This window comes from Rhodobacter maris (assembly GCF_900217815.1).
In the GTDB taxonomy this organism is placed as follows: domain Bacteria; phylum Pseudomonadota; class Alphaproteobacteria; order Rhodobacterales; family Rhodobacteraceae; genus Rhodobacter; species Rhodobacter maris.
In genome coordinates this window covers 45,571-94,904 of sequence record NZ_OBMT01000014.1, presented here as the reverse complement: position 1 = coordinate 94,904, position 49,334 = coordinate 45,571, and the positions used below count along the sequence as shown (strand labels likewise).

Genomic DNA, 49,334 nt, shown 5'->3' with positions numbered 1-49,334 from the left:
CAACCGGCCGCACTACGAGGCCGGACATATGCAAGCACCCAACCGGATTCGACGCGCTTTGAGGAAAGACTTGACGAAGGGGGTGTCCACATATGTCTCGCGACCACCCAGGCGATCGGGAGCGCGACGACGAAGCCGATCGCCGCAGCGATCATCATCGCTTTCGTATTGAACATGTTCATGGTCAGCGCCGCAGTGATCAGGATACCGGCGAGAGTGGGGCCGGCGAGGGCATAGATGATGCCGAAAAGACGAGTCATGAGAGCCTCCGGTGCAACGCGTTTCATGCAAATTTCAAGCATCTTTTGCGGGGCGGAAAATTGATCTGGGTCATGTCGCACGCCTTGCGACCCTTTGCCTAGGCGCGGCGCAATGCCGCATGCCGTCATCCGGCCGCCCGGCACTCCAGCTCGAAACGCGCCTCGCCGGTGTCGCCGGGCAAGGAGGGGGAGCGCCAGATCCCGCGCGCCGGGCCGCGAACCCTGCAGCCCGAGGCCGTTTCGGCAGCGCGCACCATCAGCGCGGGCACCCGGTCGCGCGCCGCGCGAGGCAGGTAGCCCAGCCGCACCACCTCGGCACGACCCTCCTTGAGATAGACCGCGAAGCGATAGCCCTCGAGCATGACCTCCTGCCGTGCGGCGCCGAAAAACACCGGTGCGGGCGAGGCGGCGCAGCCGCACAGAAGCGCAACCGTCAGGGGCATAAGAACGGCAAACCGCATCGGGGCCTCCCTCGGGCATCTCGGGGCATCTCGCCGCGGTAGAGGCCCCAAGTGTCCGGCGCCCTGGTTAACAAAGCGTTAAGATGCGCCCTCCCGTCGCCGGGGCCGCCCCGGCAACAGGGTTTACGGGGAGTTGGCGGCGGGGTTTATGTGCAACGCTGCGCAAAGGACATGGCGCGCGACCTTGTGTTTCCGGCCCTGCACCCACATGTTGCGGCAAGCATCGTCCCGGGGGCCTCTCCCGGGCGGGGAGGGCTGCGCCGCGGCCCGACCGGAAATGTATCGGAGCACTCCATGATCAAACGCCTGCTCATCGCCATCGTCGCCCTCGTCATCGTGGCCGGTGGTATCATCGGCTACAATCTCTTCATCGGCCAGTTGATGAAGACGATCTTCGCCAACATGAAAGCCCCGGCGGTGCCGGTTTCAGTGAGTACGGTCGCGGCAAGCACATGGACGCCCGAGATCGAGGCGATCGGCACTGCCGCCGCGATGCGCGGCACAGACCTTGCGGTGGAAGCTTCAGGGATCGTGCGCGAGATCCGCTTCAAGGCGAATGACACGGTCCGCAAGGGACAGGTTCTGGTACAGATCGACGACCGCGAGGAACGCGCCGATCTCGCCTCGGCCAAGGCGGCGCTCGATCTGGCCGAAGTGACGCTCAAGCGCGCGCGCGAGCTGCGCGCCCGCGGCGTCTCGGCCACCTCGACGCTCGACGAGGCGCAAGCCGCCGAGGCCGAGGCGCGCGCGAGCGTGGCGAAGATCGAGGCGAGCCTCTCGACCAAGGTGCTCACCGCGCCCTTCGACGGGGTGATCGGCATTCCGCAGATCGAGACCGGCGCCTATGTGGCGGCTGGCACGACCTTCGCCACGCTTCAGGACCGCGCCCATATGCGGGTCGATTTCGCGCTGACCGAGCAACAGGCGGCGCAGGTGCATCCGCAGATGGCTGTCACGCTTGCCTCCGAGGCGGAAGATGTCGCGCTCAGCGGCACGATCACCGGCATCGAGCCGAAAATCGACCCCAATTCGCGCCTCGTGACCATGCGCGCCACGGTGCCCGATGCCGAGGGGCAGCTCACCCCCGGGCAGTTCCTGCATGTAAAAGTGGCGCTGCCAGCCGAGGAGAACGTGATCGCCCTGCCGCAAACGGTGGTGCAGGCGAGCCTTTATGGCGACAGCGTCTTTGTCGTGCGCGAGACGACGCCCGAGGGGGCGCAGGAACCGGAGCTTCAGGTCAAGCAGGTCTTCGTCAAGATCGGGCGCAGCGCCGGAGACAGGCTGGAGATCCGCGAAGGGCTCGCGGTCGGCGACCGGGTGGTGAATGCGGGGCAGAACAAGCTGACCTCGGGCGCCCCGGTGACGATCGACAACAGCCTCAGCCTCGATCCTGCCGCCGCGGCGGCGAACTGAGGGGACCGGGATGCATTTCTCCGAGCTTTTCATCCGCCGCCCGGTGCTTTCCACCGTTCTTGGCGCCTTCATGCTGCTCTTGGGCATCCAGGCCTATTTCAACCTGCCGGTGCGCGAATATCCCAAGGTTGACGAGACGGTGGTGACGATCACCACCACCTATGCGGGCGCCGCGCCGGATCTCATTCAGGGCTTCATCACCGCGCCCATCGCCGCCGCCGTCGCCACCACCGAGGGGATCGACTATGTCACCTCCTCCTCGATGCCTTCGGTCTCGACGGTCTCCGTCAACATGCGGCTCGGCTCAAACCCGGACACGGCGCTGACCGAGGTGCTCTCCAAGGTGCAGCAGGTGCGCGGCGAGCTGCCCTCCGACGCGGAAGATCCAGTGATCGTCAAGGGCACCGGGATGACCTTCGCGCTCATGTATCTGGCGGTGCAGAACCCCAACATGACCGCCGAGCAGCTCACCGAATATCTTGAGCGGGTGATCAAGCCGCGGATGTCGACGATTCCGGGCATTGCCGAGGTGCAGCTGATCGGCGCCTCGACCTATGCGATGCGGGTCTGGCTCGATCCGCTGAAGATGGCGGCGCGCAATGTCACCGCCGCCGAGGTGCTCGCCGCGATCAACGCCTCGAACTTCCTTGCCGCGCCGGGCAAGACCGAGAACGAATATGTCACCCGCGCGATCACGCTCAAATCGACGCTGCAGACGCCCGAGGCCTTCGGCGCCCTGCCGATCCGAGCCGAGGGGGATCAGGTGGTGCGGCTGCGCGATCTCGCGCGGGTCGAACTCGCCTCCGACGAGGCGGGCGAGATCGTCACTTTCGACGGCGCGCGCGGCACCTTCATCGGCCTCTCGCCCACGCCCTCGGCGAACCCGCTCTCCACTGCCGCCGCCGTGCGCAAGGAGCTCCCCGCCATCGCCGCGACCCTGCCCGAGGGCATGTCGATCGACCTTGTCTATGACACGACCGAGCAGATCTCGGCCTCCATCGACGAGGTGTTCAAGACCATCGCCGAGGCCGTCGCCATCGTGGTGGTGGTGATCTTGCTGTTCCTCGGCTCGCTCCGCTCGGTGGTGATGCCCATCGTCACCATTCCGCTGTCGCTGATCGGCGTGATGGCGGTGCTGATGGCGCTTGGCTATTCGATCAACCTGCTCACGCTTCTGGCCATGGTGCTGGCGATCGGGCTCGTCGTCGACGATGCGATCGTGGTGGTGGAAAACATCCACCGCCACATCGAAGACGGGATGAAACCGCTTCCGGCCGCGGTGCAGGGGATGAAAGAGATCACCGGCGCCGTGGTGGCGATGACGATCACGCTCGCCGCGGTGCTGGCGCCCCTTGCCTTCACCGCAGGTCTCACCGGAGCGCTTTTTACCGAATTTGCCTTCACGCTGGCGGGCTCGGTGATCCTCTCGGGGATCATTGCGCTCACCATCACCCCGACGATGGCGGGGCGGGTGCTCAAATCGGGGCATGCGACCGGCTTTGCCGCCTTTGTGGACCGCAGCTTCGAGCGCTTCGCGGGCTGGTATGAACGGCGCGTGTCAAGCTCGCTCGACTATCGCCCGGTGACGCTCCTGATCGTCGTGGTGCTGATCGGCACGATGGGCTTCATGTTCCGGCACACCCAGACCGAGCTCGCCCCCGAAGAGGATCAGGGCGCGGTGATCGCCATGCTGCAAGGGCCGCGCTATGCGACCTCGGATTATACCGCACATTACGTTGATGCGCTCGGGCAGCAGACCGCCGAGATCCCGGAGGTGAAAACCTCGTTCTCGATCGCCGGGTTCGGCGGATCGGACAGCATGGGGATCTATATCTGGGCGCTCAAGGACTGGGCCGACCGCGACCGCAGCCAGAAAGAGGTTCAGACCGACATCCAGAAAGGCATCGACGCCTCGACCGGGGTGCAGGGCTTCGCCTTCGCCCCCCCCACCCTGCCGGGGGCCGGTGGCGGGCTGCCGATCTCGGTCGTGGTGCAGTCGATCCATGGTGCAGACCGGGTGGCCGAAGTCTCCGAAGAGATCCGCCGCCGCGCGACGGCGACGCACAAGTTCATCTTCGTGCAGAACTCGCTGACCTTCGACGCGCCCGAAGTGGTGGTGACGATCGACCGCGACCGCGCCGCGGCCCTCGGCGTGCCGGTATCGGACATTGCCACCACGCTCGGGCTGATGGTCGGTGGCGCCTCGGTGGCGCAGTTCGACCGCGATTCAAACAGCTATGACATCATCTTGCAGGTGCCGCGCGACACCCGCGGCACGTCCGAGGATCTGGGGCGCTATTTCGTGCGCGCGACAAGTGGCGAGATGGTGCCGCTCTCCTCGGTGGTTACGATGCAATCGAGCTCGATGGCGGCCTCGATCGAGCAGTTCAACCAGCTCAACTCCGCGACCGTGTCGGCGCTGCCGATCCCCGGTCAATCCTCGGGCGACGGGCTGGCAGAGATCATCCGCATCGCCAACGAGGTGATGCCGGAAGGCTTCTTCCTCGATTTCTCGGGCCAGTCGCGGCTTGAGCAGACGCAGGGCAACACGCTGATGATCGCCTTTGGCGCGGCGGTGCTGGTGATCTACCTCGTGCTCGCGGCGCAATTCGAAAGCTTCCGCGACCCGTTCATCATCCTGATGGCGGTGCCGCTGACGATCTTTGGCGCGGTGCTGCCGCTTAACCTCGGGCTCGGCACGCTCAACATCTACAGTCAGGTGGGGCTGATCACGCTGATCGGGCTGATCACCAAGCATGGCATCCTGATGGTGGAATTTGCCAACCAGAGCCGCGAGAGCCACGGACTCGGGCGGCGCGAGGCGATTGTGGCGGCGGCCAAAACCCGGCTCCGCCCGATCCTGATGACCACGGCGGCGATGGCGCTCGCGGTGGTGCCGCTCGTGCTTGCCAAGGGCGCGGGGGCGGCGGCGCGCGAGGCGATGGGGATCGTGATGTTCTCGGGCCTCCTGATCGGGACGATGTTCACGCTCTTCGTGGTGCCGATGTTCTACACGCTCATCGCGCCCTCGGACGAAGCGATGAAGGCCGCCGAGGCAAAACGGCGCGCGGCTGGATAAAGGTCTCATGGCCACGGCCCGCGCCGTGGCCATGCGATTGCCCTCTCCTTTTCCGCAAGGCCGACGTTCCGCCCCTTGCCAGCTCTCTACCCTTTTGCCATTCTCTCCCCCGAGCCGTGGCGATGGCGTCGCCGCAGGACGGAGTTCCGTCCGATGCTTGCGCGAGGAAGGCCCCCGCGCTTCGTCCTGAACGCCGGGGCCTATCCGGGCCCGCGGGCCCAGAGGACAGACCATGCAAAGACCCGAATTCTACACCTGCGAAAACGGCCTCAAGGCCCCCCTGCCCTTCGCCCCAGAGGAATATGAGGCGCGCCTTGCGGGGCTGCGCGACATCATCGAGATGCACAGCCTCGATGCGGTGCTGCTCACCTCGATGCACAACATCGCCTATTACTCCGGGTTTCTCTATTGCTCCTTCGGTCGCCCCTATGGGCTTGTGGTCACCAAAGACCGCTCGGTGGTGATCTCGGCGGGGATCGACGCGGGCCAGCCCTGGCGGCGCTGCCACGGCGAGGCGCTCACTTATACGGATTGGGCGCGCGACAATTTCTGGCGCGCGGTGGCCCATGTGATTGGCACCGGCAAAGCGGTGGGCTGCGAGGCGGACCACCTCACCATGGTCAATGCCGACAAATTCTCCCATTTCCTCAAGCCCAAGCGCGGGCTCGACGTCGCGCCCGCCACAATGGCGCAGCGCATGGTCAAATCCCCCGCCGAGATCGCGCTGATCTGCCATGGCGCGGCCGTCGCCGATATCGGCGGCCATGCGATCCGCGACACGATCAAGGAGGGCCTGCGCGAGATCGACGTGGCGATGGCCGGGCGCGATGCGATGGAAGCGGAGATCGCCAAGCGCTTCCCCGAGGCGGAGTATCGCGACACCTGGGTCTGGTTCCAGTCCGGGCTCAACACCGATGGCGCGCATAACCCGGTCACGGGGCGGGTGCTCAAACGCGGCGATATTCTCAGCCTGAACTGCTTCCCGATGATCTCGGGCTATTACACCGCGCTTGAGCGCACCCTCTTTGTGGGCGAGGTGGACGCCGCGAGCCTGAAGATCTGGGAGTCGAACGTGGCCGCGCATGAATATGGCATGAGCCTGCTTGTGCCCGGCGCGCGCTGCGATGAGATTACCCAACAGATCAACGCCTTCTTCGCCGAGCGCGATCTCTTGCAATACCGCACCTTCGGCTATGGCCACAGTTTCGGCGTGCTCTCGCATTATTATGGCCGCGAGGCGGGGCTGGAGCTGCGCGAGGATATCGAGACGGTGCTCGAACCGGGCATGGTGATCTCGATGGAGCCGATGTTGACGCTGCCCATGGGCCTGCCCGGCGCGGGCGGCTACCGCGAGCACGACATTCTGGTGATTGGCGAGGAGGGCGCCGAGAACATCACCCAATATCCCTATGGCCCTGGCTTCAACGTGGTCGGCTGACCCTGCACGGGGGCGCCACATGCGCCCCCGCCGCTCGGGTGCCGCCAGGGCGCGCCAAAACCCGGCGCCTGCGGATTTTCTGAGCGGTTTTCGCGGTTTCGGGGGGGCCGGGGGTTGACCTTGCACCACTGCCCCGGCGAGCTAGGGGCAATCGCCCCGCTGCGAGGGGATTCGCTCAAGTCTACAGGTGCTGCCCTTGTTCCGTTCCTCGATCCATTTCCGCGCGCCCCTTGCCGGGCTGGTTGTCGCCGCGCTGCTCGCCGGCTGCGCCCCCGCCCCCATGACTCCCGCCGGACAATCCTCCTCTTCCGCCGTCCCGCCGGAATATCAGGCCCGGCCCGACGGTGACCGCGTCGTGCCTCCGGTGAACCCGGCCTATCTGAACGAGCGCAACCGGCGCCGCTGGGTGGATTACACCGGCCCCGAGGGCAAGGACACGATCGTCATCGATCCCTATGCGCGGCTCCTTTATCACGTCGTCGAGCCGGGCCGGGCAATGCGCTTCGGCATCGCCGTGGGCAAGGCGGGCAAGGGTTTCTCGGGCAATGCCATCGTTGGCCGCAAGGAAGACTATCCCTACTGGCAGCCCACCGCGAATATGGTGCGCCACGATCCCGCGCTTTACGGCCCGCTCGCAGGCGGGCTCAAGGGCGGGCTCGACAATCCGCTCGGCGCGCGCGCGCTCTATCTCTATCGCAACGGGCACGACACCTATTACCGCATCCACGGCACAATGGATCCCTCCTCGATCGGCAAGGCCACCTCGGCCGGCTGCATCCGGCTTTTCAACCAGGACATCATCGACATGTTCGACGAGGCACCGCTCGGCACCCGGGTCAAGGTGCGCTCGCGCGCCGAGAGCCTTGAGCTTGAGGGACCGGTGCATGAGCTGCACACGGGCTATGTGGTGCCCGAGGCGGCGGTGGAGCTGATCGCCGCCGACGAGGCCGCCTGGCAAGCCGGTCAGATCACCGATCCCGCAATTCTCGAGGCGCAGCAACATGCTGCCGCCGTCGCCTCCGCCGAGGCCCGCGGCAGCAACTGAGCCCATCTTGTCGCTCCGCCCTGCCCGGGCGGCGAGGCGCCCTTGCGCTGCGCCGCAGCGTTCGCGCTTTGCATTCGCCCCCCAGAAGGGCTATGGCTGCGGCAAGGAAAGGGAGGGTTCCATGAGCGCAACCGCAAGCCTGAAACGGCTGATGCCGTCGGATATTCGTGCCCAGAAAGGCGCGGCGCCGGTGGTGGTGCTGACCGCCTATACCACGCCCATCGCGAAACTCGCCGATCCGGCCTGCGATGTGCTTCTGGTGGGCGATTCGGTCGGCATGGTACTGCACGGCCTGTCCTCGACGCTGAGCGTGACGATGGACATGATGATCCTGCACGGTCAGGCGGTGATGCGCGGCTCGGACCGCGCGCTTGTGGTGATCGACATGCCCTTTGGCAGCTACGAGGAAAGCCCGGCGCAGGCGTTCCGCAATGCCGCCCGGATCCTCGCGGAAACCGGCGCCGGCGCGGTGAAGCTCGAGGGCGGCGTACATATGGCGGCGACCATCGCGTTTCTGGTGGCCCGCGGCATCCCGGTGATGGCGCATATCGGGCTCACGCCACAATCGGTCAACACGCTCGGCGGCTACAAGGTGCAGGGCAAGGGCGCGGATGCGGCACGGCTGATGGCCGATGCGCAGGCCGTCGCCGGGGCGGGCGCCTTCTCGGTGGTGATCGAAAAGATCCCGGCGCGGCTCGCGGGCGAGATCTCGCGCGCCATCGAGATCCCGACGATCGGCATCGGCGCCGGGGTCGACTGCGATGGCCAGGTTCTGGTGATCGACGACATGCTCGGCCTGTTTTCCGATTTCAAACCGAAATTCGTCAAACGCTATGCGGAACTTGGCACGACCGCGGCCGAGGCGGTCGCGGCCTATGCTGCCGAGGTGCGTGCGAAAAGCTTCCCGGCGGACGAGCATTCCTTCTTCGATGAGGCGAAAAAATGACCCAGGTGATCCGCTCTTCCGCCGAATTGCGCGAGAAGGTGGCAACATGGAAGCGCTCGGGCATGCTGGTGGGCGTGGTCCCGACCATGGGCGCGCTGCACGACGGGCACATGAGCCTTGTGCGCGCCGCCCGCAAGCAGTCTGACCGGGTGATCGTGACGATCTTCGTCAACCCGATGCAGTTCAACAACCCCGAGGATCTGGAAAAATACCCCCGCGACGAGACGCATGATCTGGCGCTGCTCGACGAGGAAGGGGTGGATGTGCTCTTTGCCCCGGGCGTGGCCGAGGTCTATCCCGCAGGTTTCGCCACGAAGGTCTCGGTCTCGGGCATCTCGGAACCGCTCGAAGGCGCGTTCCGGCCGGGCCATTTCGATGGTGTGGCCACCGTGGTGACGAAGCTGTTCGGCATGACCCAGGCCGGGCGCGCCTTCTTCGGCGAGAAGGACTGGCAGCAATTGCAGGTGGTGCGCCGGATGGTCGAGGATCTCAATATCCCCATCCGCATCATCGGCTGCCCGACGATCCGCGAGGATGACGGGCTTGCGATGTCTTCGCGCAATGTGCGCCTGAGCACGGAGGAACGCGCCTCTGCGCCCCGGCTTCATGCCGAAATGCAGATCGCCGCCGCGGCGATTCGCGCGGGCACGCCGGTCGCCGAGGCCCTCGCCACCGCAAAGGCGGCGCTCAGCGCCGCGGGCTTCGGTCCCTGGGATTATCTCGAATTGCGCAATGCCGAGACCCTGCAACCGCTCGACGGCCTTTCCGAACCGGCAAGGATGCTTGCCGCAGTGGGGCTCGGCGAGGTGCGGCTGATCGACAATATTGCGGTCTGACCCCTTCGGGCTGGCCAAATCTGCCGGGGCTCACGCCCCTCTCGCCCCGTTTGAATTCTCAGCCCTTCGACTTGCGGCTCTGCAGCCGGTAGACCCCCTCGGGCAAATCGAGCGCCGCGGCGAGCTCACGCAGTTGCGCATGCGAGAACACGACCCGCATCACGATCTCGGTATTCTCGTCGAGTTGCTCGACCACCACACAATCCTCGAAGGACTGGATGGTGATATCTTCCTGAAGATAGTCGCGCGGATCGGCCCCCTCGTCGACGAGGGTGATCACAGTGGCGTCGAATTCGTGCTCGATGGTGAACATGGCACAATGCTAGCGCAGCAAAACGGTCGCGCAAGGGCAAAGATTTCTGGCGGCCCCCGTTTGCCCGTTGCACCCGCCGGGCGGGCAGCTACACTCGCGCCATCTCCCCGAGGCTGAAAATGCTGCGTCACCACCTGCTTATGTGCCTGATCGTGCCGCTCGGCCTCGCGGCCTGCGACGCTGTACCCGGAACCGCGCCCGGCGCTGTCGTGCGCACGCCGATGCCCGCCTCGGTCGCCCCCGTCGTCACCACCGAACCGGGCCCCGACGCGCGCGAGGCGGCGGCGAATTTCATAGCCGTGGCGGAGGACATGGAGCCGCGGATCGAGGCCGAATGCCGCGCCCGGACCCGGGGGCGGCGCAATTGCGACTATCAGGTGATGGTCGATGACCGCGCCGATGCCACGCCCAATGCGCTGCAAACCATCGATGCCCGCGGCCGCCCCATTGTCGCTTTCAATCTCGCGCTGATCGCCGAGGCCCGCAATCGTGACGAGCTCGCCTTCGTGATGGGCCATGAGGCGGCGCATTACATCCTCGGCCATCTGGAGGCGAAAAGCTCTGATGCAGACCGCGGCGCGCGGATCATGGGGGCGCTGGCCGCCGCTTCGGGCGCCGACGCAACGACGATCGCACGCGCCGAAAGCTTCGGCGCAGAGGTCGGCGCGCTCAGCTTCTCGCAGGATTACGAGCTTGAGGCAGACCAACTCGGCGCGGTCATCGCCTGGGATGCGGGCTATGATCCGGCGCGGGGCGCGCTGTTCTTCACGCGCATTCCCGACCCGGGGCATGGTTTTCTTGACAGCCATCCCGCCAATGCCGACCGTATCGCCCTGGTGCGGCGCACCGTAGCCGAACTGCGCGCCCGCGCCGCCGCCCCTGCGCTTCCGGCAGGCGCAAGCGGGAGTTGAGCCCCGACCGCCCCCCCCAGCGCCCGGCAGGGCACTGATCTGGGTCGGCTTGATCTGAATCATGGCGTAAGGCGGCCCTGATTTACAGCATGGCGCAGCTTTGGCAAAGGATGGCCCATGTACGGACGCAAAACCCTCAATCGCCACGCCGCCCTGATGAACCGCATGGCGCAGGTGCTGGGGATCAACCTGACGGAACGGATGATCCGCGGCAAGATCAGCGGCGAGGAATGGCGTGAGGCCGTGGTGCGCTGCACCAATTGTTCCGACCCCGGCGAGTGCATGCACTGGCTCGCCGAGCATGCCGAGGCGGGCACCGATCCGAATGCCCGCCCGGTTGCCGAAGCGCCCTCCTATTGCACCAACAAGATGATGATGGCGCGGCTGCGCCGTCAGATCACCGAGGAAGAACTGACCGAAGACCTCATGCCCGAGAATGTCGCGGAAGGAGAAGGTGATGGGTATCCAGGGAAATGTTGATCTGCACTTCTGGATCACGCGCGGAATGGCGCGCCGGATGGAAGTGAATCTCTCCGAGGCGATGCGGGACGGGTTTCTGACCCAGGCGGATTTCGCCGACATGATCACGCGGTGCCGCGAATGCCAGGGGGTCGATGGCTGCATGGCCTATCTGGCAGGCAATGACCCGGCTGCGGGCTCTGCCCCCGACTGGTGCGCCAACCGGGCCATCTTGCATAATCTGCGCGCGCAGCACTGATTTTGGCGTCCGCGGCTCACGCCGGCCCACGCCATCGCCGAACGGGCGGTGGCCATAGGCTGGTATTGCTGGATGTTATTGGCAGGCAAGGCAGGCCGTCACCGCATGGCGAACCGATTGCGACCCGCGCACCCGTGCCGTTTCGATGACCCCGCGCAAGGCGGCAAGATCAGACCGGCGGATCAGATGCTTCACCGGCCCGATCGAGGCCGGGCGCATCGAGAGCGTGCGCACACCGAGGGCCGCGAACGTGAGCGCCTCGATCGGCCGTCCCGCATCCTCGCCGCAGAAGCTCAGGGCCGTGTCATTTTCTGCGCAGCGTTTCACGATCAGCTCGATGAAACTCAGGAAGCTCACGTCGAGCGTGTCGTAGCGCCGCCGTACCCGTTCGTTCTCGCGGTCGGCCGCGAAAAAGAACTGCTTGAGATCATTGCCGCCGATCGAGAGGAAATCGCAGGCGGCAAAGAAGCTGTCGGGGGCGAAGGCGAGCGAGGGCGTCTCGAGCATCGCCCCCACGCGCAGACTGCAAGGAACCCGGTGACCAAGCGCGGCCTCGCGGTCGATCTCGCGCAGCAGCATCGCCTTGGCAGTGTGGAACTCGTCGGGCGCCGCGATGAAGGGGAACATGATCGACAGCTCACGCCCTTCGGAGGCGCGGATCAACGCCTGAAGCTGCATCCGAAGCACGCCCGGCTTGTCGAGGCCCACGCGGATCGCGCGCCAGCCCATCGCCGGGTTCGGCTCTTCTTGCGGCTTCATGTAGGGCAGCACCTTGTCCGAGCCGATATCGAGCGTGCGGAACTGCACCGGCGCGCCTTGCGCGGCGTCGATCACCCGTTTGTAGAGCGCGGCAAGCTCGCCACGCCGCGGCACGCGCGAACGGATCAGGAATTGCAATTCGGTGCGGAACAGGCCCACCCCATCGGCGCCCGAACTTTTCAGCGAGGGCAGATCGGCCATGAGCCCGGCATTCATCATAAGACGCACGGTCTGGCCCGAGCGGTCCTCGGCGGCCACCGTACGCAAATCGGCATAGCGTTTCTGCGCTTCGGCCTGCATCGCGATCTTGTCGCGGAAGGCATGGGCGACGGTTTCCTCGGGGCGCAAATGGACGATGCCCTGATCGCCGTCGACGAGGATCGGATCGCCGTTCAATGCCTCGTTGGTGATGCGGTGCGCATGGATCACGAGCGGAATGGCCAGCGCCCGCGCCACGATCGCCGCATGGCTGCCGACCGAGCCCTCTTCAAGCACAACCCCCTTCAGCCGCCGCCCGTAATCGAGAAGCTCCGCCGGGCCGATGTTGCGCGCCACCAGAACCGGGGTCTCCGGCAGATCGGCGCCCGTGTCCTGCCCCTGCCCGGTCAAAAGCCGCAACAGCCGGTTCGAGAGGTCATCAAGGTCGTGAAGCCGCTCGCGCAGATAGGCATCGGTCGATTGTTCAAGCCTTGCGCGGGCGGTCGATTGTTCTTTTTCCACCGCCGCTTCTGCAGAAAGACCCAGCGCAATATCCTCGCACATCCGCCGCACCCAGCCGCGCGAATGGGCAAGCATCTTGTAGGCTTCGAGAACCTGCCGCTGCTCCTTGTCCATCGCGGCCGAGCCGATCAGCATCTCGTCGATCTGCGCCTGCAGCGTGGCGACAGCTTCCTCAAGCCGCACCTTCTCGGCCTCGGGGTCGTCGCCCACCGGGTTCGTCACGACGACGCGCGGCTCGTGCAGCCACACCCGGCCCTCGGCGGCGCCCTCCTGCCCGGTAGTGCCGCGGAACATGACCGGGAACCGATGCGTGGCGCCGATGCCGTTCTGATCGCCGGTGAAGGCGCCCAGCTCGGTCATTTCGGCGAGCACCATGGCGACGACTTCGAGCCCGTAGACCTCGTCTTCGAGGAACTCCCGCGCCTCGCGCGACTGCACGACCAGCACGCCGAGCTTTTCGCCCACGCGCTGGATCGGCACCCCAAGGAAGCTCGAATAGATCTCTTCACCGGTCTCGGGCATGTAGCGGAAGCCGGGCTCGGAGGGGGCGTCGCCGGTGTTGATCGGCACGCCGGTGCGGGCAACCCGCCCCACAAGCCCCTCGCCGAGCCGCATCCGGGTCTGGTGCACGGCCTCGCGGTTGAGCCCCTCGGTGGCGCAGAGTTCCAGCGTTTCCGGGTCGCGGAACAGATAGATCGAGCACACATGCGCGCGCAGCGAATCCGCGATCAGATGGGTGATGTGGTCGAGCCGGTCCTGCCCGCCGCCCGGGGTGGCCAGCGTATCGCGCAACCGGCGCAGCAGGCTGCGACTGTCACTCTCGCGACGCTCTACCATTCCTCAGCCCCCGTGTTCTGCCGCAGTTTCTGGCGCGGGCCCGACCCCGTTCAGCTCAGGCCGTTTTCTCCAGCTCGAACGCATCATGGAGGGCCTGCACGGCCAGTTCCATATATTTCCGGTCGATCAGCACGGAAATCTTGATCTCGGAGGTTGAGATGACCTTGATATTGATCCCTTCTGCGGCGAGCGCCGAGAAAGTGCGCGCCGCAACGCCCACCTGCGAGCGCATGCCAATGCCGACAACGGAGACCTTCGCAACGTCGGTGTCGATGATCAGATCGTCATATTTGATCTTGCCCGCCGCCATCGCATCTTCGAGCGCTTTTTGCGCGCGGGCGACCTGATTGATCGGGCAGGAGAAGGTCATGTCGGTCACCGCGCCGGGGTGCGCCTCGTCATAATCCTTTTCGGAGATGTTCTGGACAATCATGTCGACGTTCACGCCCGCTTCGGAGAGCGGCCCGAAGATCGCCTGCGCCACGCCCGGCCGGTCTTCGATGGTGAAGAGGGTGATCTTGGCCTCGTCGCGCGAATAGGCGACCCCCGAGACGACTTTCGATTCCATGATTTCATCCTCCCCGCAGACAAGGGTTCCAGAGTTTCCGTCGGTGTCCTCGAAGGAGGAAAGCACCCTGAGCCGCACATTGTAGCGCATCGCCAGCTCCACCGAGCGGGTCTGCAGCACCTTGGCGCCAAGCGAGGCCAGTTCGAGCATTTCCTCGAAGGCGATCTTGTCGAGCTTGCGCGCCTTCGAGCTGATGCGCGGGTCGGTGGTATAGACGCCGTCCACATCGGTGTAGATATCGCAGCGCTCCGCGCCGAAAGCGGCGGCAAAGGCCACCGCGGTCGTATCCGAGCCGCCACGGCCAAGCGTGGTGATCCGACCCTCGGCCGAGATCCCCTGGAAGCCCGCCACCACCGCGACCTTGAACCCTTCGGCGAATTTCGCATCGAGATTGGTGCGCGGGATCGAGACGAACCGCGCCGAGCCATGCGCCGAGGTGGTGTTGATCGGCACTTGCCAGCCCTGCCAGCTGCGCGCCGAAATGCCCATTTCCTGCAGCCGCAGCGCCATCAGCCCGGCGGTGACATTTTCGCCCGAGGCGACGACTGCATCATATTCGCGCGCATCGTAAAGGGGCGATGTGCCCTCGACCCAGCCGACAAGCTCGTTCGTCTTGCCCGACATCGCCGAGACGATCACGATCACATCATAGCCGCGCTCGACCTCGCGCTTGACCTTCGCGGCCGCATTGGCGATGCGGTCGAGGTCGGCCACCGAGGTGCCGCCGAATTTCATCACGAGAAGCGGCATCTTCCCCTCCGATCCTGCGCCGGACCCTGTGTCCGGTATCGCGCATCTGCTAGCGGAAGGGGGCGGCGCATGCAAGGGTTTCACCAGAACCCGGCGGTCACTGTGTCGCGGATCTGTCACCGGGGCGTCATGTGCAGCGGGTAGCTCCTGACCAGTGACGGAGGAGGAGGTGTCATGAGTCTCGTCGAGGTTGAAATTCGCGAACGGCGAGCGCAGGCGCGCGGGCTTCAACGGGCGCTGGAGGCGTTGCGCGCCGATCTGGTGCGCCGTTCCGAGGCCACGCTCGAGGGCTGGGACGGGTTGATCATCCGCCCCGAATTCCTGCCCTCCGCACGCAATCTGGCCGATTACCTGGCGTTGCGCCGGGGCGATCTCGTGCCGTTTCAGGCGCCGCTGGCCTCGCTCGGGCTCAGTTCTCTCGGCCGCGCCGAGAGCCATGTCCGCCCCTCGCTCGATGCGGTTCTGGCCTCGCTCGCGATGATCGGCGGCGAGGGCACGGCGGAGTATCCCACCGTCGAGATGTTCGCTGCCGGTCCCGCCCGGCTCGCCGCGCGGCGCGACACGCTCTTTGGCGCACGCCGCGATGCGCCGCGCTCGCGGGTGATGGTCACGCTGCCCTCGGAAGCCGCGACCGATCCCGCGCTCGTGAGCAAGCTTCTCGCTTCGGGCGCCGATTGCATTCGCATCAACTGCGCTCATGACAGCCCCGACGCCTGGGCCGCGATGATCGGGCATGTGCGTCATGCCGCGGTGCGGATGGGGCGTCGGGTGCCGGTGCAGATGGACCTCGAAGGGCCGAAGCTGCGCGTCGAGGCGCTGTCCACCGGCAAGGACGAGTCGCCGCGGCTGTTCGAGGGCGACCGGTTCGAGGTGGTGGAGAAATTCACCAAGGATCCCGGGCTTCTGCAGATCCGCCTGAGCCATCCGGCGTTGATCGAGGCGATGGCGGAGGGGGGCGCGCTCTGGATCAATGATGGCAAGCTGCGCGCGAAGATCATCGGTGTCCCGCAGGGGCGGGTGCTGGCCGAGGTGGTGTCCACCCCGTCGAAAGGGGCGCGGATCAAGCTCGAGAAAGGCGTGAACCTGCCCGGGGTCGATCTGCGGGTGCCGGCGCTGACCGGAGCAGATCTCGAAAACCTCGATTTCATCCTCGGTCATGCCGATATTCTGGGCTTTTCCTTCGTGCAGACCGGCGCCGATCTGCGCGCGCTTTTCACCGAACTCGACCGCCGCTCGGATGGCGGAACAAGCCGCGACTGGCCGGCGCTGATGCTGAAGATCGAAACGCCGATGGCGCTGCGCAACCTGCCCGCGCTGATCGTCGAGGCGGGTGGCCGCGTGCCGATGGGGGTGATGATCGCGCGCGGCGATCTGGCCGTCGAGATCGGCTTCGAGCGGCTCAGCGAGATTCAGGAAGAGGTTTTGTGGCTGTGCGAGGCCGCCGAGGTGCCGGTGGTCTGGGCAACGCAAGTGCTCGAAGGCATGGTGAAGGATGGTCAGGCGAGCCGGGCAGAGATGACCGATGCCGCGATGAGCCAGCGCGCCGAATGCGTGATGCTCAACAAGGGGCCGCATCTGGTGGAAGCGGTGGCATTCCTGCGCGATGTGCTGATGCGCATGGACCGCCACACCAACAAGAAATCGCCCCGGCTCGGCGCACTCGGCCTCTGGCACGATCTCTGAGCCCATCCTTTTTGCATTTGCGCAAAAATTAGGCGCCCGTCGCGCCGGCGGTCCGTTTTCGGGCAATCGCGCGAGAGTGACCGGATTGGCGCCTCCGGGGCGGCTGTTGCTCTTGACCGGACGGCGCAGGAGCCCAACTCTGAAGGTATCGGAAAGGGAATGTTCCGATTGGCCCACCGGGCCCAGACAGCAAGGCCCTCCGCTCTTGCGCCTCCTCCTCCCGGCGCGAGGGCGGGCGGCCCTGACAGTCGATCCGAATGCCTTTGCGGCGGGCGGCGTGCCCCTCATGCGCCCCCGCCGCAAGCGTTATCAGAACGGCAGCGTGCTGCCGTCGTAACTCTCGAAACAACCGGTGGTGTCGAGCGACAGCGCGTTGAAGCGCGCCGCGAGCCCGGTCACCGCCTCGCGCGTGGAAATCTCCGCCTGAGGCCCGCCCATGTCGGTTTTCACCCAGCCCGGATGATAGATGCCGACGGCGATCCCCTCCGGTTTGAGGTCCACCGCAAGGTTGCGACCAAGGTTGAGCGCCGCCGCCTTCGAGGCCCGGTAGATATAGCTGCCGCCCGGCGCGCGCGCATCCGAGGCCATGCCGGAGGAAATGATCGCCACCTTCCCCTTTGCCGCCAGCAAGTTTGGCAAAAGCGCTTGAATCGAGAGGAACACGCCGGTCACGTTGACCGCAAAGCTCTTGGCCCAGAGCGGCGCGGCATAGCCCGCCTCAAGCTCCTGCCCCTTGTCGGCATAGACCCCGGCATTGCACACCAGCAGATCGAGCGGCAACCCATTGAGACGCCGCGCCAGCTCCTTCGCACTGTCGGGCTGGGTCACATCGAGCGGCAAGAGATCGCCCTCCGGCCGCCGCGCGGTGCCAAAAGCCGCCGTTCCGCCATGCCGGTAATGTGCGAGCAGTGCCGCGCCGATGCCCCGATTTGCCCCGGTGATGAGAATGGTCATCCGAACCTCCTTTTTGCCCATCATGGCGCGCTCATCGGCAGGGGCAAGGGGGGATGGATGCGGGGCGCGCCGTCGCGGCTCAGTTGCGGTTGCGCTTTGGCACGATCGGCAGGGGCGTGACCGGGATCCCCTCTTCGAGAAGCGCCTTGGCATCCTCGATCTTCGCCTCGCCATGGATCGAGCGCTCGGGCTTGAGCCCGGCATGCATTGCCCGCGCCTCGGCGGTGAAATCCGCCCCGACGTAATCGGAGCTTTCCTCGACCTTGCGCCGCATCGCATCAAAAAGTGCTTCGGCGGCATCCTGCGGTTCGGTGAGCGGATGCGACGCGGGCGAGGCGGCCGCAGCGGCAGGCTCTTCGGGCGCAGCCGCCTCAGGAGCCATCTTGCGCGCCGAGCGCAGCGCCGGGGTCATCAGCGCCTTTTCCACTTTCGTCGCGCCGCAGACCATACAGGCCACCATGCCCGCGCCGTGCACTTTTTCGAAGGCCTCGGCCGAGGCAAACCAGCTTTCGAAGCTGTGGCCGTTTTCACATTTGAGGCTGTAACGGATCATGGGCGCGAACTTGTGAGACAGAACCATCAGACAGGGGCGGCGGCCGAAATGCAAGGGGGGCTGGAGAGGAACGGCACTGAAAAGCCCTGCCGCAAGCGCCTTGCGCCCCCGCCAATGCACTGAGAAGATCAACCGCGGAGGAGGAGGGAGATCATGGAGAGTTACGACTACATCGTGGTCGGCGCGGGGAGCGCCGGCTGTGTTCTGGCGAACCGGCTCAGCGCCGATCCGAAAAACCGGGTGTTGCTGCTCGAGGCGGGCGGGAGGGACAATTATCACTGGGTGCATATTCCGGTGGGGTATCTTTACTGTATCGGCAATCCGCGCACCGACTGGGGGTATTCCACGCGGCCCGAACCGGGGCTGAACGGGCGTGCGCTGCTTTACCCGCGCGGACGGATTCTGGGCGGCTGCTCGGCGATCAACGGCATGATCTACATGCGCGGTCAGGCGCGCGATTATGACCTCTGGGCGCAGGAGGGCTGCACCGGCTGGGGCTGGAGCGACGTGCTGCCGCTCTTTCGCGATCAGGAAGATTTCTTCCTTGGGGCATCAGAAACTCATGGCGCGGGCGGGTCGCTCCGGGTCGAGCAGGCGCGGGTGCGTTGGGAGGTGCTCGACGCATTCCTTGCCGCGGCCGAACAGGCGGGCCTGCCCCGCAGTGCCGATTTCAATACCGGCACCAACGAAGGTGCGGGCTATTTCCATGTCACGCAGAAAAATGGCTGGCGCTGGTCCGCCGCCTCGGCCTTTCTCAAACCGGTGCTGGCGCGACCGAACCTGCGGGTCATGACCGGCGCGCAGGTGGAACGGCTGACACTCTCCGAGGGGCGCGTGACCGGGCTCGTGTTCCACGACAAGGCCGGACGCCACGAGGTGGCTTCCGGCGAGGTGGTGCTCGCCGCGGGCGCGATCGGCACGCCGCAGATCCTCGAGCTTTCTGGCATCGGCGACCCTGAGGTGCTCTGCGCGAACGGGATCGCGCCCCAAGTGGCCGTGCCCGAGGTGGGCAAGAACCTGCAAGACCATCTGCAATTGCGCCTCGTCTTCAAGGTTTCGGGCACGCGCACGCTCAACACCATGGCCTCGACCCTCCTCGGCAAGGCGAAAATCGCGGCGCAATATGCCGCCTTCCGCAGCGGGCCGATGTCGATGGCGCCCTCTCAGGCCGGGATCTTTGCGCGGTCTTTCCCGGAGAAGGAAACCCCCGATCTCGAATGGCATCTGCAACCGGTGAGCCTCGACAAATTCGGCGATCCGCTCCACCCGTTCGAGGCGATGACGGCCAGCGTGTGCAACCTGCGCCCGGAAAGCCGCGGCACCAGCCATGTGCAGGGGCCGGATTTTCGCGCCGCCCCGGTGATTGCGCCGAATTACCTCGCCGCAGAGGCGGACAAGCGGGTAGCGGCTCAGGGCATTCGCATCACGCGCGAGATCGCGGCGAAACCCGCCTTCGCGCGATTCCGGCCAGAGGAATACAAGCCCGGCGCCGAAGTGGCGAGCGAGGAAGCCCTGCAACAGGCTGCGGGCGATATCGGCACCACGATCTTCCACCCCGTCGGCACCTGCCGGATGGGCGCGGATGCGGGCGCCGTGGTCGATCCGCGGTTGCGGCTGAACGCGCTGAAAGGTCTGCGCATCGCCGATGCCTCGGTGATGCCGCGCATCACCTCGGGCAACACCAACGCGCCGGTGATGATGATCGCCGAAAAAGCCGCGCGCATGATCTTGGAGGATGCGAAAGCATGAAACCGGGCCGCCTGAACCTGATCACCGATGTGCCCGGCCTTCTTGTCGGCAATGCGCATGACCCGGCGCTGCGCTCAGGGGTGACGGTGCTCACCGGCGCCCGCCCCTTCACCGCCGCGGTGTCGGTGATGGGCGGCGCGCCCGGCACCCGCGAGACCGACCTTCTCGCCCCCGACAAACTGGTGCAGGAGGTGGATGCGCTGGTGCTGTCGGGGGGCTCTGCCTTCGGGCTTGATGCCGCCTCGGGCGTGATGGCGGGGCTGCGCGCCAAGGGCCGCGGCTTTGCCGTGGGCGACATGCGCGTGCCGATCGTGCCCGGCGCGATCCTTTTCGATCTTCTGAATGGCGGCGCCAAGGACTGGGCCGAAAACCCCTATCCGGCGCTTGGCCGCGCAGCACTTGAGGCCGCGGCAGAACGCTTCGCCATTGGCACGGCAGGGGCGGGCTATGGCGCGCTGACCGGCACGCTCAAGGGCGGTCTCGGCTCGGCCTCGGCGGTGCTCGCGGGCGGCTTCACCGTGGGCGCACTCGTGGCCGTAAATGCGCTCGGGCAAGCGACCGTGGGCACAGGCCGCAATTTCTGGGCCGCGCCCTTGGAAATGGGCGATGAGTTTGGCGCCTTGGGCGCCGCGCCCCGCTACATGCCCGAGGCCGAGCCGCAACCGATGAAACGCATGGGCGAGGCCACCACCATCGCCATTGTCGCCACTGACGCGGCCCTTAATCAGGCGCAGGCGCAACGCATGGCCACCGCCGCCCATGACGGCATGGCCCGCGCCTTGGTGCCCAGCCACACCCCGCTTGATGGCGATCTCGTCTTTGCCGCCGCCACCGGCGCGCGCGCCCTCACCGACGCCATCGCCGATCCGTTCCGCCTCGGCCATGCGGCGGCCGCCTGCCTTGCCCGCGCCATTGCCCGCGCCGTCCACGCGGCCACCCCGCAGGCAGGCGATTTGCAACCTTGCTGGCGAGACCTGACCTGACCCTGCTGTCCCTCGGCGCAAATCGCGCCAGCGCGGGGGCCTCCCTACCCGATCACGGCCCGGAGCAACGGGCTTTCGGTCTCGAGCCCCTCGATCACATCGAAATGGTGCCGCCCCGGATCGACGGTAAGCTTTGCCCCCCAAGCCTCGGCGAGACAGCGCGCCTGATCGCGGAAGGCGGGCCGCTCGGCCTCCCCCACCCAGACCTCGACCGGCATTTTGGGTCGTGGCGCATGCACCGGGCTTTCTGCCCGCGCCTCCTCGGCATCAAGCCCGAAAGTCGCGTTCATCGAGGTGCGCAGGAGTGGCTCGAGATCCGAGACCGGCGAGATCGGCACAACCTTCTCCACCCGGGCCAGCACCTCGGCGGGCAAAAGATCGGAACTCGCCAGCCGCGCCACCAGATGCCCGCCCGCGGAATGGCCGCAGAGCCGGATTGGCCCGGAAAAGCGCCGCGCCACCTCCGCCACCGCCATCGCGACGAGCCCGGTGATCTGTGCGATCCGCACCGCGGGCGCAAGGTCATAGCCCGGCAGCGCCACCGCCCAGCCCGCCGCCATCGCTCCCGCCGCGAGATGCGAGAAATCGCGGCGCGAGAACTTCATCCAGTAGCCGCCATGCACGAAGATCATCACGCCTTTCGGTGTGCCCGTCGGCAGGAAAATGTCGACCTGCCGCTGCGCGCCCGGACCATAGCCGATCTCCAGCATCATCGCCGCGTCGCGATAAGCCGCGGCGGCTTGTGCCCAGCGCGCCGGATAGGCCGCACCGCCGGGGATGTAAGGCATATTGGCATAGTCATCGTCCAGATCGGTCATTTCCTCACCCTTTCTTGCCACGGCGCGCGATTTACATCGGCGCGGCCGCGTGCTTCCCTTGCATATCCCGCAAACGATGAGAGATGCCATGCTCGATACCGCCACCGACCTGAAAACCCTGCTCAAGGATCCGAGCCTTCTGTGCACCAAGGCCCTCGTCGCGGGGGATTGGGTGGATGCGGAGGACGGCAAGACCTTCGCGGTGAAAAACCCCGCCCGCGGCGATGTGATCTGCACCGTGCCGGACCTGACCCGCGCCGATGCCGCCCGCGCCATTGCCGCCGCGCAAGCCGCGATGAAAGACTGGGCCGCGCGCACCGGCAAGGAGCGCGCCGCGGTGATGCGCAAATGGTTCGAGCTGATGATGGCGAACCAGGACGATCTGGGCCTGATCCTCACCGCCGAGATGGGCAAGCCCTTGGCCGAGGCGAAGGGCGAAATCGCCTATGGTGCGAGCTTCATCGAATGGTTCGGCGAGGAAGCCAAGCGCATCTATGGCGAAACGATCCCCGGCCACATGCGTGACAAGCGCATCACCGTTCTGAAGCAGCCGATCGGCGTCGTGGGTTCGATCACGCCCTGGAACTTCCCCAATGCGATGATCGCGCGCAAGGCCGGCCCCGCGCTTGCGGTGGGCTGCGGCTTTGTCTGCCGCCCGGCCTCGGAAACGCCGCTCTCCGCGCTCGCGATGGGGCTTTTGGGTGAGCGCGCGGGGCTGCCCAAGGGCATCCTCTCGGTGATCACCTCGTCGCGCGCCTCCGACATCGGCAAGGAATTCTGCGAAAACCACACCGTGCGCAAACTCACCTTCACCGGCTCGACCGAGGTGGGGCGGATCTTGCTGCGTCAGGCCGCCGATCAGGTGATGAAATGCTCGATGGAACTTGGCGGCAACGCCCCCTTCATCGTCTTTGACGATGCCGATCTCGATGCCGCGGTCGAAGGCGCGATGATGTCGAAGTTCCGCAACAACGGGCAAACCTGCGTTTGCGCGAACCGGCTCTATGTGCAGGCAGGCGTTTATGACGCTTTTGCCGAAAAGCTCGCTGCCGCCGTGGCCAAGCTCACCGTGGGCGACGGGCTCGAGGCGGGCATCACCACCGGCCCCCTGATCTCGGAAGATGCGGTCGAGAAGGTCGAGGAACATATCGCCGATGTGGTGGCAGGCGGCGGCAAGATCGTCACCGGCGGCGCGCGCCACGCGCTTGGCGGCACCTTCTTCCAACCCACCGTCGTCACCGGCGTCACGCAGGAGATGAAGGTCGCGACCGAAGAGACCTTTGGCCCGGTCGCGCCGCTCTTCAAATTCGAGACCGAGGAAGAGGTGATCGAGAAGGCCAATGCCACGATCTTCGGGCTGGCCTCCTATTTCTACGCCCGCGACATCGGCCGCATCACCCGGGTGCAGGAAGGGCTCGAATACGGCATCGTCGGCGTGAACACCGGCATCATCTCGACCGAGGTGGCCCCCTTTGGCGGGGTCAAGCAATCCGGGCTCGGCCGCGAGGGCAGCCATCACGGCGTCGAGGATTATCTCGAACTGAAATACATCTGCCTGTCGATCTGAGCCAAATAAACGACACCGCCGCAGCACGAAATCTGCGGCGGTCCGGCCCCGCGATCTTGCAGCCCTTCCCCGGGCGCCCCACCGCGCCGGTGGGGCTTTCATCTTGCCAAAAATATCCTGGGGGTGCGGGGGCGAAGCCCCCGCCCGGGTCGTTTCGGCCCTGCCGAAACGAAAGAAAAACCCCCGCCGATACGGCAGGGGCCTTTTCGTCTCACGAAACGGGATCGGCTCAGCGGATCGGGCCGCTGTCTTCCTCGTCCTCGTCGTCCTCATCGTCATGCGGCAGGTTGAAGAAGCTGTCGGCATCCGAGAAATCCTTCGGATTCTCGCGCTCCTCCTCCATGCCACTGCCGAGCGTAAACCCTTCGAGCTCGGCAATGCCGCCCGGAAGCCGCGGCTCGGTCCCCATGCCGAGGCTCTGCTCGGTCGACACCAGCTTGCGCCGCTCGTCATCGCTCATCACGCCTTCGGCCGCGCGTTTCTTCGCCGCTTTCTGCACTTCGCTGTCGAGTTCGGATTGCCGGCACAGGCCCAGCGCCACCGGATCGATCGCGGTCATGCTGGCAATGTTCCAATGCGTGCGCTCGCGGATCGAGGCGATCGTCGGCTTCGTCGTGCCCACCAGCCGCGCGATTTGCGCGTCCGCCAGTTCGGGGTGGAATTTCACCAGCCACAGGATCGCGTTCGGGCGGTCCTGCCGTTTGGAAAGAGGCGTGTAACGCGGGCCCCGACGCTTGTCCTCGCCCACCGCGGCGGCGTTGAACTTGAGCCGCAGCTTGTAAAGCGGATCCTTCTCGCCCTTGTCGATCTCTTTCTGGTCGAGCTGGTTCGAGGCGACCGGGTCGAAGCCCTTAACCCCCGTGGCAACGTCGCCATCGGCAATGCCCTGAACCTCAAGCTCGTGCATGCCGCAGAAATCAGCAATCTGCTTGAAGGTGAGCGTGGTATTGTCCACCAGCCAAACGGCCGTGGCCTTTGCCATCAGGGGCTTGTTCGTCATCGGCGACATCCTTTACAAATCTCTCCCGGGCCGTGAAACCGGCTGCGGCCTGGGCTTCCCCCCGGCCGCGGTCCATTTCTGGTGGGGAATTGCGGGCCTGTATAGGCAAGAAACCGCGTCAAGGAAAGCGAAAAGAGCGCCCGGCGCCCCACCGTCAACTGGCCGGCGGCTCACGATCCTCCAGCATCGGCAGCTTGCGCTCCGCCGCCACTTCCGGCCCGCCCTCGCGCTCCGGATCGGCGCAGATCCAGTCTCGCGCCGCGGTCATTTCGGCGCGCGGAAAGGTGCGCACCGGACAGCGGATGAGCGGCGCGAAAAGCCGCAGCCCGGCGTTGATCCAGGCAACATCGCTCACCACCGCGATCCGGGCGAAATCGCCCAGATGCAAAAGCCCCACCTTGCCATCCTCAAACATCGCCCCGGCGGTGAAGCCCTCGAAATCTTCGCCCAGCGCATAAAGCAGCTTCAGCCGCCCTTCCGCCCTCAGCCGCGCCTCAAGCGCCGGGATCAGGTCAGTCACATAGGCGTCGTGGTCAATCTTGCCATGGGCCTCCACCGCCAGCACATCGGCGGGAAAGCCCTCCATGAGGGTGAAGCGTCCCTTCGTCATCCTGTCCTCCTTCGGTTGGCGAAAGTTCAGCGAACCTTCAGAACGATCTTGCCGATATGGGCATTGGTTTCCATCCGCGCATGGGCGGCGTCCGCCTCCGCGAGCGGAAAAACGCTGTCTTGCACCACTTTGAGCTTGCACGCGGCGATCATCGGCCAGACCTCGGCTTCGAGCGCGCGGGCAATTTTGGCCTTGGCGGCATCCGATTGCGGGCGCAGCGTCGAGCCGGTGAGGGTGAGGCGGCGCATCATCACCTGCGCGAAGTTGATCTCCGCCTTCGGGCTTTCGAGAAAGGCGATGAAGACAAGCCGCCCGTCATCGGCGAGCGCCTTTATGTTGCGCGAAATATAGCTGCCGCCCACCATGTCGAGGATAACATCGGCGCCCCCCTCCGCGCGCATCACTTCGGCAAAATCGGCTTCGCGATAGTTGATTGCGGTGGCGCCAAGGCTCTCGCAGACGGTGCATTTCTCGGCGTTCCCCGCCGTTGCCCAAACCCGTGCCCCCAGCGCCCGCGCGATCTGGATCGCCGTCGTGCCAATGCCGGAGGTGCCGCCATGCACAAGGAAGCGCTCCCCCGCGGCGAGCCCGCCGCGCATCACCACATTCGACCAGACGGTGAAGCAGGTCTCGGGCAGGCAGGCGGCATCGCGCAGGCTCACGCCTTGCGGCACCGGCAAAGCATGGGCAGCGGGGCAAAGCGCATATTCGGCATAGCCGCCGCCCGGTGTGAGCGCACAGACCGCATCCCCCACCTGCCAGCCCGCAACCTCGGGACCGATCGCGGCGATGATGCCCGAGACCTCAAGCCCCGGCAGATCCGAGGCGCCCGAGGGGGCCTTGTAGGCCCCCATGCGTTGCAGCACATCGGGGCGGTTCACCCCCGCCCAGGCCACTTCGATCAGGATCTCGCCCGGCCCCGGCACCGGCACGGCGCGGCTTGCGGGCTTGAGCATGTCGGCGCCACCGGGGGCCGCAATCTCGATGCAGCGCATCTGCTCGGGCAGGCTCATGCGACCTCCTCACCGGCGACATGACCGGGCGCGGCCATGGGCGCGGGCGCGCGCAGGTTTTCCAGAAAGCCCTTCAGCCCCGGCACTTTCAGAAGCTTCGTTTTCACCTTGTCGAATTGCAGCACATTCTCGATCCGATGATCGAGGAAGGCCCAGCTCTCGGCATGGCCCTCGCTGTCATCCCCGATCCAGAACAGCGTGGTGGCCGAGATCACCCCCGAGAGCGTGAGGCGCTTGGAATACCAGTTGTAATCCACGCTCGTGTCGCCCAGCGCGCGCCAGATCAGATCGGCTGTTTCCCAGACAAGCTTGGCCCCCATCGCGGCATTTTGCGGCAAAGCGAAGACCGAGGCGCCGCGGCTCACCAGATCCCGGTCGACGAGCTCGAAGCGCATCCGGAGCGCTGTCGCCACCTTGTCGCGAAACCGCATCTCGCTGAAATCCGCCTCGGCGAGTGCCTTCGCAAGCTCCCGGTCGGCCTTGCGGTGATATTCGGCGGCCAGATCCACGGCACCGCGCGGGCAAACAAGCCGCGCAATCGCCGGATCGATCCCGAGCGCGTGGACAGCCTCGCGGAAGGCAGGCTCCGACCAGCCATCGAAAGGCACATGCGGCGCAATCGCCTCAAGCAGGTCCGCGCGCAAACGCGACACGTTCAAATGGTCGTTTTTCATCGCTTTTCCCTTGTGCGGCAAGAGTGGACAAATGCCTTGGCCTTTGCTATATGGCCGCTTCCTGCACAGCGATGCAACTCAAACTTAGGAAGGTGGTGACACCACATGCAGGTCAGCGTTCGCGACAACAACGTCGAACAAGCGCTTCGTGCCCTGAAGAAAAAACTTCAGCGCGAGGGGGTTTTCCGTGAAATGAAGCTCAAGCAACATTTCGAGAAGCCGTCCGTGAAGAAAGCGCGCGAGAAAGCTGAAGCCATCCGCCGCGCTCGTAAACTGGCGCGCAAGAAGGCCCAACGCGAAGGCGCGCTCTAGGCGCTTGGATACGCTGGCGGGTTCGCCCGCAAGTGAAAACCCCCGTGGCTCGGCCATCGGGGGTTTTGTCTTTTCGGGCTGGTGCGGGCCGGGAGGCCGGGCCTCCCGGGCAGGCAGTGCTCAGGCGGCGCGGCGGCCGGGCTGCGCGCCCTCGGTGCGGAAGCGCACCATCGCCTCGCGCAGCTGCGCCGCCATGCCGTTGAGCGCACCGCTCGCCGCCGCGGTCTCCTCGAACATCGCCACGTTCTGCTGTGTCACCTGATCGAGCTGATCGACCGAACCGTTGATGTCGGCCAGCGCGCGCGATTGTTCCGCGGCCGAGCGCGCGATCTCCGCCACGCGGTTCGAAATGTTCTCCACCGCGCGGCTGATGTCGTCGAGCGTGGTCACCATCTGGTTGACCAGTTCGACCCCGGTCTTCACCTGACGCTCGGAAGACTGGATCAGCGTCGAGATCTCGCGCGCCGAGGCCGAAGATCTTTGTGCCAGATCGCGCACCTCGGAGGCGACGACGGCAAAGCCGCGTCCCGCCTCGCCAGCCCGCGCCGCCTCGACCCCGGCGTTCAGCGCCAGAAGGTTGGTCTGGAAAGCGATATCGTCGATCACGCTGGTGATCGAGGCGATCTGATGCGAGCTCTGTTCGATCTCGCCCATCGCCTGCAGCGAGGCGCTGCCGACCTGGGTGCTGTCGCGGGCGAGCTTCTCGGCCCCCTGCGCGGCCTGAGCGGCGGCATTGGCCATTTGCGCGGCCGAGCCAACGGCGCTCGACAACTCGTTCATCGAACTCGCGGTCTTGGCAAGCGCATGCGCCTGCCGCTCGGTGCGCGCCGAGAGGCTTTCCGATGCGCTGTTGATTTCCGCGATCTGGCCCGAGATCTCGTCGGCACAGCCGAGCGCCACACCGATGGCACCCGAGAGCTGCGACACGGCCGCGTTGAAATCCTCGCTCAGCGTGCCGTATTCCCCATTTTCGATCCGCGCGAGACGGGCCGAAAGATCGCCCTCAGAGAGCATGCGGAGCGCCTTGCGCAGCTGCGCCACGACTTCCTCGGATTTATGTGCATGTTCGCTGCGCTCGGCGGCAAGCCGCTCCGAGGCTTCGAGCGCGCGACCGTTCGCCTCGGCGGCGGTGCGCGTGGTCTCTTCCGATTGCAGCCGCATCGCTTCGGCTTCGCGCAGCGCTTCCTCGGCCTCGTGCTGGCGCAGCTCGGCCTCCTGAGCCGCACGTTCGGCCGCGCGTTGCGATGCCTCGGCCTGCGCCGAAAGCGACTTGAGATCTTCCATCTGCGCCGAAATCGAGCGCTCCATTTTCTGGCGGTGCAGCACGGCCGCCACCAGAACCGAGGTTTCCACCACCACGACGACACCGTGGAAGGCGGTGCGCAGGATATCGGTCCAGAGTTCGACGCTCGGGTAAACGAGGCGCGGCACGAAGACCGAGAGCGAGAGGTGATGGAGCGCAATGGTCGCCGCGGCAAAGATCAGCGGGCGGATATCCACCAGCGAGACGAGCGTCGCGACCACCGCAAAATAGACCATGTGGCTGTCGAGCTGCCAGGGATGACCGGCGAGCGCCGCGGTGAAAGCGATCGCCTGGCCCACGAGCCCCTGCGCCACCAGCGTGCGCCCGCTCGTCGTGTCGCCGCGCGCATAGCCAAGCACCGCGACCCCCGCGAAGACCCAGGCGAGCACGATCGCCGGCACGGTCGCGCTGCCCACGGCAACCGCCACCCCGCTCACCAGAACGGCGCAGCTCAGGATTGCGATCAGAAACCATTTCAACCGCGGCGATTGCCGACCCTCGACCCGGGCCACCTCTTCACTCATCTTGGTCTACTCCACACAATTGCAATATCGAGTCGGCGTCGACCACGGCCCAGGCCCCGGCTGCCAACAGGCGCGCCGGAGCGCCCCCGTCGGCCGAGGTGACCAGATGACCGAGCGGCGCCTGAACGGGGCCGATCAGACGCGCCATGGCTTGTTCGGCAACACCCTCGGCGTCTTGCCACGGCGGCACCACGACGACCCAGGGGCCGGTACCGGTCGCCGGAGCGCCAAGAACCGCGGCCACAGGGCCGGCAACCAGAGACAGGGCCATTACCGCAAGTTCGAGTCGCATCGTTCTCTCCTGCGCGGACCCTACGTCAAGCAAGTTTAAGAAGCGTTTGCGTGCCTCCGCGCTGCCGCCCGGGGTACCTACTCACGATTTCGTGAGTTGCGTCCTCCGCCCCCCCTTTGCATCGCTCGGATACGATGACCGACTTCGGACCCGTCTTTTATATTTTCGGCCACATCCTGCTGGCACTCGGGGCGGCGATGCTGCTGCCGGCCGGCTATGACATGCTGCTGTCCGACGCGAACGGCCTTCAGGTTCTCAAGGCGGCCATCGAGACGCTGCTGTTCGGCGCGCTCCTGTCGCTCGCCGCGCGCCCCGACGAGCCGCGGCCACTCACGCTGCGACAGGCCTATATGCTCACCGCGGCGATCTGGCTCTTTTTGCCGGCGTTCGGCGCCTTGCCCTTCATCCACGGCAAGCCCGATGTGAGCTTTGCCGATGCTTATTTCGAGGCGGTCTCGGGCGTCACGACCACCGGTTACACGGTGTTCCAGCATCTCGACGAGCTCCCGCGCTCGGTGATCATCTGGCGCGCCATGCTGCAATGGGCGGGCGGGCTCGGCATCGCCTTTGTCGCGATGATCTTTTTGCCGGTGATGCGGATCGGCGGCATGCGGTTCTTCCAGACCGAGGGATTCGACACTTTCGGCAAGGTTCTGCCGCGCGCCACCGATATCGCCGTGGCGCTGCTGCAGGTCTACACCATCGTCACCATCGCCTGCGCGGTGAGCTATATCGCCTGTGGCATGGCCCCCTTCGATGCGATCTGCAACGCGATGGCGACGCTGTCGACCGGCGGCTTTGCGACCACCGATTCAAGCTTCGCGCAGTATTCGCCCGCAGCGCAATATGCGGGTGTCCTCTTCATGCTGCTCGCGGGGATGCCCTTCATCCGCTTCGTACAGGTCATGCAGGGCCAGATCACGCCGATCTGGCGCGACTCGCAGATCCGCGCCTTCCTGCGCTGGTTTCTCTATTACACGGCCGTCGCCACGATCTGGCGCTATACGCATGAGGAGCTGCCCTTCGAGCAGGTGCTGCGCGAAACCGCCTTCAACTTTTCCTCGATCCTCACCGGCACCGGCTTCGGCGTCTCCGGAGTGGAACCCTGGGGCGGCTTCGTAATGGTGCTGGTGTTCCTTGTCGGCATGTCGGGCGGCTGCACGGGGTCCAGCTCCGGCTCGCTTTCGGTGTTCCGAGTGCAAGTGGTGCTCTCGGCGATCTATACCGCGATCCGCCAGCTCCACTCACCCAACCGCGTGGTGGTGCCACGTTATGACGGCAAGCCGCTCGACGAGGCGACGATGGGGCCGCTGATCCTGCATGTGACAGGCTATATCCTCACTCAGGGCATCGTCGCGGTGCTGATCTCGATGACCGGGGTGGATTTCTCCTCGGCGCTCTTTGCAAGCTGGGGGGCGATCGGGAATATCGGCTTCGGTGTTGGACCAACCGTCGCCCCTACCGGCACGATGATCGATTACAACGACCTCTCCACCTGGCTGATGAGCCTGTCGATGCTGCTCGGCCGGCTCGGGCTGCTCGCCATTCTCGTGTTGGTGCTGCCGCGGTTCTGGCGCGACTGAGGTTCAGACCGGCAGCGCCGTGGTCTTGAACACGGTGCGTAGCGCAAAAGAACTCTGCATCCCCTGCACGCCCGGCAACCGCGCGAGCTTCGAGCGGTGGATGCGCGCGAAATCCTCGGTATCTTCCGCCACCACTTTCAGCAGGTAATCGGCCGAGCCCGCCATCAGATGGCATTCGAGCACATCGGGGATCTTCTTCACCTCGCGCTCGAAGGCTTCAAGCACCTCGTCGGCCTGCCCCGAAAGCGTGATCTCCACAAAGACCGTGGTCGGGCAGCCCATCTTGCGGGTATCGAGCAGCGCGACATAATCCTTGATATAGCCCTCCTCCTCGAGCCGCTGCACCCGGCGGTGACAGGCGGAGGCGGAGAGGTTCACCCGTTCCGAAAGGTCGGCATTGGAGATCCTCCCCTGCTTTTGCAGCACGGTGAGGATTCGACGATCTGTTGCGTCAAGGCTCATGAGGGCGGAAGGTTCTTCGAAAAGGATAAGAATTCAACGAAGATATGGGCGTGAAAAGGCATATTTGGCAAGAGGATTTGAAGCCAATTCCAGCGCAGCAGGCGCAAGCTCGGCACAGGATCTGCATAGGGAGGATGCCATGAGGATCGGGTGTGTCAGGGAAATCAAACCGCAGGAATTCCGCGTCGGCATGACGCCGCAGGCGGTTCAGGAGGCGGTGGCGCATGGCCATGCGGTGCTGATCGAGGCGGGGGCCGGGCTTGGCGCGGGCTTCACCGACGCCGATTACACCACCGCGGGCGCGGTGCTCGCGCCGGATGCCGCCACGGTCTGGGCGGAGGCGGAGATGGTGGTGAAGGTGAAGGAGCCACAGGCCTCCGAGCGCGCGCTGTTGCGCAGGGGACAGCTTCTCTTCACCTATCTGCACCTCGCCCCCGATCCGGCGCAGACGGCGGATCTGCGCACGTCGGGCGCCACCTGCATCGCCTATGAAACCGTGACCGACCGCGTGGGCGGGCTGCCGCTGCTCGCGCCGATGTCGGAGGTGGCGGGTCGGCTCGCGCCGCAGGTCGGCGCCTGGGCGCTGCAAAAGGCCAATGGCGGGCGCGGCGTGCTGATGGGCGGCGTGCCCGGCGTGCGGCCGGCCAATGTGGTGATCATCGGCGGCGGCGTCGTCGGCACCGCAGCGGCGCGGGTGGCCACCGGCATGGGCGCCAATGTCACTGTGCTCGACCGCTCGATCCCGCGGCTGAGCTACCTTGACGACATCTTCATGGGGCGGCTGACAACGCAATATTCAAACCGCGCGGCGCTGGCCGAACGGCTCGCGGAAGCGGATCTGGTGATCGGCGCGGTGCTCGTGCCCGAGGCCGCGGCACCCAGGCTCGTGACCCGGGCGATGCTCGCGACGATGAAGCCGGGCGCGGTACTCGTCGACGTGGCCATCGACCAGGGCGGCTGTTTCGAGACCTCGCGCGCCACCACGCATCACGACCCCATCTACGAGGTCGACGGCATCGTGCATTACTGCGTGGCGAACATGCCCGGCGCGGTGGCGCGTACCGCAACCCAGGCGCTCGGCAATGCGACCCTGCCCTTCGTCCTTGCGCTCGCCGACAAGGGCTGGCGGCAGGCCTGCCGGGACGATGCGCATCTGCGCGCCGGACTCAATGTCCATGCCGGAGAGATCACCTGCGCACCTGTGGCCGAGGCGCTCGGCCTGCCCTATCTGCCTGCCGAGGAGGCCCTCTCGGCCTGACACCCAACAGAGGAAGGGCCCGGCGCAACCCGGGCCCGGAACGTCAACGGGCCGCGTTCAATGCGTCGCGGATCTCGGTGAGCAGATCGACCTCGCTCGGCCCTTTCGGCGCTTCTGCCGCTTTCGCCTCTTCCTTGTGCGCGGCGTCTTTTACCCGGTTTACGAGCTTCACGAGCAGGAACACCACGAAGGCGATGATCAGGAAATTGATCACCGCGGTGAGGAAGGCGCCATAGGCAAAGACCGGCGCGCCCGCCTCGCGCGCGGCGGCGAGCGAGGCATAGTCGCCCGCGCCCAGATTGATGAACAGGTTCGAGAAGTCGATCCCCCCGGTGATCACGCCGATGATCGGGTTGATCAGGTCGCTCACCATCGAATTGACGATCGCGGTGAAAGCCGCGCCGATGATGATGCCGACCGCCATGTCGACCACATTGCCGCGGGCGATGAAATTTCTGAATTCCTTGAGCATCCGTTCCTCCTGGGTTCCGTGCGTTGTTGGACATCGGGTGTTCGCGCGGGCGGCTTTCGCCACGCGGGATTTTCGGGCAGGGTTGACGAAACGGAGGCGCCCATGACCGATCTGAGCCAATTTCCTATCACCAAACGCTGGCCTGCCACCCGGCCAGAAGTAATCCAGCTTTACTCGCTGACCACTCCGAATGGGGTGAAGGTCTCGATCATGCTTGAGGAATGCGGCCTTCCCTATGAGCCGCATCTGGTGAGTTTCGACCGCAAGGATCAGCTCACGCCTGAATTCCTCTCGCTCAACCCCAACAACAAGATCCCCGCGATCCTCGACCCGGACGGCCCCGCGGGCAAACCGCTCGCGCTCTTCGAAAGCGGCGCGATCCTGATTTATCTCGCGGAAAAAACCGGGAAATTCCTTCCCGAAGCGCAGCGCTACGAGGTGCTGCAATGGCTGATGTGGCAGATGGGGGGGCTGGGGCCGATGCTGGGCCAGCTCGGCTTCTTTCACGTCTATGCTGGCAAGGAGATCGAAGATCCGCGCCCGAAGGAGCGTTACCGCGCCGAGACTGAGCGGCTTTTGAACGTGCTTGACGGTGCCCTCAGCGGCAAGGACTGGATCTGCGGTTCGTATTCGATCGCCGACATCGCCATCGCGCCCTGGCTGCGCAGCCTGCGCGACGGCTACAAGGCCGCCGATCTGGTGGGCTGGAACGCGCTTGAGAACCTGCCCGCATATCTTGAGCGTTTCCTCGCCCGCCCGGCGGTGCAACGGGGCCTTGTCAACCCGAAACGGGACTGACGGAGGTCAGATCTCGGGGAAAGCGCGGCCCGCACGTTCGGCGATTCGCGCGGCCAGCCAGGCGGTCCAGCCCTCGGGCTGTGACAGGGTATAGCCGCTTGCCTTGGCGAGTGGCAGCGGGTTTTCGGCAAAGCGGGCCTCCGCCTCTGCACGCGCGGCGGTGGCAATATCTTCGGGGCTGCGAGCAAGCGCGGTGACGGCAAGCTCGACCGCCTCTGCGCGGCTCAACATCGGCTCGAACAGATCCGCCCGCTGCGAGGCATTGGCGATGAAGGCGCGCAGACCGGCTTGCGCCGCCGCGATCCGCTCCAGCGCCTGATCGCGCTGATCGGCGCGAAAAGCGCGCTCCAGCGGCAGCGTATCTTCAAAGGACGCGAGCTCGGCGCTGAGCCCGTCAATCGCCGCAACGAGCTCCAGCGTGACATGGAGGTCCTCGGCGCGCTCGGCTTCATCATGACAGGCATTGATCATGTCCCGCAGAAGCCGGATCCGGCCCAGTGCGATCACATCGGCGGTTTCGGCAAAGGCAATATCGCGCGCCGCCCGGCCGATCTCCTCCAAGGCCGCCTGGAGCGGGAACGGCGCCTCCCCGGACTCGGCTTCACGGATTTCGGTTTGCGATCTCGCGGCGGTGTTCCACATCGTGCATCCCCTTCTGGTGATGCCGACACCCTGTCACAACGAGGTGAACAAGTGGTGAACGATTGCAGCGAATGTTCGCGCCATGTTCACCCTTTGACTAGTAAAAGTTCACGCCGCTTCGCGCAGGATCTTGCAAAGGGGGTCATAAAGTTCGGCATTTCCGGCGATCACGGCACCGGATTCGAAGATCTCGCGGCCCTCACGCACGGGGCCGACAAAGCCGCCCGCCTCTTTCACCAGAATCAGCCCCGCCGCCATGTCCCAGGCGTTGATGCCGCGCTCCCAATAGCCGTCGTAGCGGCCCGAGGCGACATAGGCGAGATCGAGCGCCGCCGCGCCCCAGCGCCGCACCCCCGCACACACCGGCATCAGCCGGGCGAGGTCTTGCAGCGTCGCGGGCAGGGTCGAGCGGCCGCCGAAGGGCACGCCGGTGGCAAAGATCGCCTCGATCATGTGGCGACGCCCCGAGACGCGCAGACGGCTCTCGTTCATATAGGCGCCCAGGCCCTTCTCGGCGTAGTAAAGTTCGTCCTTTGCCGCGTCGAAGACCACGCCGGCGACCACTTCGCCCTTGTGTTCGAGCGCGATCGACACCGCCCAATGCGGCAGGCCGTGCAGGAAGTTGGTGGTGCCGTCGAGCGGGTCGACGATCCAGCGCCGGGTCGGGTCTTCGCCCGCCTCTTCGCCAGTTTCCTCTCCGAGCCAGCCATAGGTGGGCCGCGCGCCGCGCAGCTCTTCCTTGATGATCCGCTCCGCCTCGCGGTCCGCCTTGGAGACGAAATCGCCCGGGCCCTTGGCCGAGACCTGCAGGTTTTCGACCTCGCGGAAATCCTTGACAAGCGACCGCCCCGCCTTGCGCGCGGCCTTGATCATCAGGTTGAGGTTGGCACTGCCTTGCATCGGGGGCTCCTTCGGTTCAAGCGCCTGCCTTACACGGCGGAGGTAAAGAATCCAAGAGGGTCAGCGGGCCAGAAACTCGGCCCGCCGCGGCAGGAAGATCGTCAGGATGCCAAGCGCGGGCAGGACCGAGCAGATCAGATAGACGGTGCGGATACCGTGATGGTCCGCCAGAAGCCCGAGTGCCGCCGCGGCAATGCCGCCCATGCCAAAACTGAGCCCGAAAAAGATCCCCGCCACCATGCCGACCCGGCCCGGCAGAAGCTCCTGCGCGAAGACGACGATGGCCGAGAAGGCGGAGGCGAGGATAAGGCCGATGATGACCGTCAGCACGCCCGAGCCCCAGAGCCCCACATGCGGCAGGGCCAGCGTAAAGGGCAGAACACCAAGGATCGAAATCCAGATCACTGTCATCGGCCCCCAGCGGTCGGCGACCGGGCCGCCGAGCACGGTGCCTGCAGCGACCGCCCCGAGGAAGAGGAAGAGCATGAGCTGCGCGGTGCGCGTATCCACGCCAAAGCTCTCGATCAGATAGAAGGTGTAATAGGAGCCGAGCGAGGCCATGTAGACGTTTTTCGAAAAGACGAGGATCACCAGCACGGTAATGGCCCAGATCGTGCGGTTGCGCGAGAGCGGCAGCGTCTTGTCGATCACCTTGCGGGCGCGGTCCTTCAGATGCGCGCCATACCAGCGGCTCACCCGCACGAGGATGATCCCGGCGATGAGCGCGAGCGCGCCGAAAAGTGCGACCGAAGGGCGCCCGAACGGCAGCACGATGAAGGCGGCGAGAAGGGGCCCTATGGCCGTGCCGAAATTGCCGCCCACCTGAAACACCGATTGCGCAAGCCCGAAGCGCCCGCCCGAAGCGATACGGGCCACGCGGCTCGATTCGGGATGGAAGATCGCCGAGCCGAAGCCCACGAACATCGCGCCGAGGATCAGCGCCGCATAGGAGGGCGCGAAGGCGAGCCCCATCAGCCCGACGAAGGTGGAGACCGAAGCGATGGGCAGCGACCAGGGTTGCGGGCGCGCATCGGTATAGATGCCGATCACCGGCTGCAACAGCGAGGCCGTGCCCTGAAACGCCAGCGTCAGCATCCCGATCTGCCAGTAATCGAGCGCAAAATCGGCTTTCAGGATCGGGTAGATCGACGACAGCATCGACTGCATCACATCATTGAGCATGTGGCAGGCGGAAATCGCGAAAAGAATCGGGAAAACGGTCGCCGAAGCGGCGCGCGAGGGCATGGTAGCGGTCATGGCGGGTCCGGAGGCTAAAGCCCAGCCATAGCGCCGCGCGAGCAACCGGTCACGCGCCAGATTGTTACGGATACACTTCGCCCGGCTCAGGCGCGTTGCAGCTTTACCGGCTCGGTGCGCGCAAGCCGCAGGAAATGCGCGATATAGGGCGCGCGCACATCCTCCGAGCGCGTGGCGGCATAGAGCCGCTTCGTCAGGCCCTCTTCGGTCACCGGGCGGGTGACGTAATCGGGCTGGTATTTCACCTCGCGCAGCACCCAGTCGGGCAGCACCGCCACGCCGCGCCCGGAGGCCACGAGCATCAGGATCACGGCCGTCAGTTCCACTTGCCGATGCCCCTTCGGCTCGACCCGCGCGGGGGTGAGCAGGAGCGAGAACACATCCGAGCGGGCGCGGTCGATCGGATAGGTGATCAGCGTCTGATCGGCAAAATCCTCGGCCATGACGAAGGGTTTGGCGGCCAGCGGGTTCGACGCCGCGGCAATGAAGGTAGGCGAATAGTCGAAGAGCGGGTTGAAGGTGATGTCCTCGATCTTTTCCGGATCGGAGGAGATCACAAGGTCCACCTCCTCGCGCGCGAGCGCGGCGAGCGCGGTGAAGGCGAGGCCGGGGCGGATGTCGATGTCGATCTCTGGCCAGGCATGGCGGAAGGCTTCGAGCACCGGAAAGAGCCATTCGAAACAGGCATGGCATTCGATCGCAATATGGAGCCGCCCGGCGCGGCCTTGCTGGATCGCGGCAAATTCCGCCTCGGTCGCGGCGATCTCTGGCAGGATCCGCTCGGCAAGTCGCAACAGCTTCATTCCCGCCGCCGAAAGCCGCAAGGGCTTGGAACGGCGTGCAAAAAGCTCAAGCCCCACCTGATCCTCAAGCCCCTTCACCTGATGCGAAAGCGCGCTTTGGGTGATGTGCAGAATATCGGCTGCCTTGGCGAGGCCGCCCGCATCATGGATCGCCTTGATCGTGCGCAGATGCCGGAACTCCAGATGCATTATGAGCGATCCTCATCACCTTCTTGAACATTATGAGTTTGTCTCACATCCAGATTCGTGAGACAAGAGGGCAACGAAAGGACATCGTCATGCCCACGCCCAAGATCAGCTTCGAATTCTTCCCGCCGCAGACGCTCGACGCCTCGTTCCGGCTCTGGGAAACGGCGCAGGTTCTGGCACCGCTGAAACCGAATTTCGTTTCGGTCACCTATGGCGCGGGCGGCACCACCCGCAAGCTCACCCATGATGCGGTGGAGACAATCCACAAGAATTACGGCCTCAATGTCGCCGCGCATCTGACCTGCGTCAACGCGACCCGCGCGGAGACACAGGAGATCATCGACGCCTATGCCGAGGCCGGCGTGACCGAGATCGTCGCGCTCCGCGGCGACCCGCCGAAGGGCGAGAACAAGTTCACGCCCCATCCCGAGGGCTTTGCCTCCTCGGTCGAGTTGATCGAGTTTCTCGCCGCCGATGGCCGCTTCAAGCTCCATTGCGGCGCCTATCCGGAAGCCCATCCCGAGGCGGCCGACACACTCGCCGATGTGCGCTGGCTCAAACGCAAGGTCGAGGCGGGCGCCACCTCGGCGATCACCCAGTTCTTCTTCGAGGCGGAAACTTTCTTCCGCTTCCGCGATGCCTGCGTGAAGGAAGGCATCGAAGCGAAAATCATCCCCGGCATCCTGCCGATCCAGTCCTGGAAAGGGGCGAAGAGCTTTGCCCAGCGCTGCGGCACCTCGATCCCCGCCTGGGTGGAAGACGCTTTCGATCATGCGCTGCGCGATGACCGGGAAAGCCTGCTCGCCACCGCGCTCTGCACCGAGCTTTGCGACAATCTGATCGCGGGCGGGGTGGAAGATCTGCATTTCTACACGCTCAACCGCCCGCAAATGACGCGCGACGTGTGCCATGCGCTTGGCGTCACCCCCGATGTGGTGCTTGAAAACGTCGCTTGAAAGCCTCTGACGTAACGGAACTTTTCGGGGGGCTTCGGCCCCCCTTTGCGTATCCCCTTTCCCGCGTCAGGCTGAGGCGAGGGAGAGATGACCATGCAGAAATTTGCCGAAACGGCCGAGGACTTCCTGCCGCTTGCCGAGGTCGGAAAGATGTCGGGGCTTGAGTACATGCGCAAGATGATGGCGGGGGACGTGCCCTCCACCACCTTCGCGCAGGGGTGCAATTACTGGATCAGCACGGTGGAGCCGGGGCTTGTGGAGCTCACCGGCGTTCCGGACCATGCCCACACCAACGCCTTTGGCGGCGTGCATGGCGGCTGGTATGGGGTGCTGCTCGACACCTGCCTGACCTGCGCGGTGATCACCGGGCTCAAACCCGGCCAGATCCAGACCACGCTGGAGTTGAAAATCAATATGCTGCGGGCGATCCCGCTCGGCCTCGAAGTGATCGCCGTGGGAAGGCTTGAGCATATCGGGCGCTCCACCGGCGTTGCCCGCGGCGAGATCCGCGGCGCCGACGGCAAGGTTTACGCTCTCGGCACGGCTACCTGTCTGGTGATGGCCGCACCCGGCTGAAGACCTTCACCGGGCTCGGGGCGGATCTTCAGCCACCATTCGCGCCGCGCCGCCAGCGCGGTCTCATGGATCCGCTCCGAAAGGCAGCGATGCGCCACCCGCGGCGCACGCAGAAGCGAGGTCTTGCCCCAGCCCGACCAGCTTCCGACCGAGGGCGCGGCGGCATCGCAGGGGAAATCGGCGCGCCAGTTGAAGGGCAGCTCGAAGCCGAGGCTCTCGGCGCGCCCCATCATCCAGACGAGCGGAATATTGGCGAGCGGACGGGAGCTCTCATCGCCCGCCAGCTGCCCGCCAATATCGGCATGGCAGCCGCGGAACCAGACCTGCTCGATCCGGTGCGCGCCGGTGGCGTTCTGGTCCCAGATCAGCGGCGAGAGCACCTTGCGGGTCTCGTGGAGCGCCAGTGCCTGAAACCCGTGCCGCACCGAGCGACCGAGCGTATGATCATGAAACCGCACCCGGAGGGCACTGCGCGCGGAGCGAAACGGGAAGCGCGGCCCTAGCGCCGCCACCGTATCGAACACGCCGACCATCTCGATCCGAGTCTCCGCATGGCAATAATTTTGACGAAAGAGCTGCGGCGAGGCCTCCGATTCGTAATGCCGCCAGGCCTGCAGCACATTGCGCTCCGTCGCCTCGGGTGCGCGCAAAAGGCCCACCCGGTCAATCAGCCCGGCAAGCGAGCGCGCCGCAAAGGCGCCGCGCGAATAGCCCAGCAGGAAGATCCGGTCGCCGGGGCGGTAGCGCATCGCAAGCCAGCCATAGGCGCGCATGATCTGCATCTCCACGCCCCAGCCGAGCCAGATATCCTTGACGTCGCGCCATTCGCGATATTTCAGCCCCTTGCCGTAATAGAGCGAGGCGCGCGGCACATTGCGGCGCAGGTAGAGGTAGAGCAGACCAATCGAGGTGCGCCGGATCGGGTTGAGCGAACCGAGCGTGCCGTCGAGCAGCACCATATGGTCGACTGGCCCCCGCGCGCGGCGGCGGATCGAGGGGGTCACGACGCTGCCGTCGGCATCTTCCTGCCGCAAGCGTCCGATCAGGCGATGGAGCATTCCGATCATGGCGCACCCGTAACTGAAAACGGCCTCACCCTTGAAACGATAGGGCAAGGCCGTTAACTCTCAATTACATTTGCGCCAGATTGTCGCAGCTCACGAAAGAATGTTGCGTTTTCGCCAAGCGCTCCGGCAGAAGATCAGCCGCGCAGCGCCAGCGCGGTGACAATCTCCATCTGGCCAAACCCGTTGAACCGGGTGTTGGTGGCAGAGGAATAGGCGCCCATGCCGTGGAACACGAGAAAATCGCCTTCCGCGAGCGTGCCCGGAAGCGCCACTTCGCCCGGCAGCCGGTCGACCGAATCGCAGGTCGGGCCGAAGACGATACGGTTCACCGCCGCGCCGGTGCGGGGCGCACCGCAAGGCGCCATCACTTCGAGGCGCTCGATATTGCCGACAAGCGGCAGTTCGGCGAGCCCGCCATAGACGCCGTCGTTGAGGAACACATGGGTATCGTCACGCAGCGCCTTGACACGGGTGATATGGGTGAAGGCATCCCCCACAAGGCCGCGGCCCGGCTCGCAGACGAGCAGCGGACGGACATCGCCGAAGGCTTCGCCCGTCACCCGATCGATCAGGTCGAAGATCTCCTCAAGCACCGGCGCCGGGCCGATGGTACGGTGGTTCGGGAAGCCGCCGCCCACGTTGAGCCGGCGCGCCTGCACGCCCGCGGCGCGGCAGATCTCCGCCGCGGTGCGAATATAGGCATCCCAGGCCATCGGATCGGTGCATTGGGTGCCCGGATGGAAGGTCAGCGAGGGAATGAAGCCAGCTTCCGCCGCACGCGCCAGCAGCTCGGCCGCAAGCTCGGCCGTCGCGCCGAATTTCGCGCCGAAGTTATAGGCCGCCCCCTGCACCGGCAGCTTGAAGCGCACCGAAATCTCGCAGCCATCGGTCGGCACCATCTCGATCAGTTTTTCGAGCTCGGAGCGCGAATCGACCGACCAGGTCTTCACCTCGGCGCGCACGGCATGAGCGATCTCGTCGCGGCCGCGCACCGGGTTGTGGTAATGCAGCGCCGCACCGGGCGCGATGCGGCGGATCATGTCGATCTCGGCGGGGGAGGCGACATCGAAGCCGCGGATCCCGGCGGCTACGAGGTTCTCGATCACCATCTCGTCGGGGTTCGATTTCACCGCATAGGTGACGAGCCCCGGGAATCCGCGCAGGAACCGCCGCGCGGTCGTCTGCAGGATCTCGGGGGAAAACACGAGCACCGGGTGATCGGGCTGTTTCGTGCGGATGATTTCGGACGGATTCGCCCATATAGTCTTCGACAGTCCCATCGGCTTCTCCTCGCCAACAGAATTGCAGCCACCTCTTGCCCCGGCTTTACGGGTCGGGAGACGCTTACAGCGTTTCAACCAACCAGGCCAGGTGCGTATGAGCCGCCCTTTTCCTGTCTTCTCAGGATGCGCGATATGGGGCACATTTTCACCGATCTAAAGAGTAGAAATACGTCGAAACGTCGTTATAATGCCGAAAAATTCGGTCAATCTGACGGTGCTGTAAAATGGACGACCTCGACAAGGCAATCCTCGGCCTGCTCTCGGGCGATGCGCGGATTTCGCTGGCCACTTTGGCGCGCAAACTCAAGGTCGCGCGCTCGACGATTCAGGCACGACTCGAGCGGCTGGAAGTGAGCGGGGTGATCGCGGGTTACACGGTGAAACTGGGGGAGGCAGCGCGGGCGGGCCGGCTCAGGGCCACGGTTTTGCTGATGGTCGAGCCGCGCGCACAGGCCGCAATCCTGAGCCGGCTGAAGGGCATTCCGGAGGTGGAACGGATCTCCACGACATCGGGGCGAATCGACCTGCTGTTACAGGTCGCCTCGAACTCCACTGCGCAGCTTGACGGCGTGCTCGATCAGATCGGCGAGATGCAGGGGGTGAAAAGCTCCGAGAGCCTCATTCACCTGAGCACGAAGCTCGACCGCGCGGTCTGAGCCGCACGGCGCCACCCCGAAGGCAAGGCCCCTTCGACTTTGCGCAAATATCCCCGGGGAGTGAAGTGCCCGGAGCGGGCAAGGGGGGCAGCGCCCCCCTTCCCCGTCAGCCCAGTTCCGCGAGCCGCTTGAGTGCCGCGCCGATCTTTTCGGCCTCTTCCGCGCGCGCGGCGAGGTTGGCGCGTGCCTCCTCGATCACCTCTTCCGCGGCATTGGCCACGAATTTCGGGTTCGCGAACCGCGCTTTCAGCCCAGCGGCTTCCTTCTCCACCTTGGCGAGGGATTTCGAAAGCCGCGCCTTCTCGGCGGCCACGTCAATCACCCCTTCGAGCGGCAGCCCGAACAGCGCGCCCGGCGCCGGGATCGAGATCGAGCCCTTGGCAACGGCGCCCTCGGTGATTGCCTCGATCCGCGCAAGCCGCAAGATCAGCGCCTCGTTTTGCGCAAGCGCTGTGCGCGCGGCCGCGTCGGCCTCGGCCAGCGTCATCGGCAGCTTTGCCGCCACCGGCACGCCCATCTGCGCCCGGCTTGAGCGGATCTCCTCGATCAGCCCGATCACCCAGTTCATCTCGCGGTCGGCGTCCGTATCGACAAGCTCCGCGCCATAGCCCGGCCAGTCGGCATGGACGAGCATCTTGGCGCGATCTCCGGTCAGCCCCCAGAGTTCCTCGGTGATGAAGGGCATGATTGGATGGAGCAGGATATAGGCCTGATCGAGCACCCAGCGCATCGTGGCGCGGGTTTCCGCGGCGTGTTCGGTGTCAAAGAGCGGCTTGGCGAATTCGACATACCAATCGCAAACCTTGCCCCAGACAAAGGCGTAAAGCGCGTTTGCCGCATCGTTGAAGCGGTAGCTTTCAAACGCCGCATCCACGGTTTCGCGCACTTTTGCGGTCTCACCGATGATCCATTTGTTCACGGTGTGGCTGGCCACGGGCACGCCCGCGGCGGCGGGGCCCTCGAACACGCCATTCATCTCGGCAAAGCGGGTGGCGTTCCAGATCTTGGTGCCGAAGTTGCGATAGCCCGCGATGCGGTCTTTCGAGAGCTTCAGCACGCCGCCAATCGCCGCCATCGAGGCATTGGTGAAGCGCAGCGCATCGGCGCCGTATTCATCAATGATTTCCAGCGGGTCGATCACATTGCCCGCCGTTTTCGACATTTTCTTGCCCTTCTCGTCGCGCACGAGCTGATGCAGGTAAACGGTGTGGAACGGGATTTTGCCCGTCACCGCCAGCTGCATCATCATCATCCGCGCAACCCAGAAGAACAGGATGTCGAAGCCCGTCACCAGCACATCGGTGGGGAAATATTTCGAGGTCGTCTCGTCCCAGTTCGGCCAGCCGAGCGTGCCGATCGGCCAGAGCCCCGAGGAGAACCAGGTGTCGAGCACATCCGGGTCGCGGGTGAGCGCTTTGCCGGGCACCATCGCCTGCGCTTCCGCCTCGGAGGGGGCACAGTAGTGATTGCCCTCTTCATCATACCACACCGGAATCTGATGCCCCCACCAGAGCTGGCGGGAGATGCACCAGGGCTCGATGTTTTCCAGCCAATGGTAATAGGTCTTCTCGCCCGCTTCGGGCATGATCTTGGTGCGGCCTTCGCGCACGGCCTCAAGTGCCGGGCCAACGACCTTTTCGGCGTCGACATACCATTGGTCGGTCAGCATCGGCTCGATCACGACCTTGGAACGGTCGCCAAAGGGCTGCATGATCGGCTTGTTCTCGACATAGGGAACCAGCGTCTCGACCTCGTTGCCCTCCGCGTCCTTGACCGTGGCCTTGGTCATCACCGCGAGCCCCTCGGCGTTGATCTGGGCGACCACCGCCTTGCGCGCCTCCAGCCGGTCAAGCCCGCGCAGCTCTTCGGGGATCAGGTTCAGCGTGTCGATCTCGGCTTCGGTGAAACTTGCCCCCTTGGAGATGTCCATCGCGCGCTGCGCGCAGTCCTCGTAGCGCGCGCCATCGGCGCGCATCGCACCCTTGGTATCCATCAGCCGATACATCGGAAGACCGCCGCGTTTGGCGACCTGATAGTCGTTGAAATCATGCGCGCCGGTGATCTTCACTGCGCCCGAGCCAAAGGTCGGGTCGGGATATTCATCGGTGATGATCGGAATCAGGCGGCGATGCTCTTTAGGCCCGACAGGGATCTCGCAGAGCATGCCGACAATCGGCGCATAGCGTTCATCAGACGGATGCACCGCCACCGCGCCATCCCCCAGCATCGTCTCGGGGCGGGTGGTGGCGATGGAGATATAGTCGCGCGTCTCGCGGAAGGTGATGGTGCCGTCTTCGTCCTTCTCGACGTATTCGTAAGTCGCGCCCCCGGCGAGCGGGTATTTGAAGTGCCACATATGGCCCGACACCTCGATATTCTCGACTTCGAGGTCAGAGATCGCGGTCTCGAAATGGGGGTCCCAGTTCACCAGCCGCTTGCCGCGGTAGATGAGCCCCTTGTTGTACATCTCGACAAAGACCTTGATCACCGCGTCATGGAAGTTGCCTTCCTCGCCCTCGGGAGCCCCCGGCGCGCCCGACATGGTGAAGGCGTTGCGCGACCAGTCGCAGGACGAACCAAGGCGTTTGAGCTGGTTGATGATGGTCGAGCCGTATTTGCCCTTCCACTCCCAGACCTTTTCCAAAAACGCCTCGCGGCCCAGTTCGGCGCGGCTCGGCTGTTGGGTCTTGGCCAGTTCCTTTTCCACCATCAGCTGGGTGGCGATGCCCGCATGGTCCTGCCCCGGCTGCCACAGCGTGTCAAAGCCGCGCATCCGGTGCCAGCGCACGAGGATGTCTTGCACCGTGTTGTTGAAAGCATGGCCGACATGGAGCGCGCCCGTTACGTTCGGCGGCGGGATCATGATGCAGAAGGTTTCCGGGCGCGAGGCATTGGCGCCCGCCTTGAAGGCGCCCGCCTGTTCCCATTTCGCATAGAGCCGCGGCTCGGCCTCGCGCGCGTCAAAGGTCTTTTCCATCGTCATCGGTCGTGTCCTTTCGGGGCTTGACGCTCTTTAGCGCGCGCGCCCTGCAAGGAAAAGCCTCCGAGACGGTTTGCCCTAGCGTTTGGGCGCGACAAGCGCGAAATGCGCGCCCTGCGGGTCGCGCAGCGTGGCGACAAAGGCGGGGCCGGGCACTTCCACCGGGCCGTTGAGGAGCACACCGCCTGCGGCCTTCACCTGCGCAATGGCCGCATCGAGCGCGTTCACACCGAAATAGGCGAGCCAGTTGGAGACCGGCGCAGGGCCGAGCCCCATCATGCCGCCGATCTGCACACCGCGATGGGCGAAGACGTAATATTGCCCCAGAGGCCCGATGTCGAAATCCGCATCGCGGCGCCAGTCAAAGAGCTTGCGGTAGAATTCCAGGCTGGCGCGAGGATCAGACGACATCAACTCAAGCCAGGTACCATGGCCGGTGGCGCGCTGGTTCCAGGCGCCGCCTTCGGGCGGCGGGTCCATCGGCAGGGTCTTCAGAATGCCGAAGACCGCGCCTTGCGGATCTCCCAAAACTGCGAATCGGCCGGTGCCGGGAATATCGGCAGGCGCTTTCCAGACCTTGCCACTCAGCTCTTCGGCGAGCTTCGCCGTCGCGTCGACATCGTCGACCGCGATATAGATCATCCAGTTCGGCGGCGTGCCGGGCGGGCATTCGGAGAGTGGAAAGCCCCCGGCCACCATGTCCTTGCCGGCGCTGGCGAGGCGATAATCGAGCCCCTCCATTCCCGCGCTCGACCAGTCCCAGCCCATCAGCGGCGCGTAGAATTCCTGCGCGGCGTCCAGATCGGGAACGGAAAGCTCGAACCAGCAGGGAAGACCGTGATCAGACATGGCTATGCTCCTCGGACAGGGGATCATCCTAGCACGATGCGCCCGACGCGAATATGACGGATCTTGCGGCGGGCCCGCGCCCTCAGCCCCCGAACCATTGCGCCCAGAGCCCTGCCCCCCAGAACATCAGGCTCAGGGTCAGCATCAGGATGCCGAGGCCGAACTTGTCCTTCAGCGCGAAAACGATCGGGTCGTAATCCTGCTTGCCGTACCAGCCGAGCGCCACCATGCGGATGAGCCATCCCCCCATCGGCACCATCGCCAGCCACAAAAGCCAGGTGTCGGGGTAGAGCGCGCGGCCCTGATCGGAAACGGAATAAAGAAAGAAGATCGCGAGCGCGCCGAACACGCCAAGCCCAGCGACATTGAGCAGATCACCCCGGTCGGGCCGGCCATAGCCGCGCCCGGGCAGGCGCTCGTCATTGGTGGCCAATGTGAGTTCGGTGAGGCGTTTGACACACCCCAGGCTGATGAAGATCGGGAAGATGAAGATCAGCATGTAGACCGAAACATCGACAGCCCCCGCCGCCGCCCCCGCGACAACGCGGATCGTGTAGAGGCTCGCCAGCGTGGCGATATCGACCCAGCGCATCCGCTTGAGCCTGAGCGAATAGGCCAGCGAAGTGAGCATATAGAGCGCGATGACGCCAAGGAATGCCCCGTTGAGCGTCACGGCGAGACCAAGCGCGGTGCACGCTAGCACCGCAAAAGCCAGCATCCCCACCCTGATCGGCACCGCGCCGGAGGCAAAAGGACGGCGGCATTTCGTCGGATGCAGCCGATCCGCCTCAAGGTCGAGCAGATCATTGACGATATAGATCGCCGAAGCGGCGAAGGAGAACGCGATCATGCCAACCAAAATCGGCACCAGCGTTGCAAGGTCGAACCGATGCGCAGCGATCAGCGGCAGGATCAGGAGCACGTTCTTGACCCATTGATGTGGACGAACTGCCTTCCAGAGCGCCTTGATCTCCCATCCGCCGGGCAGATTGACCACACCGATGCCACGCGCCGGCAAAGCCGAGGTTGCAGGCACCCTGCCCATGACGATGGCGGTTTCGGCATGCGCCCAGACGGCCATGTCGGCCGCCTCGTTGCCTGCATAGAGAAATCCTCGCGGGCCAAAGGCCGCAACGAGCGCCCCGGCCTTCGCGGCGCCTTTCAGGTTCACCCTTCCGTCACTGGCGAAGACACGCGGCGAAAGCCCGTGTTGCGCGGCAAGCGGCGCCACGAGGGCGCGATCGGAGGCGGAGGCGAGGCAGACCTCGCGCCCCTCGGCCTGGGCCTCTGCGGCCACTTCGGCGAGCGCCGGGTTCACCGGCATCAGATCGGTGCGCAGCGGCACCGCCCGGGCGAGCGCCGCTTTCAGCCGGGCCGGATCCGAGACATGCGCCGCGACGATGCGCAACGTGGTCAGCGGAGTCCGCCCGAGCCCCGCCCAGAAGCCCTCGTAGAGCAGATCGGTGCGCAGGAAGGTGCCATCGACATCGAGCACCAGCGGTTTTGCGTCGCGCATTCCTACCCTTTCACCGCGAAGACACAGCCATCGGTGACAAGCTCGGGGGGGCTCAGGCAGAGCCCGCGCGCCACCTGCCAGGCGGCGAGCACCTTGGGCACGTAATCGCGTGTCTCGGCATAGGGCGGCACGCCGCCCGCGCCCTTCACCGCGTTTTCCCCGGCATTGTAGGCGGCGATCACCATCAGCGGATCGCGGTCGAATTCCTTCATCAACCAGTCCAGATAGGCCACCCCACCCTGGATGTTCTGGCCCGGATCGGTGCTGTCATCGACAGAAAAGCGGGCTGCCGTGGCCGGAATGAGCTGCATCAGCCCCACTGCGCCGGAATGCGAAACGGCATCGGCGCGCCCGCCCGACTCGGTCGAGATCACCGCGAGCACTAGTGCGGGAGAGACCTCGGTGCCGATCGTTGCGGTCAGGATCTCGCGACCATGGTTCATCGCGATGGCCTGAAGACGGTCGAGCCGCGGCGCACGCACGCTCTGCCCCCCCGGCCCCGAGGCCAGCGCATCGATGGCTTTCTGGAACCGTCCGGCCCGGTCACCGAGCGCCGGAGAGACCGCGCTCCAATACCAGGCATAGGAAGCCGACGCGCCATCCTGGGCCCGCGCCCCGCCGCCGCCAGCCGCAACGGATGCAGGAGGCGGCGTGGCGGTGAGTGGTGCGAAAGGTTTGGCGGCCTGCGCCGCGAGCGCGCGCATCTGCTCTTCCGGATCGATCTGGATCGTCAGAAACCGGGTCTGGCCCTGTTTCGGCGGCAAGACCCGCTTCGGCGTGAAATGATGCACCGTCGGCCCGGTCTCGGCGAAGACCGCCCCCGGCACGGCCAGAATGGCCGCGCAGATCGCGAGAATGAATGCCCGTATCCGACGCATCGGCGCCCTGTCCGTTCTGGTTGATCACTGCTCTGTGCGGGTCTGCGCCCGTTTTCTCCGTTATCGGTCAAAATCACGCGGACTCAAAAGGAAAACGCGCCCACGACGGGAAGATCGGCGCGTCACTGTGGCGCGAAAGTCGGCCCCGCACGGGGCCTTGCCACCGCAGCGGGAGGCCGAAACAGCGGTCACCCGCGGAGATGGCCCGACAAAACCGTTTTAATTCAAAAGCCATCACGCTTTCGAGGCCGCTTAACAAATCCTGAAATTTCCGCCTGCGCGCCCCAATCCCGCCACGTTTGAACAAGAGATTGAAGGCATCCCGCGAGGCACGGAGCCAAGGTCAGAGCTGGCAGCACCGCGGAGCCCCGGAACCAGGAGAGACCAGATGAAATTCTTCAAGATCGCCCGCAAACTCCGCACCGAAGAAGACGGCGCCGTCACCGTTGACTGGGTCGTGCTGACCGCCGCCGTCGTCGGCCTCGGCGCCGCCGCGCTCACCCTCGTGCGCTCGAGCACCGGCCAGCTGACCGGCAAGATCGACACCTATGTCTCCAGCGCCTCGGTCAAGAGCACCTTCGACGCGACCGAAACCGCCGCGGAATAATTGCCGCGATCATCCATTGCCCAGGCCGCCCCTCCCGGGCGGCCTGTTGCTTTTGGCGCCCACACGGGGCTTTCCGGCGCTCGGAGATGCCCAGAAGAAACACCGAAACCGCCCCATTCGAGCCACGATTCGCAGCGATAACAAGGGCATCCCGCGAGGCACGGCGCCAAGGTCAGAGCTGGCAGCACCGCGGAGCCCCGGAATTCAAACGCCCAGAACTCAGGAGAGACCAGATGAAGTTCTTCAAGATCGCCCGCAAACTCCGCACCGAAGAAGACGGCGCCGTCACCGTCGACTGGGTCGTGCTGACCGCCGCCGTCGTCGGCCTCGGCGCCGCCGCGCTCACCCTCGTGCGCTCGAGCACCGGCCAGCTGACCGGCAAGATCGACACCTACATTTCCAGCGCCTCGGTCAAGAGCACCTTCGACGCGACCGAAACCGCCGCGGAATAATTGCCGCGATCATCCATTGCCCAGGCCGCCCCTCCCGGGCGGCCTGTTGCTTTTGGCGCCA

48 protein-coding genes are annotated in these 49,334 nt (G+C 65.4%); 22 read left to right on the top strand and 26 right to left on the bottom strand.

The features are described from left to right. Both CRO22_RS15445 and CRO22_RS15440 read right to left on the bottom strand, forming a co-directional pair. The coding region (locus CRO22_RS15445; protein WP_176518662.1) for a hypothetical protein at nucleotides 1-260 on the bottom strand (260 nt) is incomplete at its 3' end. Between the two features lie 125 nt (nucleotides 261-385). Beyond that, on the bottom strand, nucleotides 386-721 hold the full coding sequence (locus CRO22_RS15440) for a hypothetical protein (protein WP_097071058.1): 336 nt from the start codon (nucleotides 719-721) through the stop codon (nucleotides 386-388). 294 nt (nucleotides 722-1,015) lie between these two features. On the opposite strand from CRO22_RS15440, the gene CRO22_RS15435 reads away from it, so the two are divergent. The 6 genes from CRO22_RS15435 to panC all read left to right on the top strand — a co-directional run bounded on the left by CRO22_RS15435 (nucleotide 1,016) and on the right by panC (nucleotide 9,478). Next, nucleotides 1,016-2,134, top strand: coding sequence for an efflux RND transporter periplasmic adaptor subunit (locus CRO22_RS15435; protein ID WP_097071063.1), 1,119 nt, complete (start codon nucleotides 1,016-1,018; stop codon nucleotides 2,132-2,134). Between the two features lie 10 nt (nucleotides 2,135-2,144). Next, nucleotides 2,145-5,213 (top strand): efflux RND transporter permease subunit, encoded by a 3,069-nt coding sequence (locus tag CRO22_RS15430; protein WP_097071057.1) that lies wholly within the window; start codon nucleotides 2,145-2,147, stop codon nucleotides 5,211-5,213. Nucleotides 5,214-5,445: 232 nt separating this feature from the next. Continuing rightward, nucleotides 5,446-6,651, top strand: coding sequence for an aminopeptidase P family protein (locus CRO22_RS15425; protein WP_097071056.1), 1,206 nt, complete (start codon nucleotides 5,446-5,448; stop codon nucleotides 6,649-6,651). A gap of 196 nt (nucleotides 6,652-6,847) precedes the next feature. Next, the gene (locus CRO22_RS15420; protein WP_245861000.1) at nucleotides 6,848-7,696 is read left to right on the top strand and encodes a L,D-transpeptidase; all 849 of its coding nucleotides are present in this window, start codon (nucleotides 6,848-6,850) and stop codon (nucleotides 7,694-7,696) included. A 121-nt stretch (nucleotides 7,697-7,817) separates the two neighbouring features. Beyond that, nucleotides 7,818-8,642, top strand: a complete 825-nt coding sequence (gene panB / locus CRO22_RS15415) for a 3-methyl-2-oxobutanoate hydroxymethyltransferase (protein ID WP_097071055.1) — start codon at nucleotides 7,818-7,820, stop codon at nucleotides 8,640-8,642. Beyond that, a complete protein-coding gene (panC, locus tag CRO22_RS15410; protein ID WP_097071054.1) occupies nucleotides 8,639-9,478 on the top strand; it encodes a pantoate--beta-alanine ligase in 840 nt (279 codons plus the stop codon). Before panB ends, panC begins: the two co-directional genes overlap by 4 nt. Nucleotides 9,479-9,536: 58 nt before the next feature. On the opposite strand, the gene CRO22_RS15405 is transcribed toward panC, so the two are convergent. Continuing rightward, a complete protein-coding gene (locus tag CRO22_RS15405) occupies nucleotides 9,537-9,791 on the bottom strand; it encodes a hypothetical protein (RefSeq protein WP_097071053.1) in 255 nt (84 codons plus the stop codon). A 119-nt stretch (nucleotides 9,792-9,910) separates the two neighbouring features. Between CRO22_RS15405 and CRO22_RS15400 the strand changes: the two genes are divergently transcribed. The 3 genes from CRO22_RS15400 to CRO22_RS15390 all read left to right on the top strand — a co-directional run bounded on the left by CRO22_RS15400 (nucleotide 9,911) and on the right by CRO22_RS15390 (nucleotide 11,420). Then, nucleotides 9,911-10,702 (top strand): M48 family metallopeptidase, encoded by a 792-nt coding sequence (locus CRO22_RS15400; RefSeq protein WP_245860999.1) that lies wholly within the window; start codon nucleotides 9,911-9,913, stop codon nucleotides 10,700-10,702. Between the two features lie 117 nt (nucleotides 10,703-10,819). Beyond that, nucleotides 10,820-11,182 carry a DUF6455 family protein gene (locus CRO22_RS15395; RefSeq protein WP_097071051.1) on the top strand — a complete coding sequence of 121 codons (363 nt, stop codon included), beginning with the start codon at nucleotides 10,820-10,822 and terminating at the stop codon, nucleotides 11,180-11,182. Next, nucleotides 11,160-11,420, top strand: a complete 261-nt coding sequence (locus CRO22_RS15390; protein WP_097071050.1) for a DUF6455 family protein — start codon at nucleotides 11,160-11,162, stop codon at nucleotides 11,418-11,420. Before CRO22_RS15395 ends, CRO22_RS15390 begins: the two co-directional genes overlap by 23 nt. A 75-nt stretch (nucleotides 11,421-11,495) precedes the next feature. Here the strand turns inward: CRO22_RS15390 and ptsP are convergent, their stop codons facing one another. Together ptsP and CRO22_RS15380 are read right to left on the bottom strand one after the other, a co-directional pair. After that, nucleotides 11,496-13,736 (bottom strand): phosphoenolpyruvate--protein phosphotransferase, encoded by a 2,241-nt coding sequence (gene ptsP / locus CRO22_RS15385; protein ID WP_097071049.1) that lies wholly within the window; start codon nucleotides 13,734-13,736, stop codon nucleotides 11,496-11,498. Between the two features lie 55 nt (nucleotides 13,737-13,791). Further along, nucleotides 13,792-15,054 (bottom strand): aspartate kinase, encoded by a 1,263-nt coding sequence (locus tag CRO22_RS15380; protein WP_097071048.1) that lies wholly within the window; start codon nucleotides 15,052-15,054, stop codon nucleotides 13,792-13,794. 174 nt (nucleotides 15,055-15,228) lie between these two features. Here CRO22_RS15380 and CRO22_RS15375 point away from each other — a divergent pair, with 174 nt between their 5' ends. Next, complete coding sequence (locus CRO22_RS15375; protein ID WP_097071047.1) at nucleotides 15,229-16,737, top strand: pyruvate kinase; 1,509 nt, start codon at nucleotides 15,229-15,231, stop codon at nucleotides 16,735-16,737. Between the two features lie 309 nt (nucleotides 16,738-17,046). On the opposite strand, the gene CRO22_RS15370 is transcribed toward CRO22_RS15375, so the two are convergent. Further along, entirely contained in the window at nucleotides 17,047-17,691 is a 645-nt protein-coding gene (locus CRO22_RS15370; RefSeq protein ID WP_097071061.1) for an SDR family oxidoreductase, read from the bottom strand. Nucleotides 17,692-17,770: 79 nt separating this feature from the next. Further along, complete coding sequence (locus tag CRO22_RS15365) at nucleotides 17,771-18,244, bottom strand: DUF1178 family protein (RefSeq protein ID WP_097071060.1); 474 nt, start codon at nucleotides 18,242-18,244, stop codon at nucleotides 17,771-17,773. 153 nt (nucleotides 18,245-18,397) lie between these two features. Between CRO22_RS15365 and CRO22_RS15360 the strand changes: the two genes are divergently transcribed. Together CRO22_RS15360 and CRO22_RS15355 are read left to right on the top strand one after the other, a co-directional pair. Beyond that, nucleotides 18,398-19,993, top strand: coding sequence for a GMC family oxidoreductase (locus CRO22_RS15360; RefSeq protein WP_097071046.1), 1,596 nt, complete (start codon nucleotides 18,398-18,400; stop codon nucleotides 19,991-19,993). After that, nucleotides 19,990-20,976: a P1 family peptidase gene (locus tag CRO22_RS15355; RefSeq protein WP_097071045.1), complete on the top strand. Its 987-nt coding sequence runs from the start codon at nucleotides 19,990-19,992 to the stop codon at nucleotides 20,974-20,976. The genes CRO22_RS15360 and CRO22_RS15355 overlap by 4 nt, the downstream gene beginning before the upstream one ends. A gap of 44 nt (nucleotides 20,977-21,020) precedes the next feature. Here CRO22_RS15355 and CRO22_RS15350 read toward each other — a convergent pair whose 3' ends face one another. After that, nucleotides 21,021-21,794 carry an alpha/beta hydrolase gene (locus CRO22_RS15350; RefSeq protein ID WP_097071044.1) on the bottom strand — a complete coding sequence of 258 codons (774 nt, stop codon included), beginning with the start codon at nucleotides 21,792-21,794 and terminating at the stop codon, nucleotides 21,021-21,023. An 88-nt stretch (nucleotides 21,795-21,882) separates the two neighbouring features. Here CRO22_RS15350 and CRO22_RS15345 point away from each other — a divergent pair, with 88 nt between their 5' ends. Continuing rightward, nucleotides 21,883-23,361 (top strand): NAD-dependent succinate-semialdehyde dehydrogenase, encoded by a 1,479-nt coding sequence (locus tag CRO22_RS15345; protein WP_097071043.1) that lies wholly within the window; start codon nucleotides 21,883-21,885, stop codon nucleotides 23,359-23,361. Between the two features lie 229 nt (nucleotides 23,362-23,590). On the opposite strand, the gene CRO22_RS15340 is transcribed toward CRO22_RS15345, so the two are convergent. From CRO22_RS15340 to CRO22_RS15325, 4 genes are all read right to left on the bottom strand, one after another. Continuing rightward, on the bottom strand, nucleotides 23,591-24,361 hold the full coding sequence (locus CRO22_RS15340; protein ID WP_097071042.1) for a DUF1013 domain-containing protein: 771 nt from the start codon (nucleotides 24,359-24,361) through the stop codon (nucleotides 23,591-23,593). Nucleotides 24,362-24,515: 154 nt separating this feature from the next. Beyond that, nucleotides 24,516-24,971, bottom strand: a complete 456-nt coding sequence (locus CRO22_RS15335) for a SpoIIAA family protein (protein WP_097071041.1) — start codon at nucleotides 24,969-24,971, stop codon at nucleotides 24,516-24,518. A 26-nt stretch (nucleotides 24,972-24,997) separates the two neighbouring features. Further along, complete coding sequence (locus CRO22_RS15330; RefSeq protein WP_097071040.1) at nucleotides 24,998-25,984, bottom strand: NAD(P)H-quinone oxidoreductase; 987 nt, start codon at nucleotides 25,982-25,984, stop codon at nucleotides 24,998-25,000. Next, nucleotides 25,981-26,658, bottom strand: a complete 678-nt coding sequence (locus CRO22_RS15325; protein WP_097071039.1) for a COQ9 family protein — start codon at nucleotides 26,656-26,658, stop codon at nucleotides 25,981-25,983. Before CRO22_RS15325 ends, CRO22_RS15330 begins: the two co-directional genes overlap by 4 nt. Before the next feature lie 105 nt (nucleotides 26,659-26,763). Here CRO22_RS15325 and rpsU point away from each other — a divergent pair, with 105 nt between their 5' ends. Then, nucleotides 26,764-26,970: a 30S ribosomal protein S21 gene (gene rpsU, locus CRO22_RS15320; protein WP_010398727.1), complete on the top strand. Its 207-nt coding sequence runs from the start codon at nucleotides 26,764-26,766 to the stop codon at nucleotides 26,968-26,970. A 120-nt stretch (nucleotides 26,971-27,090) separates the two neighbouring features. On the opposite strand, the gene CRO22_RS15315 is transcribed toward rpsU, so the two are convergent. After that, the gene (locus CRO22_RS15315; protein WP_097071038.1) at nucleotides 27,091-28,797 is read right to left on the bottom strand and encodes a methyl-accepting chemotaxis protein; all 1,707 of its coding nucleotides are present in this window, start codon (nucleotides 28,795-28,797) and stop codon (nucleotides 27,091-27,093) included. Continuing rightward, entirely contained in the window at nucleotides 28,790-29,089 is a 300-nt protein-coding gene (locus CRO22_RS15310; protein ID WP_097071037.1) for a hypothetical protein, read from the bottom strand. The genes CRO22_RS15315 and CRO22_RS15310 overlap by 8 nt, the downstream gene beginning before the upstream one ends. Before the next feature lie 134 nt (nucleotides 29,090-29,223). Between CRO22_RS15310 and CRO22_RS15305 the strand changes: the two genes are divergently transcribed. After that, nucleotides 29,224-30,672 (top strand): TrkH family potassium uptake protein, encoded by a 1,449-nt coding sequence (locus CRO22_RS15305; RefSeq protein ID WP_097071036.1) that lies wholly within the window; start codon nucleotides 29,224-29,226, stop codon nucleotides 30,670-30,672. A 3-nt stretch (nucleotides 30,673-30,675) separates the two neighbouring features. On the opposite strand, the gene CRO22_RS15300 is transcribed toward CRO22_RS15305, so the two are convergent. After that, entirely contained in the window at nucleotides 30,676-31,134 is a 459-nt protein-coding gene (locus CRO22_RS15300; protein ID WP_097071035.1) for an Lrp/AsnC family transcriptional regulator, read from the bottom strand. A gap of 139 nt (nucleotides 31,135-31,273) precedes the next feature. Between CRO22_RS15300 and ald the strand changes: the two genes are divergently transcribed. Beyond that, complete coding sequence (ald, locus tag CRO22_RS15295; RefSeq protein WP_097071034.1) at nucleotides 31,274-32,392, top strand: alanine dehydrogenase; 1,119 nt, start codon at nucleotides 31,274-31,276, stop codon at nucleotides 32,390-32,392. Between the two features lie 43 nt (nucleotides 32,393-32,435). Here ald and mscL read toward each other — a convergent pair whose 3' ends face one another. Continuing rightward, entirely contained in the window at nucleotides 32,436-32,864 is a 429-nt protein-coding gene (gene mscL, locus CRO22_RS15290; protein WP_097071033.1) for a large conductance mechanosensitive channel protein MscL, read from the bottom strand. 102 nt (nucleotides 32,865-32,966) lie between these two features. Between mscL and CRO22_RS15285 the strand changes: the two genes are divergently transcribed. After that, nucleotides 32,967-33,662: a glutathione S-transferase N-terminal domain-containing protein gene (locus CRO22_RS15285; protein WP_097071032.1), complete on the top strand. Its 696-nt coding sequence runs from the start codon at nucleotides 32,967-32,969 to the stop codon at nucleotides 33,660-33,662. A 6-nt stretch (nucleotides 33,663-33,668) separates the two neighbouring features. On the opposite strand, the gene CRO22_RS15280 is transcribed toward CRO22_RS15285, so the two are convergent. The 4 genes from CRO22_RS15280 to CRO22_RS15265 all read right to left on the bottom strand — a co-directional run bounded on the left by CRO22_RS15280 (nucleotide 33,669) and on the right by CRO22_RS15265 (nucleotide 37,453). Further along, nucleotides 33,669-34,304: a hypothetical protein gene (locus CRO22_RS15280; RefSeq protein ID WP_097071031.1), complete on the bottom strand. Its 636-nt coding sequence runs from the start codon at nucleotides 34,302-34,304 to the stop codon at nucleotides 33,669-33,671. 108 nt (nucleotides 34,305-34,412) lie between these two features. Then, complete coding sequence (locus tag CRO22_RS15275) at nucleotides 34,413-35,204, bottom strand: inositol monophosphatase family protein (RefSeq protein WP_097071030.1); 792 nt, start codon at nucleotides 35,202-35,204, stop codon at nucleotides 34,413-34,415. 60 nt (nucleotides 35,205-35,264) lie between these two features. Continuing rightward, nucleotides 35,265-36,461 (bottom strand): MFS transporter, encoded by a 1,197-nt coding sequence (locus CRO22_RS15270; RefSeq protein ID WP_097071029.1) that lies wholly within the window; start codon nucleotides 36,459-36,461, stop codon nucleotides 35,265-35,267. Nucleotides 36,462-36,547: 86 nt separating this feature from the next. After that, on the bottom strand, nucleotides 36,548-37,453 hold the full coding sequence (locus CRO22_RS15265; RefSeq protein WP_097071028.1) for a LysR family transcriptional regulator: 906 nt from the start codon (nucleotides 37,451-37,453) through the stop codon (nucleotides 36,548-36,550). 89 nt (nucleotides 37,454-37,542) lie between these two features. Between CRO22_RS15265 and metF the strand changes: the two genes are divergently transcribed. Together metF and CRO22_RS15255 are read left to right on the top strand one after the other, a co-directional pair. Continuing rightward, nucleotides 37,543-38,409 carry a methylenetetrahydrofolate reductase [NAD(P)H] gene (metF, locus tag CRO22_RS15260; protein WP_097071027.1) on the top strand — a complete coding sequence of 289 codons (867 nt, stop codon included), beginning with the start codon at nucleotides 37,543-37,545 and terminating at the stop codon, nucleotides 38,407-38,409. Nucleotides 38,410-38,496: 87 nt separating this feature from the next. Next, nucleotides 38,497-38,985 carry a PaaI family thioesterase gene (locus CRO22_RS15255; RefSeq protein ID WP_342745181.1) on the top strand — a complete coding sequence of 163 codons (489 nt, stop codon included), beginning with the start codon at nucleotides 38,497-38,499 and terminating at the stop codon, nucleotides 38,983-38,985. On the opposite strand, the gene CRO22_RS15250 is transcribed toward CRO22_RS15255, so the two are convergent. Further along, on the bottom strand, nucleotides 38,937-40,052 hold the full coding sequence (locus tag CRO22_RS15250; RefSeq protein WP_097071026.1) for a DUF2235 domain-containing protein: 1,116 nt from the start codon (nucleotides 40,050-40,052) through the stop codon (nucleotides 38,937-38,939). The two genes, CRO22_RS15255 and CRO22_RS15250, sit on opposite strands and share 49 nt — an antisense overlap. A gap of 134 nt (nucleotides 40,053-40,186) precedes the next feature. Then, on the bottom strand, nucleotides 40,187-41,332 hold the full coding sequence (locus CRO22_RS15245; RefSeq protein ID WP_097071025.1) for a type III PLP-dependent enzyme: 1,146 nt from the start codon (nucleotides 41,330-41,332) through the stop codon (nucleotides 40,187-40,189). A gap of 227 nt (nucleotides 41,333-41,559) precedes the next feature. Between CRO22_RS15245 and CRO22_RS15240 the strand changes: the two genes are divergently transcribed. Further along, on the top strand, nucleotides 41,560-41,991 hold the full coding sequence (locus CRO22_RS15240; RefSeq protein WP_097071024.1) for an Lrp/AsnC family transcriptional regulator: 432 nt from the start codon (nucleotides 41,560-41,562) through the stop codon (nucleotides 41,989-41,991). A gap of 106 nt (nucleotides 41,992-42,097) precedes the next feature. On the opposite strand, the gene CRO22_RS15235 is transcribed toward CRO22_RS15240, so the two are convergent. The 4 genes from CRO22_RS15235 to CRO22_RS15220 form a co-directional block, all read right to left on the bottom strand. Further along, a complete protein-coding gene (locus tag CRO22_RS15235; protein WP_097071023.1) occupies nucleotides 42,098-44,974 on the bottom strand; it encodes a valine--tRNA ligase in 2,877 nt (958 codons plus the stop codon). 75 nt (nucleotides 44,975-45,049) lie between these two features. Next, nucleotides 45,050-45,820, bottom strand: coding sequence for a VOC family protein (locus tag CRO22_RS15230; RefSeq protein ID WP_097071022.1), 771 nt, complete (start codon nucleotides 45,818-45,820; stop codon nucleotides 45,050-45,052). A gap of 82 nt (nucleotides 45,821-45,902) precedes the next feature. After that, nucleotides 45,903-47,336: a UbiA family prenyltransferase gene (locus CRO22_RS15225; protein WP_097071021.1), complete on the bottom strand. Its 1,434-nt coding sequence runs from the start codon at nucleotides 47,334-47,336 to the stop codon at nucleotides 45,903-45,905. Nucleotides 47,337-47,338: 2 nt separating this feature from the next. Beyond that, on the bottom strand, nucleotides 47,339-48,214 hold the full coding sequence (locus CRO22_RS15220; RefSeq protein WP_097071020.1) for a lytic transglycosylase domain-containing protein: 876 nt from the start codon (nucleotides 48,212-48,214) through the stop codon (nucleotides 47,339-47,341). 388 nt (nucleotides 48,215-48,602) lie between these two features. Between CRO22_RS15220 and CRO22_RS15215 the strand changes: the two genes are divergently transcribed. Together CRO22_RS15215 and CRO22_RS15210 are read left to right on the top strand one after the other, a co-directional pair. Further along, nucleotides 48,603-48,821, top strand: a complete 219-nt coding sequence (locus CRO22_RS15215; protein ID WP_097071019.1) for a hypothetical protein — start codon at nucleotides 48,603-48,605, stop codon at nucleotides 48,819-48,821. Between the two features lie 233 nt (nucleotides 48,822-49,054). Next, complete coding sequence (locus CRO22_RS15210) at nucleotides 49,055-49,273, top strand: hypothetical protein (RefSeq protein ID WP_097071018.1); 219 nt, start codon at nucleotides 49,055-49,057, stop codon at nucleotides 49,271-49,273. Nucleotides 49,274-49,334 lie beyond the last annotated feature (61 nt).

What these genes read in the sequence shown, in the direction of transcription:
- CRO22_RS15440 (WP_097071058.1), bottom strand. Translation starts at nt 721, where the DNA reads ATGCGGTTTGCCGTTCTTATGCCCCTGACGGTTGCGCTTCTGTGCGGC.
- CRO22_RS15435 (WP_097071063.1), top strand. Translation starts at nt 1,016, where the DNA reads ATGATCAAACGCCTGCTCATCGCCATCGTCGCCCTCGTCATCGTGGCC.
- CRO22_RS15430 (WP_097071057.1), top strand. Translation starts at nt 2,145, where the DNA reads ATGCATTTCTCCGAGCTTTTCATCCGCCGCCCGGTGCTTTCCACCGTT.
- CRO22_RS15425 (WP_097071056.1), top strand. Translation starts at nt 5,446, where the DNA reads ATGCAAAGACCCGAATTCTACACCTGCGAAAACGGCCTCAAGGCCCCC.
- panB (WP_097071055.1), top strand. Translation starts at nt 7,818, where the DNA reads ATGAGCGCAACCGCAAGCCTGAAACGGCTGATGCCGTCGGATATTCGT.
- panC (WP_097071054.1), top strand. Translation starts at nt 8,639, where the DNA reads ATGACCCAGGTGATCCGCTCTTCCGCCGAATTGCGCGAGAAGGTGGCA.
- CRO22_RS15405 (WP_097071053.1), bottom strand. Translation starts at nt 9,791, where the DNA reads ATGTTCACCATCGAGCACGAATTCGACGCCACTGTGATCACCCTCGTC.
- CRO22_RS15400 (WP_245860999.1), top strand. Translation starts at nt 9,911, where the DNA reads ATGCTGCGTCACCACCTGCTTATGTGCCTGATCGTGCCGCTCGGCCTC.
- CRO22_RS15395 (WP_097071051.1), top strand. Translation starts at nt 10,820, where the DNA reads ATGTACGGACGCAAAACCCTCAATCGCCACGCCGCCCTGATGAACCGC.
- CRO22_RS15390 (WP_097071050.1), top strand. Translation starts at nt 11,160, where the DNA reads ATGGGTATCCAGGGAAATGTTGATCTGCACTTCTGGATCACGCGCGGA.
- ptsP (WP_097071049.1), bottom strand. Translation starts at nt 13,736, where the DNA reads ATGGTAGAGCGTCGCGAGAGTGACAGTCGCAGCCTGCTGCGCCGGTTG.
- CRO22_RS15380 (WP_097071048.1), bottom strand. Translation starts at nt 15,054, where the DNA reads ATGCCGCTTCTCGTGATGAAATTCGGCGGCACCTCGGTGGCCGACCTC.
- CRO22_RS15375 (WP_097071047.1), top strand. Translation starts at nt 15,229, where the DNA reads ATGAGTCTCGTCGAGGTTGAAATTCGCGAACGGCGAGCGCAGGCGCGC.
- CRO22_RS15370 (WP_097071061.1), bottom strand. Translation starts at nt 17,691, where the DNA reads ATGACCATTCTCATCACCGGGGCAAATCGGGGCATCGGCGCGGCACTG.
- CRO22_RS15365 (WP_097071060.1), bottom strand. Translation starts at nt 18,244, where the DNA reads ATGATCCGTTACAGCCTCAAATGTGAAAACGGCCACAGCTTCGAAAGC.
- CRO22_RS15360 (WP_097071046.1), top strand. Translation starts at nt 18,398, where the DNA reads ATGGAGAGTTACGACTACATCGTGGTCGGCGCGGGGAGCGCCGGCTGT.
- CRO22_RS15355 (WP_097071045.1), top strand. Translation starts at nt 19,990, where the DNA reads ATGAAACCGGGCCGCCTGAACCTGATCACCGATGTGCCCGGCCTTCTT.
- CRO22_RS15350 (WP_097071044.1), bottom strand. Translation starts at nt 21,794, where the DNA reads ATGACCGATCTGGACGATGACTATGCCAATATGCCTTACATCCCCGGC.
- CRO22_RS15345 (WP_097071043.1), top strand. Translation starts at nt 21,883, where the DNA reads ATGCTCGATACCGCCACCGACCTGAAAACCCTGCTCAAGGATCCGAGC.
- CRO22_RS15340 (WP_097071042.1), bottom strand. Translation starts at nt 24,361, where the DNA reads ATGACGAACAAGCCCCTGATGGCAAAGGCCACGGCCGTTTGGCTGGTG.
- CRO22_RS15335 (WP_097071041.1), bottom strand. Translation starts at nt 24,971, where the DNA reads ATGACGAAGGGACGCTTCACCCTCATGGAGGGCTTTCCCGCCGATGTG.
- CRO22_RS15330 (WP_097071040.1), bottom strand. Translation starts at nt 25,984, where the DNA reads ATGAGCCTGCCCGAGCAGATGCGCTGCATCGAGATTGCGGCCCCCGGT.
- CRO22_RS15325 (WP_097071039.1), bottom strand. Translation starts at nt 26,658, where the DNA reads ATGAAAAACGACCATTTGAACGTGTCGCGTTTGCGCGCGGACCTGCTT.
- rpsU (WP_010398727.1), top strand. Translation starts at nt 26,764, where the DNA reads ATGCAGGTCAGCGTTCGCGACAACAACGTCGAACAAGCGCTTCGTGCC.
- CRO22_RS15315 (WP_097071038.1), bottom strand. Translation starts at nt 28,797, where the DNA reads ATGAGTGAAGAGGTGGCCCGGGTCGAGGGTCGGCAATCGCCGCGGTTG.
- CRO22_RS15310 (WP_097071037.1), bottom strand. Translation starts at nt 29,089, where the DNA reads ATGCGACTCGAACTTGCGGTAATGGCCCTGTCTCTGGTTGCCGGCCCT.
- CRO22_RS15305 (WP_097071036.1), top strand. Translation starts at nt 29,224, where the DNA reads ATGACCGACTTCGGACCCGTCTTTTATATTTTCGGCCACATCCTGCTG.
- CRO22_RS15300 (WP_097071035.1), bottom strand. Translation starts at nt 31,134, where the DNA reads ATGAGCCTTGACGCAACAGATCGTCGAATCCTCACCGTGCTGCAAAAG.
- ald (WP_097071034.1), top strand. Translation starts at nt 31,274, where the DNA reads ATGAGGATCGGGTGTGTCAGGGAAATCAAACCGCAGGAATTCCGCGTC.
- mscL (WP_097071033.1), bottom strand. Translation starts at nt 32,864, where the DNA reads ATGCTCAAGGAATTCAGAAATTTCATCGCCCGCGGCAATGTGGTCGAC.
- CRO22_RS15285 (WP_097071032.1), top strand. Translation starts at nt 32,967, where the DNA reads ATGACCGATCTGAGCCAATTTCCTATCACCAAACGCTGGCCTGCCACC.
- CRO22_RS15280 (WP_097071031.1), bottom strand. Translation starts at nt 34,304, where the DNA reads ATGTGGAACACCGCCGCGAGATCGCAAACCGAAATCCGTGAAGCCGAG.
- CRO22_RS15275 (WP_097071030.1), bottom strand. Translation starts at nt 35,204, where the DNA reads ATGCAAGGCAGTGCCAACCTCAACCTGATGATCAAGGCCGCGCGCAAG.
- CRO22_RS15270 (WP_097071029.1), bottom strand. Translation starts at nt 36,461, where the DNA reads ATGACCGCTACCATGCCCTCGCGCGCCGCTTCGGCGACCGTTTTCCCG.
- CRO22_RS15265 (WP_097071028.1), bottom strand. Translation starts at nt 37,453, where the DNA reads ATGCATCTGGAGTTCCGGCATCTGCGCACGATCAAGGCGATCCATGAT.
- metF (WP_097071027.1), top strand. Translation starts at nt 37,543, where the DNA reads ATGCCCACGCCCAAGATCAGCTTCGAATTCTTCCCGCCGCAGACGCTC.
- CRO22_RS15255 (WP_342745181.1), top strand. Translation starts at nt 38,497, where the DNA reads ATGACCATGCAGAAATTTGCCGAAACGGCCGAGGACTTCCTGCCGCTT.
- CRO22_RS15250 (WP_097071026.1), bottom strand. Translation starts at nt 40,052, where the DNA reads ATGATCGGAATGCTCCATCGCCTGATCGGACGCTTGCGGCAGGAAGAT.
- CRO22_RS15245 (WP_097071025.1), bottom strand. Translation starts at nt 41,332, where the DNA reads ATGGGACTGTCGAAGACTATATGGGCGAATCCGTCCGAAATCATCCGC.
- CRO22_RS15240 (WP_097071024.1), top strand. Translation starts at nt 41,560, where the DNA reads ATGGACGACCTCGACAAGGCAATCCTCGGCCTGCTCTCGGGCGATGCG.
- CRO22_RS15235 (WP_097071023.1), bottom strand. Translation starts at nt 44,974, where the DNA reads ATGACGATGGAAAAGACCTTTGACGCGCGCGAGGCCGAGCCGCGGCTC.
- CRO22_RS15230 (WP_097071022.1), bottom strand. Translation starts at nt 45,820, where the DNA reads ATGTCTGATCACGGTCTTCCCTGCTGGTTCGAGCTTTCCGTTCCCGAT.
- CRO22_RS15225 (WP_097071021.1), bottom strand. Translation starts at nt 47,336, where the DNA reads ATGCGCGACGCAAAACCGCTGGTGCTCGATGTCGATGGCACCTTCCTG.
- CRO22_RS15220 (WP_097071020.1), bottom strand. Translation starts at nt 48,214, where the DNA reads ATGCGTCGGATACGGGCATTCATTCTCGCGATCTGCGCGGCCATTCTG.
- CRO22_RS15215 (WP_097071019.1), top strand. Translation starts at nt 48,603, where the DNA reads ATGAAATTCTTCAAGATCGCCCGCAAACTCCGCACCGAAGAAGACGGC.
- CRO22_RS15210 (WP_097071018.1), top strand. Translation starts at nt 49,055, where the DNA reads ATGAAGTTCTTCAAGATCGCCCGCAAACTCCGCACCGAAGAAGACGGC.